Raw genomic sequence first — 40,683 nt, 5'->3', positions numbered from 1 at the left:
GCTTGTATCTAGAAATTCGACAAATCTCTTCTTATCTGAATGACGCATACAGCCCATGACATTGACTCTTCCCTTTCTTCGGTCTCCTCTAATTCGTTTTCGTTTCCCTTTTTTACACCAATCCTTTCTTCTAATTACCCTTAAACTAAATCCACTTTCATCCCAAAACCATACCTGGAGACGCTCCGGACTCTCTTTTTCTATTTTCAAATATGCTTCTATCTTTTCTTTAAATGCTTCTCTTTTTTGGGAGTCTCTTTTTGCTTCCAAGCTATATTTTGTCCAAAGGTAAGCGTACTTTGTTTCTCTCTAATATCCTCCGAACCTGTGAGCCACTTAACTGAATTCCTGTTTTTTCTTCTAAATATTTAGCCAATCTTTGGGTTGTCCATCGACCAAATTCGTATCCGAACTCTTCGGGACTTTTTTCGATTGTTTCCAGTAAAATATCAATATATTTATCTGTGGCTTTTTGATGGTTCCCTGACATTCTTCTATCTCTGAGACTTTCCAAGTTATCTGGGTCTCCATGAACGCACTAATAGCATACCTTATTTTGTGAGCAACCAATAAACTCCGCGATTTCTTGTTGTGTCTTGCCATCATTCAGCAATAATAGCATTAGAATTCTTTCTCTAATATCTGCATTATTCTCGGTTTTTAGAGCAACTTGTAATTTTTCTTTTTGCTCAGGTTTCAAATAATTTTTGGCTGGCATATTTTTTTCGTTTTTCGGATTTTCTATTTTGATTATACCCTATTTAAATGCCGAACAGCTTAATAAATTTTAACAAGCCGCAAGTCCTGACTGTTCCCCGTTACACACCGAGCGAAGCCGAGGTGTTCCCTGGTTATGACTTATAACTGGATTGACACTCTAACGGTTGGGCGACTTGTTTGAGTTTCAGATAAAAGTCCGAATCATCGGGCGGTGGCGTAAATTGATCAATGGGGTGGTGGTTAGTTTCGCGACGAGACCCATCCACTGGATCAGGAAGACTGGTAGGATTAGGAGAAAGTAGGTCTGGAGGTGTGCGATCGCGCTCTCTAACCCGTTCTGTTTCTGGTTCAGGCTGGGCGGGCATTTGCGGTGATGCTTCAACAGATTCTGTTGCCGATTCAGTGACAACAAATTCCTCTGACTCCGCCACCGCAACCGTAGAACTTGATTCAAACATATTCGGGAAACTCCCCATTAAGAACATCGATTCGGATGTTGTATCAACGGGGGCGTTCAAATCTTGCGGTAGTTTGCGACAAATCAACCGTTCAAACTCATGATTAAAGCGATAGATAGGCTGTTCTCGTCGCCCCCAGACGGCTAAAATTTGTTCAACCGAAATCGCCTTATACCGTCCCTGATACAAGGCTTCAATCACCGCCAAACGAATCCACTGGGCGGGATAGTCTTCAAACCAAAACTCAACTAATTCTGCCGCAGAATATCCCCTCAGTTCAAATCCATAGTGACTGAGTAACTCCACGGCATAAAAAATAGCTGAATCTATCTCATTCGTCATTTGTCATTTGTCATTTGTTATTTGCTCCCCCATCTCCCCCATCTCCCCCATCTCCCCCATCTCCCTCATTCTTGAACAATATACGGGGAATTGATAGCATTGACACGCCCTTGTTGCACTAAGGCTTGATACAGAAACGCCGTGGCATCGGCGCGGGTAGCGGCTTTTTTCGGGTTTAACCAGGTGGGTTTGGGATAATTGACGATAATCCCGGCTTGAGTAGCCGCCGCTACAGCAGATTGGGCGTAAATGGGAATATTATCTCGATCTTGGTAAATTTCCAAGTCGTTTCCCTCTGCCTCCGGTAAAGAAAGCCCCTGGACTAAGGAGACAATCAACTCCACCCGTCGTAAACTTTGTTGGGGGTGAAAGGTTTGGTCGGGGAAGCCGGAGAGGAAGCCGCCGCGATAGGCTTGACTAATCACGGCTGACGCCCAGAAGTTGGCGGAAACGTCGCTAAATTGAGTGGCGGGGCGGATGGGTGTGGGGTTAAAGACTTTCACCACTAACGCCGCATATTGCGCCCGATTTAAGGGCGCATCCGGTTTAAAGCTACCATCAGCAAAGCCGCTAATCAAATTTAATCCGGCGAGAGGGCGAATAAAATCAGCCGCCCAATGATTTTGAATATCAGTAAACGAGGGAACATACCCCTCCGGGTTAACAATATAAGGAGATGAGATAGCCGAGGCTTCGCCAGTTGAGACTAACGCCTGGTAAATTAAGGCAGCGACTTCAGCGCGGCTAATCGCTTGCATAGGGGCTAGTTCTTGAGGGCGGGGATAATTCACCACCAATTGTCGTTGTGTCGCCGTCGCAATGATGTCTGTCGCATAACTAGGAATTTGAGCGCGATCGCGGTAAAACAAAAGTAGGTTGCCATTCCCACTCCCTAATCCCAACCCATTCACCACCGAAACCAGCGCCTGGGTTCGGGTCAGATTTTGTTGGGGGCGAAATGTGCCATCCGGAAATCCCGAAATAAACCCCATACTCGCCGCCTTCCGAATCGCCGCCGCCGCCCAAAAGTTATCCGCCACATCGCGAAATGAACCCGATGTCGCCCCCACCTGGCGCGGTAAGTTAAACGTTTGGGCAATAATCGCCGCATACTGGGCACGGGTAATATTCGCTTCCGGCTTAAAGGTGCCATCGGGAAAGCCACTAATTAACTCCCGTTTGACTAATTCCTGAATAAACCGACTTGCCCAATGATTGCCCAAATCACTAAACTGAGTTGGACCCAGTGCTGATGCGGGAACCTCTGCTGCACTCAAGGTAACTGCACCAGAAATACGGGCAGGATTTAACAAGTTGCCCACCGAAACTAAGGTCAATGACGTACTATTTTGTAAATCAACATCACCATTATCTTGTAAGATATTCCCGGCTGGGTCTTGACGACTGCCTAAATTCGGTTGGGCAGACCCATTGACAATTAGCCCGCCATTGGTATTATTTTCAATCCGATTCCGGCGCAGAACGGGTTTAGCTTGGCGAGAGAGAACAATTCCCGCCTTATTATTGATTAACGTATTATCAGCAATTAAGGGAGCCGCATTATCACTCAGGGCAATACCATACCCCGTCCGTTGACAGCGATTGCGCCGCAGTTCCCCTTTGGCATTTCGCACCAGGAAGAGTCCACTAGAGGCATTGTCACTCAATTCATTATCCATAATCAGCGGTTTTGCCGTCCCCGTGACAAAAATCCCCTCCCGACCGCAACGAGTTAGAGTAGAATTCGCAATAATCGGGGCGCTGGATTCAATCCAAATCCCAGTTCCCTTCGCCACAGGATTCGTCACCGTCACCCCGCGCAATTCCGCTTGAGAATCGGCTCTAACGGTAATCGATTGACTGCCAAAACTGGGGCTATTATAATCACCACTACCCACCAGGATAATATCCTTACCTTTACTGGATTCATCGCCGATGACAATCATCCCAGAGGGAATCACAATCGGGAATCGCTCCCCGTTAGCTGCATTGTACATCCCCGATGCCAGGTAAATCGTGGTATCAGCCGTAGCTTGTCCGATCGCGTGGGTTAAGGTACGGAAGGGATCATCTGCAGAGCCGGTATTCCTATCCTGACCTGTGGTTGGATTGACATAAAGAGTGGATTGAACCATTCGTTTAGATAAAGTCACCTATAGTCATATTTACACGTAATATTCACGAAGCGCGATGGCGTTGGATTACTCTACCCTTCGGGAACGCCAAAGGCGAGTACGAGAAAGCGAGAGCCTACATTCTCAGAACCCAACCTACTTGCGTTGACATACTCCCGTTCGAGTTGCCCTTTATAGCACTACGCATTGAGGTTAGGACAATAAAATTAGGTGAAAAGGCAATAGGGAATAGGCAATAGGCAATAGGGGAATGTCCCAACGTATGCGCCTAGTGCTATACTCAATTTCCTGTATCAAAACCTAGGTTGACTGGACTAGCCTGAAACGGCATAGCTAAAACACCCAAAATCCGGCTCACCTCATTAATAAAATAGTCACGTTTATCAATAAAAACAGTCTTATCGCGTAACTCCAGAAATTTCCACTCCGTTCCCGTAGTTACCGCCCCATAAATACTCTCCCTCGGTTCCTCGTTGCTTTGATTAAACAGTTGAGCCGCAAGCATTTCAGCAATACACTGCGCCAAACGCGACTTAATATTTTCATTCTTAGCTTCAACCAGAGTAAGCACAGGAGTCCGAATTTCATAAGAGTCTGGGGAAGCCGTCAGAATATAATCACAATATCCATTCAAACCCGCGCTAGGAGCCACATTGAACTCCGACCCCGAGAAAAAGCCAATTTTAAACCCAAAGTGTCGCCGCACCTCCAAAAGCACAGGAGTAATAATTAACTCAGCCCGTGCCTTTTCGGTATTGATAGCCGTCGCCAGCGAAACATTTTCCGTTAACGTCTTATGCAGATACTCACTGGGCAGCAGTTCGGGGATGCCCGCAAATAAGTCATCCGGTTCTTCCAGACTTAACCCAAAGGATTCTCTAATGTGAGCCAAAGTTTTGAAGTCACTATATGCCATAGTAATTATCCTTGGTCAACAGTCCTTAGTCATTAGTCATTTGTCCTTTGTTAAGCAGCCAGCGATGTTATTCGTCACCTAACCCATTTTATCAAGAATCATTCATAATTCAGTTAAGGCAGGTTTAGGGACATCAGGGATACTAAAAAGGGGGAAACCAAAGCTATTCGAGTTCCTTCCCGGTTCCCTCTACCGTTTCCCTCCCGGTTCCCTCCCCTTTATAAGGGGAGGGTTAGGGTGGGGTTGATTTGGGGAGGGTTAGGGATGGTTCTTGCTCAAGGTATGGCTTTCTTTTTCAGCTTAAGTTGACACCAATGTTGTTAAACCCGCTCTACACCCTTAAAACATCCTCCTCTATGATGTATCCTACCTTAACGGCGGTTGCTTTATTCCCGAGTCCAATTACAGACCCTGTTGCCGTCTTCTTAACCATTTTGGCAATTATGTTAGTCGCGCCACTCTTGTTTGAACGGTTGCGACTTCCGGGTATTGTCGGCTTAATTCTAGCGGGTGTGATAGTTGGACCCAATGTCTTAGGGTTATTAGAACGGGATAGTACCATCATCCTCTTGGGAACGGTGGGACTCTTGTTTTTAATGTTCATGGCGGGACTCGAAACCAGCCTGGATGACCTAAAATATAACGCAGATAAAGCCGCAATTTTTGGGTTAGCCACATTCTCTTTACCCATGATTCTGGGTACGGTGGCAATGTTACTCCTGGGATATAGTTGGCTAGCCTCCATTCTAGTCGCGTCCTGTTTTGCCACCCATACACTTTTGGCATTACCTATCCTTACCAAGTTGGGATTAATGCGAACACAAACCGTAACCACGACGTTGGGAGGAACATTAATTACCAATGTTTTGGGACTCTTAGTTCTGGCAGTAGTCGTGAAAGCCGATGGCGGAAATCTGACCCTAGGATTCTGGTTATTTCTGATTCCCGCTCTCACTATCTATACAGTAGCAACATTATGGGGCGTACCCAAACTAGGGCGCTGGTTCTTTCGCCAATTTGGACATGATGAAGGAGCAGAGTTTATTTTTGTCCTCGCCACATTGTTTGTCGTGTCTTACGCGGCGGGATTAATTGAAATTGAACCGATTATTGGCGCATTTTTAGCCGGAATTGCGATTACCCAAATTATTCCTCAATTGAGTCCGTTAATGAATCGGATTCAGTTTATTGGCAATACCTTATTTGTGCCATTCTTTTTGATTTCTGTGGGGATGTTAATTGACCCGTTAATTTTAGTCAAGCAGCCGAAATCAATCTTGGTGGCGTTAGTGATGATTGGCGCGGAAATGGTGAGTAAGTTTGGCGCGGCTTGGATACCGGGAAAGCTGTTTGGGTTTCAATTTTCTAGTATTATGGTCATGTTTGGGTTGTCCATGGCACAGGCGGCGTCTACCTTGGCAGCGATTACAGTAGCCTACGAAATTAAACTGGTAGATCAGTTAACCGTAAATGGAATAATTGCCATGATTTTAGTCACCTGTGTCGCCTCGCCTTGGATTACCGAACGCTGGGGAAAACAGGTGAAACCTCACGGACAACAGGAGGGAGGAAATCAAGGAAAACCGCCATCGTTGGCAAAGCGGGTGTTAGTTCCAGTGGCGAATCCCAAGACGGAAGATAATTTATTACAATTGGCATTAATTTTGGCAAAAACAGCCAAGGGAACCTTACTTCCGCTGCATGTTTTATCGGATAAAACCGGACTCATTTCCCCAGAGGCGAAAATGCTACAAACCCAGCTTTTAGCGGCGGCGGAACGCATCGCCCATGCAGCCGTAACCAAAGTAGAACCGATTGGGCGGGTAGATGATACGATTGACCGAGGGATTACCCGCACCGCAGCCGAACGAGAGGCGACGTTGATTATTTGCGGCTGGAAGGGGTATTCCACGACTCGTGAGAGCTTTTTTGGCAGTGTGATTGATAATGTTATCTGGCGCTCTCAGGTTCCGGTATTAATTGCCCGATTCTCGCAGCCAATTGAGAATACTGCACGAGTGGTGTTGGCGGCGACGGATCAGGAGACGGTATCGGTAACCTTTAAACCGACGGTGATGTTAGCGCAAACCTTAGCAGGGGCGTTGAAAGCCACGTTTCGATTGGTGATTGTGGTGACGGGAGTCGGGGAGTTTGCCTGTCAGCCAAGGGAGTGGGGGTTGGCAAATACAAGTGAGTTGGTGCAAGTGCGGGGGAATTTTGTACAGAATGTGTCGCGGATGGTGCAACGTCATGATTTACTGATTTTGACGGCAAGTACCCATCCCAGCTACCTTTTGGCGATTCCTACATTGGGGGGAGAACCGGAGGCGATCGCACGGACGCAGCAAGACACGTCTATCATTGTCGTACATTTTCCCAGCAGTAGCTGAGAACGGTGGGGATGTTATTGACCCATAGCTGTAGAGGCGAGTTTGTGTGACCCACTTGTCCGCAAAACTCGCTCTCCCTGCGCTCCTGCTATAGTCGAGGAATGTAGAGATTCGACTTGTATACCCGGAGGACAGGATGAATCACTTTTCCAGTTTGATGTCTTTTTTACGCGATCGCAAGGCATTTTTAACCGAGGTTGAGAAGGACATCGGACTCGACCGTAAAATTGTTTCATTGTTAGTGTGTAGTGCCTCCTTTCTGGCGTTGTACGGCTTGGTGATTGGGGCGTCGAGTCATTGGCTTCAGGCGATTAGTTCAGCGATTAAGTTGCCGGGTCTTTATTTAATCACACTGCTGGTTTGTCTGCCCAGTTTATATATTTTCGAGGTGGTGACGGGTTCACAGCGCAACTTTCGCCAATATTTGGTGTTGCTTTTAGCCACCACGTCAGTGATCAGTGTCATGCTTTTGGCGTTTGTTCCCGTGGTCTTGTTTTTCCTGCTCTCGGTGAATGATTACAATTTCTTTAAGTTACTCAATGTGGTCATTTTTGCCTTAACTGGCGTGATCGGTGTCCAATTTTTCTACCAAAGCATGAAATTACTGCATTCTCATTCTCAAGATACGGATAAATCCCGTAATTTGAAGGTTGTGCAAGCTTGGTTATTTCTATACGGTTTTGTTGGCAGTCAGTTGGGTTGGTCACTGCGACCCTTTTTTGGTAATCCAGGAAAAGACTTTGCGCTGTTTCGTCCCTTAGAGAGTAATTTCTATGTGCATATTTGGAAAACTCTTACTCACGCTCTAGGATTAAACTAAACCAAATAATTTCATCGTCCAGGAGATACGTTCATGCTAAATGATGTAGCAGAATTGCCGATTACTCCAGCGGAATTAGAGCAAAGCGGGGGTTTAGATCTAAGTGCGGGACTGGTGACAACGGTTTACCGTGGGGTATTTTGGCGAAATCCGCAACATCTGCGATCGCTCCTGTTTATTGAGGTCTTTAGTTTAGGTCTAATTCTGATTTTTGTTATGCCTGTGGGGTTTCTGGCGGTGAAGCGATCGGAGAATTTACCAAGTGATGGGGCGGACATTGCCAATTTATTTCTATTATTTTTGGCGGGATCAGTCTTAATTTTGGCATTGGGAAATATTTGGCTTGTGAATCAGGCAAAACGCTGGAAATCTGTAGCTAAGTTGTTACGGCAAGTGGATAAGTACAATCGTGTAGTTAAATCCCTAGCCATGCTGAATCAACTGAGTCGGACTGGAAATAATCTGCAAGGGGATAACTCGTTAGAAGGTGAAAAGGTATTGAGGGCTTTACGGGTAACTAAAAACAGTTTACTGCAAGCAATTAAGATAGAAATTATTCGCACGAAACAAGGGGTGATGGCACGACCGGATGAATTGATGGTTACATTAGAGAATAATTTAACCAGTTTGGTTGCGGGAGAACTTAATCCGCCAACGGATCAGTATGGTTATTTGCTCGATGAAGCGCTGCAAATTGCGATGAGTGTGGAGCAACAAATGCGAGATTTGTAAGTCGAGATAAAATCATGAAATAAATTTATTTTCTTTACGCTAAAGTAAGTCTTTGAACCCGTTTTCAGTAAGCCCTAACACCAGCCAACCAGCCAAGAACTCAAGTTCTTGGCTAAAAGCTCAAGTCGTCTAAAGACGACTCATACCAAGTTGCGTTCTATCATGTCATTGGAGAGCGAAGCGGAGGAACGAAACGAAGCATCTCTCCAGATTCGGACGAAAAGTTACTCGCGATCGCTTGACATGATAGATTTTAATTTTGATTACTTATCTGCCGCTAAATGCTATTACTAAATGGACTTCCATATCATACAAAATTACGGCTTTGAAGCCAAAAAAGTTAAGAGGGGAAGAAGGTAAAAGAGAAAAGGCTACGGAATAATCCTGGGTGCGACACTCACCACACGCAACCCGAAAGAGAAGCTACTGAAGCCGGGGAAGTCATAGTAACGGTAGGCACAACGGCAGTTATTTGGGTAGAAGTCCCAACTACCGCCGCGCAGTATTCTTGTAGTGTTTTTATCACTCAACCAAGCACTGCCATCTGTTGGCGCACTTTTATAACTATCGTGATAGTCATCTTCGCACCACTCGTATACATTTCCGTGCATATCGTAGAGTCCGAAAGCATTGGCAACCTGAAAATATCCAACTGGTGTGGTTTGTCCTCGATATTCTCCTTTGGGACTCTCGCCATAAGTATAGTTGCCGTTATAGTTCACATAGTCAGTGGTAATAATCTTGCCAAAATGAAAAGGAGTCGTAGTTCCAGCACGACAGGCATATTCCCATTCGGCTTCCGTGGGGAAACGATACTCTTTTTTTGTCCTTTGACTCAGCCGCGCACAAAATATCTAGACGCTGTAGGCTATTCGGATACTATTATTTGGCTGATGAAGAGATACCGTTTGGAATTTTGTTAAGTAAGGCAGGCAATCGAATCAACCAGAGTCTATAGGCGCACAACTTCTCCGATTATACTGTTTATTGAATCATGGAAACTGTTTTTTTGTCAACCTGTTTCATCCTAAGAAATTAGGTTCTGATACCAACAGGTGAGGACAGGGCGACCCGACCGAATTGAGTGGATAGCGTTGTTCATTGATGCAAGCGGGTCGCCCCTACATGGCGGCGAGCAGGCAAATTAACAGGATGAAGGGAATATTCAAGAATTTTCTGCCAGGGAAGGCAGGCAATTGAATTAACCAGAGTCTATAGGCGCAAACCTTCTCCGATTATACTGTTTGTTGAATTATAGAAATAGTTTTTTTGTCAACCCGTTTAATCCTAAGAAATCAGGTTCTGATACCAACAGGTGAGAACAGGGCGACCCGACCCAATTGAGTGGATAGAGTTGTTCATTTATACCAGCGGGTCGCCCCTACATGGCGGCTATTAACCTTCTGCCTTTTGCCCTACATTGGGTGACGCGATCGCACAATGTTTAAGAAAGATCTAACGCTTGGTTAACAAAGATCTAAACAGAGAAGCCAGTAAGCTTTTTGACCTGTTGGCGATTAGAGTAAAATCTGAACCAAGATACAGGATTTTTGTGTCAACTCATGGTAATACGTCCCGACAGCGCAAATTCCTCTAAAGACTGAGGCGATACCATTTAATCCCCCAGTACACTAACCAACAGATAAGGATTACTCCTTGATCTTTTGGTCGTGCAATCGTCCGAAACTATTCCGGAGGTATCGCGCCAAGTGGTGAACGACTATCAGCTAAGTTATGAGCGAAAACCAGTATAAAGCGGTCATTTTAGATCTCGATGGCGTCATTACCCAGACGGCGCGTTTACACGCTAAAGCTTGGAAGCAGATGTTTGATGATTATCTGCACCAACGTTCCCAACGCCAGGGAGATGATTATACGCCCTTTGATATTGATGCGGATTACCACGAGTACGTGGATGGGAAGCCGCGTTATGACGGGGTAAAAAGCTTCTTAGCCTCCCGTGGGATTGAATTACCCCAAGGAAATCCTGATGATTCCAGTGATCAGGAAACCATCTGTGGGCTGGGGAATCGCAAAAATCAGCTTTTTCTGGATGTCATGCAACAGGAAGGCGTGGAAACCTATTCTGATACAGTAGAGCAGATTCATCACTGGCGAAACCAGGGCGTGAAAACGGCGGTTGTCTCTTCCAGTCGCAACTGTAAAGCGATTTTGGATAAGGCGGGGCTGACGCATCTGTTCGATACAAAAGTTGATGGCGTTGATTCTGCACAACTGAACCTCAACGGTAAACCTGCACCCGATATCTTTTTACAAGCCGCCCGTGAACTTGCTGTGGAACCGGAAAATGCGATCGCAGTCGAAGATGCGATATCTGGTGTGAAAGCAGCAAAGGCGGGACATTTTGGTTTAGTCGTGGGTGTGGTACGCGATAGCGGTGGTGACGCTTTACGCCAACATGGTGCGGATGTCGTGGTTCGCGATTTACGCGATATCTCGGTTAAGCCAGAGAAAACCCCTCAATCCCTACCCTCAGCCCTAGAACAAATTAACTCAATTGAAACTCGGCTGCGCGATCGCCAATTAGCCTTATTTACCGATTATGATGGTACGCTGACGCCGATTGTACAACGTCCTGAAGCCGCTACCCTGTCTCAGGAAATGCGATCGCTACTGCTACAGTTATCCGATCAGGTAATTGTGGCGGTAATCAGTGGACGGGATTTGGCGGATGTGCAGAACATGGTGGGTATCGATAAACTCTACTATGCAGGTAGCCACGGCTTTGATGTAGCAGGCGGTGGTATCCAAATGCAGCAACAGCAAGCCCAAGCCAGCCTCCCGGAATTAGATGAGGCGGAAAACCAGCTACGGGAACAACTTAAACCCATTCCTGGGGCAAAGGTGGAACGGAAACGGTTTGCAATCGCACTTCATTATCGAGAAGTGGCTGAGTCAGATATAGAACCGATTCAAGCCATTGTTGATCAGGTGGTTCAAAACCATCCACAGCTACGCCAAAGCAGTGGCAAAAAGATATTTGAACTACAGCCAGACGTACCCTGGGATAAAGGGCGTGCTATCTGTTGGTTGCTGGATAAACTTGACATCAATACCCCAGATGTGCTGCCGATGTATTTAGGCGACGATACCACCGATGAAGACGCCTTCCAAGCATTACGCGATCGCGGGATTGGCATTCGCGTGGGTATGCCAGACGAACCCACCCAGGCTAACTATTATCTGCAAAACCCCGACGAGGTGAAGCAGTTTTTTCAAGCATTATTGAAGACACTCAACGAAAGGAATTTGAATCGTGGCTGAACGACAAACGCACGATTGGCAACTAATCTATCCCAACTGGAAACCCGAACAACAGGGATTACGAGAAGCGCTTTGTACCTTGGGGAATGGCTACATTGCCACACGCGGCGCTTTCGAGGAGGTGAATGCCGGAGGTCCCCATTATCCCGGTACTTACTTAGCTGGGGGGTATAATCGGCTGGAAACCAATATAGCGGGTCGTGTCCTGGAAAGCGAAGATCTGGTCAATTTTCCCAATTGGCTTCCCCTGAACTTTCGCCCCAAAGATGGTGACTGGTTCGATATTGATGCCGTTGACGTACTGGATTTTTCCTATCGTTTAGATGTAAAGAGTGGCGTGTTGGAACGAAAAGTGCGGTTCCGCGACGCCAACGAGCGCGAATTTACCCTCACCAGCCGCCGGATTGTGCATCAAGAAAACCCCCATTTAGCCGCGATTGAATGGCGGCTAATTGCCCATAATTGGTCAGGAGAAATCGAGATTCGTTCGGCACTCGATGGGACTGTATCCAATCAGAATGTTGAGCGTTATCGACAGCTTAATAGTAAGCATTTGGACATCCTGGAGACTGGCTATGAAGGCGAAGACGCGATCTTTCTAAGTGTTTGCACCAATCAATCTCATATCCGCATGACTCAAGCGGCGCGAACCCAAGTCTTCGAGGGCGATGTGGTGGTGCCGACTCAGCGAGAACGTCGGGATGAGAATGGACGGATTGCCCAGCACTTAGTTGTACCCTGTCAGCAACAGAAGGAACTGCGGGTTGAGAAAATTGTCGCGATTTATACATCCAGGGACTTTGCCATCAGCGAACCTGGACTAGAAGCTAGGAAGACGGTACGCCGAGCGTCAGGCTTTGCTGATTTATTGCGATCGCACCAGCGGAAATGGCGTCATCTCTGGAGTATTGCGGATATTAACCTGGAAAACGGCGATGTGAAAACCCAGTTTATTTTACGGTTACATATCTTCCATCTGCTGCAATCCTCCTCGCCCAATACCATTGATCGGGATGTAGGCGTACCGTCACGAGGTTGGCATGGGGAAGCTTATCGCGGACATATCCTCTGGGATGAGTTATTTATTTTTCCCTTCCTGAATCTGCGCCTCCCCGAATTGACCCGTTCTCTGCTCATGTACCGTTACCGCCGCCTCACCGAAGCGCGGCATTTAGCCTGTACAGCCGGGTACAAGGGCGCAATGTTTCCCTGGCAAAGTGGTAGTGATGGACGCGAGGAAAGCCAGGAATTGCACCTGAATCCTCGTTCTGGACGTTGGATTCCAGATAACTCCAATTTTCAGCGACACGTCAATGCGGCAATTGCGTATAACGTTTGGCGGTACTACCAAGCGACGAATGACCTAGAATTTCTCTCGTATTACGGCGCAGAACTCTTGCTGGAACTGGCTCGTTTCTGGGCAAGTATTACGATATATAACGCAGAGCGCGATCGCTATGAGATCCGTAGCGTTATGGGTCCAGATGAATTCCACACCCATTATCCCGATACCGATACACCGGGACTCAACAACAATGCTTACACCAACGTGATGGCGGCATGGGTACTACGTTGTGCCAGTGGCGTGTTAAGCTTACTCGACGAAAAGCGCCGCGAAGAGTTGACCGAGGTTCTGGGCATCGGGGACGAAGAACTGGTTCGCTGGGAAGAGATTAGTCGTAAGATGTTTGTGCCGTTCCATGAGGAAGGAATAATTAGCCAGTTTGAGGGGTATGAGAATCTCAAGGAGTTTGACTGGGAAGGTTATCGGGAAAAATACGGTGATATCCAGCGCCTTGATCGAATCTTAGAGGCGGAAGACGAGGATGCGAACTGCTACAAAGCCAGCAAGCAGGCGGATGTACTGATGTTGTTCTATCTGTTCTCGTCGGAGACGTTGCAGGATCTATTTGAATATATGGGCTACCCCTTCGATGCTGAAACTATCCCCCGCAATATCGACTATTATATGCAGCGAACCTCCCACGGTTCCACGCTCAGCCGGATGGTGCATTCCTGGGTGTTATCCCGATCTGACCGAGAAAAAGCATGGAAATTCTTTAAAGAGGCTCTCCATAGCGACATTGATGACATTCAGGGAGGTACAACGCCTGAAGGTATCCACTTAGGAGCGATGGCGGGAACAGTGGATCTGATGCAACGGTGTTATACTGGGTTGGATATTCGCGATCAGGTCTTGTGGTTAAATCCGTCTCTGCCCAACGAATTATATGATGTACGCCTGCGATTGCGTTACCGAGGGCATTGGCTATCACTGCGACTAACTGATGAAAAGCTCACCGTTTCCTTTGATCGCGGCTGGTCACAACCAGCTTGCATTGGCTTCCAAGGTAAAGTGTATGAGATGGTAGAAGGGGAGACAAGGGAGTTTGGAGTTTGAATTGGCTTGAGGGAGCAGAGGTGCAGAGGTGAACAGATGAGGTGCAAAGGTTGACACTCAACACTTCCCCCCTTGCCAGCAGGGTACTTTACTCCAATTTAACCTAGATCTGCTATCAATAGAAGTAGACAGAATTGAATTTGTCCTAGGGCAAGTCAACTAACCCGCCCATACCAAGTATGGACGAGGCTAACTGTACCCCGTACAGGGGAGACGCCTAAAACGATTAGGCAATTGGGTAAAAACTAACTGTACTTCTTTCTACCCACCACTTTGTATCAGTAAATTGAGTTAGGAGGTGTGGCTTTCCTCCCAGCCCATACCACAGTATGCAGGAGGTATCCAGCCACAAACTAGAATGAGGTGAGTCTATCTTCTGCAAACCGCCCTTGCGATCGCAATCACTTTAAACGCGCCCTTAACCGCTTAGAGCAGGATGTACTGCGGATGGGTGCATTGGTGGAAAATTCATTCCGCCTTGGTCATCAAGCTTTATTTTACCAAAATCTGGAGGCAATCCAGGAAATTACCTCCGTTGAGAAACGAATTGATCGCTACTACCGCCATATAGAAATAGAGTGTGCCTCTCTGCTCACACTTCAATCGCCAGTGGCACAAGATCTACGTCTGGTGAGTGCATTGATGCAGTTAATCCGAGATTTGGAACGGATTGGTGATTATGCTGAAGATTTAACGGAAATTTCAGTCAAATTATTCGCTTACCCACCTCATCCGTGTATGCCCCAAATTGAAGAAATGTCCCACCATGCTCAAGCGATGTTAGCATCAAGTTTAGCCTCATTAGCGGATCTAGATGCGACGGCTGGACAAGCGGTTAAAGTATTAGATGATAAAGTCGATAATGCTTACGACAAGCTGTATCACACGTTAGCCTTTCAGCGAGATATTCCAGGCGTAGTTGAGCCAATTGTCCTCTTGGTCTTGGCGATTCGTCATATCGAGCGCATGGCTGATCATGCGACCAACATCGGTCAACGAGTGACCTATATTGTTACAGGTCATCGTTCCTAGAGAAGGCAGGAGGCAGAAGATTGTAGGGGCAGGTTTAGAAACTGTAGGGGCGGGTTTAGGAACTGTAGGGGCGGGTTTAGGAACTAACGCTAGCTTTTTACCAATAACTGAACAACAAAACCCGCCCTACCCCACCAATAACTAAACAACAAAACCCGCCCTGCCTCACCGATAACGGAACAACAAAATCTGCCCTTGTTCATTAAAAGCAGCTTAACCAAACGATTACCAATACTTTACCCCTTTATAACCTGCACCCTTTAGGATATCCTTGCATTGCATCTAGGATATTCCTCTAATAAAACCCAAATCTGAAAGGGGGAATGATGAGCTATGGCTCTCAAACGTCGTGATTTTTTGCTATTTCTGGGAGCTAGTGCAGGAACGATAGCACTGGGTTCTTATCGTACTCCGGCTCAGAATGGTTCTGGTTCATTACCCCAAATTAACCCGAATACAGATAATCTGAGTTTTAAACCCGTCAAGAGTCCCTTACCGTTAGAAACCGATCGCCTAGACTCAACGAAACAAATCGAAGCCTACAGCCACTATGAGGTGGTTGATGATTTAGTATTACCAGAAGGCTTTACCTACGATGTTATCGGCGCTTGGGGAGATCCGGTGGGGGATTCTCGCTTTGGTTATAACAATGATTATTTATCGTTTATAGAAACAGGTCAAAATGAAGGATACCTGACCATTAATTTTGAATATATTAGCGGTGGCACCTGGATGCAAACCTATTCTCAGGTCATCGGTGAATCATTACCATTTGAGGAAGTCAAAGCGGTGGCGGCGAAGAGTGATGGTAAGATTAATGCCTTTGCTTTACCCGATGCTGATCCGCTAAAAGCCAAAATTCGCCAGATTTCCCAAGCTGGCTTGATTGATCAGGGATTGGGTGTGAGTTCAATTCGGCGAACTGCTGATGGAACCTGGATGCGGACGAATTCTGCGGCGGATCGACGGATTACCGGAATCTCTGGATTAGCAGACGATCGCTATCTTAAAGCAACGGGTCCTGCTGTCGCGGTTTTCCGCAAGACTCAAGCACAAGGGTATAGTGATGGCTTAGGCGATCGCATTATTGGTACATTCCAAAATTGTGCTGGCGGAACCACCCCTTGGGGAACGGTATTCAGTGCAGAGGAAAATTTTCAAGACCAAGTGCCAGAACCCGTTTACGCTGATGGTACGTCCTTTGACCCCGCCGCGCTTCCGTTTATTATTAACGATTACGTTGTCGATGGGCGAGGTAATGTTTTTGGCTTAGCTGGGAATAAATATGGGTGGATGGTAGAAGTTGATCCGGCTAATGCCAATGATTACGGCACAAAGCACACTTGGCTAGGTCGATTCCGTCATGAAGCCGTGGCGTTTAAGGTTGTATCGGGGAAACCCTTAGCGGTATATTCGGGATGCGATCGCAGAGGGGGTCATCTGTATAAGTTTGTCAGCAAAAACACGGTTAATGATCCAACCGATAAAGCCAATTCCCGTTTAATGACCGAGGGAATGCTGTACGCGGCGGTATTTGCACCGGATGGGACAGGACGCTGGATGGCATTAACACCCAGTACCCCCGTTAACCCCGTATTACCCAGTACCGTAGAAGGCAGCTTAGTCCCCTTACCCAAACGTCCCCAGGGAGGCATTGTTGAGGTGACAACCGATGCAGAAGCCTTAGCGTTTAAACAGCAGTTTGCCACACTGGGGGATCTATACCAAGGGAATGATATTGAAAAACAGGGAGCAATTTTAATCGACGCCCATTTTGCCGCTAATGCTGCTGGTGCAACCACCACCGCCCGTCCTGAAGATACAGATATGGCGGCGGATGGTTCCCTGTATATCGCCTTTACCTCTGGGAGTCCAGGGGGAGATGGCGGACCCGACAAGCGCGTTTTCCAGGGACCTCAAGGAGAAACTCCCTGGGAATATGGCTGGATTCTGCGTCTGGTAGAAGACCAAGATGATCCCGCCGCGATGACATTTCGCTGGGACTCCTTTGCCATGGGGGGCGAACCCGCTGAAGGGGGCGCTGGATTTTCTAATCCCGATAATTTGGAATTTGACAACAATGGCAATGTGTGGATGGTGACGGATATATCTACCTCCAAACACAATCAGCCCGTAACCAGTCGGGTCAATGACCAAGGTGAATCCATAAGTCAAACTGATATCCTGGGAATTTTTGGCAACAATTCGATCTGGTGTATGCCCACCTCTGGGCAAATGGCGGGAAATGCTTACTTATTTGGCATTGGACCGATGGAATGTGAAACCACTGGACCCTTTTTTAGTCCTGATCAAAAAACCCTATTCCTCGCCGTACAACACCCTGGGGAAAAATACGGTATCCGCAAGGATAACCAGGCTGAAACTCGTGAATTTGTGATAAAAACCCTCGATGGGGAAGAATTCCGGCAAGAACGTTATGTTCCTTTAGGGTCTAACTGGCCCCATAAAGGTACAAGCGAGCCACCCAAGCCAGCCGTCGTCGCAATTCGGCGATTGGATAACCAACCGATTACTATGGCATAAAATACTCTTAATAGAGATGTAATATGCTATATCTCCACATTTCTACATTAATTGATTCAGATAAATAATTCTAATCTTTTCGTGGTATCCAGCTCAACAGCTTTGATTTAGAATCTATTTCTTAGAGGATAAAAACGTGTAACAGTTAAAGTGTAAAATTAGTGATATGTTTTGAGTAAACGAAAAAAAGCTATTGCTCATTCAGTCCAATTGGTTTACAGTTTTGGCATGGAAGTAGGTGTGAGGATTGTTCATGATTATGTCAACTCTATTCTGGAAAACGGTAAAGGCAAGTCCTGTCCTGTTACTTGCCTCTTTATTCGTCGCTAGTGGTGCATCGGCGGCTGAGTCAAATTCCCATCAGACGGCTGCTGATCTGTCTACAGCCGCGATAAATTTGGACGCTGAACCGACAGCATCAATCAGTCCCACGTTAGATGATGCAGCACTGACTGAACCCATCCCAGCAACGGATACGCCTCAACCCAGCGTAACCGTTAGTCCCGCATTTCAACTGGCAGATAGTACCTTCCCTGAACCCGTTCCGGCGGCTGGAGATACCTCAGTTGAGTCGAATCAGGAAGTTTTGCAGCAAATCCAGCGCTATGGCAATGAAGGATCTACCTCTCTTGACCAAGTAACCAGCGTGGGTCAGTTGCGAGACGTTTCGCCAGGTGACTGGGCGTATGAAGCGCTGCGAAGCTTAGTTGAACGCTATGGCTGTATTGCGGGATATCCAGATGGTACCTATCGAGGCAATCGCGCCTTAACTCGTTACGAATTTGCCGCTGGTTTGAATGCTTGTTTACAACAAATTGAACGTTTGCTTGTAAATGGTGACGAAATTCCCGATTTAGAAACCTTACGGCGGTTAATTCAGGAGTTTGAGGCAGAATTGGCAACCCTGGGTGCGCGGGTGGATAACCTCGAAGGGCGCGTGGCGTTCTTGGAAGACAATCAATTCTCCACGACGACTAAGTTGAAAGGGGAAGTCATCTTTGCCTTGGCTGACACCTTTGGTGATTCCACTGAAGCTGTTGGTGATGACGATGAAACTAATGTCATCTTCGCTGACCGAGTACGCTTGAACTTGGAAACCAGCTTTACGGGAAGAGACCGTTTGAGAACCCGTTTGCAAGCCCGCAATATTAGTTCATTTAGCGGGGATTTAACGGGTACCAACATGACCCGCTTAGGGTTTGATGGCGATAACGGTAACGATGTTGAAATTGATGAGCTGTGGTATCGTTTTCCTTTCGGTGAAAAAATTTCCGTGCAAATAGATGCTACTGGGGTAGAGTATCAGGATACCGTTATTGATCCGATCAATCCTTACTTTGCTAGTAGTGGTAGTGGTGCTATCTCACGCTTTGGGCGTTTCAACCCCATCTATCGCGCTGAAACGGGTGGTCCGGGAATAACCGCAACATTTAACGTGAGCGACGCCTTGTCACTGTCTGCTGGTTACGTTGTTGATGGGGGCGGCAGCAATCCTTCTGACGAGAATGGTCTGTTTGACGGCAACTATGCTGCTCTAGGTCAGGTTGCCTTTACACCGACTGAGAATATTTCCATAGCAGCAACCTATCTGCACTCCTACTACAATGGCGGTGAGGTTAACGTTACAGGAAGCACAGGAAGTGGCTTTGCCTCTGATCCTTTTGGTGACGACGATACGGCGACTTCGGTTGATGCCTATGGTATACAAGCCAACGCACTATTTGGCAAGTTTTCTGTTGGCGGTTGGGTTGGATATCAAGACGCTGAAGCTGAATCGGGTGCTAACGAAAATGCTGATGCCGATATTTGGAACTGGGCTGTCAACTTAGCACTCCTAGATGTTGGTGGTGAGGGTAATAAACTTGGTTTTATATTCGGGATGCCACCCAAAACCACAGACAACGATATAGCTACTCGTGAAGATGACGACACTTCTTATCACCTAGAAGCCTTCTATCGCTATCAACTCACTGACAATATCGCTATCACTCCGGGTGCTTTTGTCATCTTCAATCCTGAACATGATGATGACAACGATACCCAGTTTGTCGGTACTATCCGCACTGTCTTCAGTTTCTAAGCCTGTTTTAGCTGTCATTGACAATTTAATCATCAGGTGTAGGGGTACAGCAATGCTGTACCCCGATTAATTTTCATCTTTATTAATCAATCACGCGATCGCTTAAGTAATTGCCTATGCTAACGTCTAAATATATGCTGGATTAAAGCTCATGACTGCATCAACTAAAAAGATTCTTCAGACCTTTGATCAGTTGCCTGATTCAGAGCAGCTTGAGATTGCCGTAGAAATCTTGAAGCGGCTTGTCCATTTTGACTTTCCACCATTGACAGATGAAGATTTTGTATTCAATGCTGAAGAGTTGTTCTTGACACTAGACCAACAAGAAGCCGATTATGAGTAGTCCTGATCGTGGCGAAGTCTGGCTTGTCGATCTGGGCTATGTGGCAAAAGTTAGACCATGCTTATTAGTCAGTATACCTACTCTCAACCAAGATCGTGCGCTAGTTACTCTAGTGCCTCACACTACAAGTCCAAGAGGTTCCCGTTTTGAGGTAAATATCAAAGCCAGATTCCTGAAACCAGGAGTCTTCGATGTCCAGAGCATTATCACAATTCTTCATGTTAAGCTACTGAGAAAACTGGGTGAATTAAACTCAGAGCAGTTAGGGCAAGTCGAAGATGCTTTGCTATTCTGGCTAGGGTTTGAGAAAAAAACTTCTGATGATGAGGCATAATTATGATTAGCGCTAACGCCAGTTTTAGATAAAAATAAACTAATAAGCATTGTAGGTGGAATGGTACTGAATTAAGGCTGGTGGGCATTGCCCACCCTACTTAATTATTGTTAATAGCTGCAATGGTGTTGTATAGTTTTCCCGTTAACCGTTATTTCGGTGTGAGGAAGGTGTATCAATGAAATCAACTCTTGTGTGGAAGACACTACAACTCAGTCCCGCCCTACTCGGACTCTCTCTATTTGTTGCTAGCAATGCTTATGCAGAGATTTCTGACCAAAGAGTAAGCACCAGCGAATCTACAGTAGAACTGAATCGTCAGTTGTCTGAAACGTCAGTAGAAATTGATTCTATTCAAATCGCTTCTGATGTTAGTCCAGCCTTAAGTCCGACCGATACTACTGCTGATTCTAATCGGGAACTCTTAGAACAAATCCAACGCTACAGTGGTGAAAATGGAGTCGAATCCCTCGACCAAGTAACCAGTGTCGGTCAACTGCGAGATGTGTCTCCGGGGGATTGGGCGTATGAAGCGCTGCGAAGCTTAGTGGAACGCTATGGCTGTATTGCTGGGTATCCAGATGGCACCTATCGCGGTAATCGCGCTTTAACTCGTTACGAATTTGCGGCGGGTTTAAATGCCTGTTTAAACCAAATTGAACGTTTGATTGGCACGGGTGGTTTTGATGAAACTGAGTTAGAAACCCTGCGGCGGTTAATTCAGGAATTTGAAGCCGAATTGGCAACTTTAGGCGCACGAGTGGATAACCTAGAAGGGCGTGTGGCGTTCTTAGAAGACAATCAGTTCTCTACTACCACCAAACTGAAAGGGGAAGTTATTTTTAACCTGGCGAGTGCCTTTGGAGATGAAAAAGCGGATAGCGATGAAGATGTGGATGACAATCTTACCTTCAGTCATCGGACTCGTTTAAACTTTGATACCAGCTTCATGGGAGAAGATCGCTTAAGAGTTCGCTTACAAGCTGGAAATACGCCTGAGTTTGATGAAGCGACAGGAACAGAAATGGCTCGTCAAGGGTTTGAAGCGGCTTCTGATAATGATGTTGCAGTCAATGACTTATATTACCGTTTCCCTCTGGGCGATAAAATCCGGCTTTTTGTTGGTGCTAATGGCTTTGATTTCAATGACATCGCAGAAATTCACAACCCTATTCTTGAAAGTAGTGGCACAGGTGCTTTAAATCGGTTCAATCGCCGCAATCCTTTTGTCTTCCGGAATAATGCTGAACAAGGCGTAGGTGCCAATATTCAGCTTAGCGATTCCCTGAGTTTAGATTTAGGGTATTTGACGGGTGAAAGTAACAGTCCACTCGATAAGGATGGGGTGTTTGATGGAGACTTTACTGCCATGTCTCAGTTGAATCTAGCACTGGGAGAAAAATTAGATCTAGGGTTTGCCTTTGGCTATTCCTACTATCCCGGTGAAGATGTCAACTTATCAGGTAGCACAGGTAGTCCACGGGCAAAAAGACCGTTTGGTGAAGTTGCGACCTCTGCTTTGCGCTTTGGCATTCAAGGTAGCTGGCGGGTTGCTCCCAAGATTAACCTTGCGGGTTGGGGTGGCTACATAAACGCAGAAGCTGAAGCGGATGACCGAGAAGGGGATAATGCTGAATTGTGGACTTGGGCAGCAAATGTGTCATTCCTTGACCTAGGGAAAGAAGGGGCTGCTTTTTCAGTTGCCGCAGGTATACCACCGAAACTTACGGATGTTGATGGTGGTGACGATGATGATGATACCTCTTTCTTGATCGAGGCACAGTATCAGTATCCGATTACCGATAATATCTTGTTTACACCAGGAGTTTATGTGATTTTAAATCCCAATCACGATGATGGAAATGATGATATTTGGGTAGGCACAATTCGCACAACCTTTAGCTTCTAATCACCTTTAATGAGATCCCCGACTTCTTGAAGAAGTCGGGGATCTAGTACAAATGACGAATGACAAATGACGAATAACCTACCTTACCGCCATATCTTTAATAAACCATTGACCGTCCTGACGCACCAACTCATACTGAACCCGCAAGTTCTCATCGTATGAAAGTGCCTGATTAATTTCACCATTTTGATAGAAACGGGCTTGTTCTTTAACCGCTGCTTCTACCCTCGCTTGCTCAGGATTAGCCGGATTCGTTTGCACGGATGTTACTTTAACCTGGTGATTATACTGGGCATAAATGTTCCGTTGCTGATTCGCTTGCGCCCGCCGCTGCCAAACCGACAAAACTGGATCAACTAGAATTTGATCCAATCGATCAATTTGATAATCGGGTCCGAACACTTGCGATTTCGTCGAAAGCCAGGTTTGAATCACTTGCTGGGCGGTATCTTGGGTCAGCGGACCTCCGGGTGCGATTAACTGACTATCGGCTTCGGGAATCGGAATCGGAGGTTGAGCCAATTCCACCATGGGCTGTTCACCCTCTAATGCTGGCGCAGAGGAACTTTGGCGGAGGTTTTGTATCCAAGCGATTAACAACCACCCGATTAATCCGATACCCACGACTCCAGCAATAACCAGCAAGATAGAGCGTCGGTTTTTAGCCCCCTTGCGGCGTTCCGGTAGTCGTTGCAGGCGTCCTGGAGCTGACTGATCTAGATGTCCGGGTTCAGAGGAGCCAGTAACCGATGTCGGTGTCGTCCGAACTCGACCCGCCGCATCTGCTTGTGAGCGGGTTTTTGGTTGACGCCCTGAGTCTGGTGATTTGACAGCCGTGTTTGTTGGTGAATCCCCAGAAGAATTAATGGCTTGAGTTGTAGGTTCTGCCACCCGACTCGTTGCTGAAGCCACCCGTTGGCTTGCGGGTAACGTTGAGACACCAGATACCGAAGCGCGATCGCTCCCCCCTGCCAAACTCGCCGTCTGAGCTGCCCGATCGCGCTCTCTGCTGCTATATGAACCCACAACGGCTGGTTCGCGATCGCTCGAATGACCATTACTCCGACCTGCGGATGCGCCTGTTGTCGTGTAGGCTTTTTTCTGAGCCGTCACTGACCATTCATTATTAGCCGTTGGCGTCGATTCCGGAAGCTGCTCTAAATAGGCTTGTACCTGCTCATCGGCAAAATAGTCTTTCAGCGAGGCGGTTTGTTCTGCCAAGTCGCGGAAATGGGGAAATACGGAATTTTGCAGCCAGCGTTCTCCATACAGACATAATCCCGGTAACAAATCCGGAGCGCCTTGAGACTGTTCCCGAATAAAGGCTAACGGTTCGTATTCATGGCTCAGTTCTAAAGCGTGACTGGCTTCTTCCGTTTGACCCAACAGCAGCGCACAGACGGCTTGTTCTAAATGCACATCCTGACGCCGCCCCAAACGCATCAGCATTTGTTTCGCCCGGGCAATTAAAGCCGGTTGACGCTGGGCAAATCCTCTCGCAATCAAGGCATAAACCGCCAGATAGGTGGCGACGGCTGAAGGGCGGCGGGCTTCTGCTTCAAACAGGGTTTGTTGTTGAGCCGCCGTTAAGTAACCCCGTAGCTGCTGAATAAACCGCAAAAAGTCATCAATACTCAGCCCCGACTGGTCATCCCCGTTGCCGTCAATCCCTTGGCGCTCCTGTAGCATATCTTGCAACAGTTGTAAACCCTTACGCCGTTCGGCAATCTGTTCATCGGGTAATGCCAGCAATTCCAGAATCCGGTAGGGACGCAGCTTATAGAGATCCGCTTGAATTTCGCCCCGCACCGTAGGAAATAAACCTTCACTCAGAAGTAATTCTTGACCCGTTTCTAGGGACAAAGCGGCATTTTCGTACCGACTTTGCTGCCATTGTTCCCGCCCCAGTTCCAAACACGCCAGCGCCAAGGTCAGGAAAATATCGGGTCGCACCAGTTGCGGGTCACCTAAGTGACCTTTATCCAAACTGATGCTGTCACGACTATGCAAATACGGCTGTCCCAACTGCAAGACGAGTTCATATTCTCCAAGTTCTTGCAGAATCAGCAAAGCGCCAACAAATTGTTCCTTGCTGATGTCTAAGCTGGGGTTATTGGGATCAATCGCCTCCGTAGCGGTTGTTTCATCCGTCGCCGTTGATTCCAGGGGTAAAGAAGGGCTAGATTCTGGGTTGTAGGTTTTCTCCAGAAAGCTGGCATCATAAATTGAGCGCTGTTCCGGGTCAGAGAGAACCGCATACGCCTCATCCAGCAACTCCTTGCGAGACGCGATCGCCACTTCCGAATATTCCCGACGCGGAAGTTGGAGAGTGCGATCGCGATAGGCGACTTGAAGCTGTTCTGGTGTCGCCTGGATCGGCAATCCTAATATTCGGTAGTAATCGAGCGGAATTCGCACGGTTCACTTCCCCAGCGCTGCAACAACTGAATTCATGTATAGTAACCTATAGCATCCCCAACATAGTAGTCATTCTAGCAATACTGCCTATCCTAACTGAAAAATAGCTTTCATGAACCCCGCCCTACTTCGTGAGGACGGGGATTGGCAGAGGGAACCTGCCAGGAAGTCATGAATAGGGCATGAGTTGGTAGGGGATAACCACTTCCGAACGTTTCTCTAGTTCGGATTAGATGTAGGTCTAGGAATCTCTAGACACCCTCTAAGTCCAGGACACACCCCTATCAATGCCTTAAGAGACGTAAACATTTACACGAATGGATTATCTCTATGAATCGTGTCCCAGTAATCAGTAAAGAAGGAAAGCCACTGATGCCCACCAAACCCTCCAGGGCTAGACGGTGGGTCAAAGAAGGTAAAGCAGTGGGGAAATGGTCAGATCTGGGCGTCTATTATGTCCAACTCATCACATCACCATCGGCTGAGGAGGTGCAACCCATTACCGTTGGAGTTGATCCGGGTAAGTCTTATTCCGGTGTCGGGGTTCAGTCCGCTAAATGTACCCTGCTACAACTGCACCTGATCCTCCCGTTTGGGCGGGTCAAAAAACGGATGGAAACCCGCGCCATGTTGCGACGGGGACGGCGAGGGCGGCGGATCAACCGAGACGTTCCATTCAAGCAACGTAACCACCGCCAATGCAGGTTCGATAATCGCAAAGGTCACAAAATACCCCCATCCATTAAAGCCTCCCGGCAGTTGGAGTTGCGGACAGTTATGGAATTGGCTGCGATATTTCCGGTGACGGCAATTGGTTATGAGCGGGTTAAAGCCGATGTAGATCAAACCCAACGCAAACGTGCCAAGTCGGGGAAGGGATTTTCCCCAGTGATGGTTGGTCAGGATTGGGCAATATCCCAGATGGAAAAAATTGCCCTTCGACAAGACTTCGGCGTGAGCGCTCAGTCGAACGCTCAGGGTATCACCCCTGTCTATGTCCGGCACGGTTGGCAAAAGGATGGGAACGGTACATCCCAACTCCGAACCCAACTAGGGTTAGAGAAGGATAAGGCTAACAAGTCCATAGCCAAACCGGAAACTCACGCGGTTGATGGGGTGACACTGGCTTGCGGGTATTTCATCAAATATGTCCCGTTTACTGGTTCTAACTCATACGGTTACACCCACAAGGGTAGCGTTAACGTGACCCCCTCCCCGTTTAAAATTATCACCCGCCCCGGTGCGGTGAAGCGGGGGAAAGAGTATGGGTTTTTCCGCCGTCAATTACACTTTGAAGTACCGGATAAGTTGGGGGTCAGGAAGCGTAAGGGTGGAACGATTACCCCGTTTGGTCTTAGGATTGGTGATTTGGTTAGAGCAGAGAAAGCTGGGAAGTCATACATTGGCTACGTCAGCGGATTCACCGATACCAAAAAGGCTCAGAAGGTTTCCGTTTGCGACTACACATGGAAACGTATCGGGCAATTTGCTCCTAGTAAAGTCGAGTTAATCAGGAGAAATAACGGTTTATGTGTAGCGTAAGAGGGAAAAAGATGGATGCCTCCATTCTTCCGGCATCCCGCTATCCCTCCTCACCCTACGAGAGTTGAGGGTGAGGACTCCCGCGAATACGTTGAGTTTTGATCACAAAATAACAGTATAGTAATTGCTGCAAGGATACTCGATTCGCCATGGTTCAGGAACGGACGTTACCCAAGTTTCAAGTTCAAGACGGTCAAATCACCAGAGACGAAGGATTACTGCTTTACGAAGATATGGTTTTAGGGCGCTTGTTTGAGGACAAGTGCGCTGAGATGTATTACCGGGGCAAGATGTTTGGCTTTGTCCACCTCTATAACGGTCAAGAAGCTGTTTCAACGGGGGTGATTCGGGCAATGCGCCGGGATTATGATTACGTATGCAGCACCTATCGCGATCATGTCCATGCTTTGAGCGCAGGTGTTCCCGCACGGGAGGTGATGGCGGAGTTATTTGGCAAAGCCACTGGATGCTCTAAAGGACGCGGGGGTTCGATGCATATATTTTCAGAACCCCATCATCTTTTGGGGGGGTTTGCCTTTGTCGCGGAGGGGATTCCTGTTGCTACAGGAGCGGCATTTACGTCAAAATATCATCGTGACGCCTTAGGTGATCCGAATGCTGATCAGGTGACAGCCTGCTTTTTTGGCGATGGTGCCTGCAATAACGGTCAGTTTTTTGAATGCTTAAACATGGCAGCCTTATGGAAATTGCCGATTATTTATGTTGTGGAAAATAACAAATGGGCAATTGGCATGGCGCACGAACGAGCAACCTCCCAGCCAGAAATTTACAAAAAAGCCAGTGTTTTTGGCATGCCGGGAATTGAAGTGGATGGGATGGATGTTCTGGCAGTACACTCCGTCGCCCAAGAAGCCGTCGCCCGGGCGCGGGCGGGTGAAGGTCCGACCTTAATTGAAGCCCTTACCTACCGCTTCCGAGGTCACTCCCTGGCTGATCCGGATGAACTGCGGACTTCAGAAGAGAAGGATTTTTGGCTAATTCGCGATCCGATTAAAAGGCTAGTCACCTACCTGACTGAGCAAAATCTCGCCGACGAAGAAGAACTCAAGGCGATCGACAAACGCATTCAAGAGGTTCTCAATGACGCGGTACAGTTTGCTCAAACCAGTCCAGAACCTGACAAGAGTGAATTACATCGTTACATTTTTGCCGAAGATTGAGGTATAGTATTTCAACTTGGCATCGGTAAACGCCAGAGGCAAGAGGGCTTAATTTTCACCATCTCATTAACCTCTCGCCTCGCGTTACCTGAAGTCTTGCCTTAAGACAAGGAAACGGTGATGTTCCAAACACTCTGACTTTTAACCAATCACTTCAATCGATTCGCGCTCAGAGTGAATTGGCGATCGCGCTGGAGAAGTATAACGAACCTCAGCAGACGGTTGAATTTGGTATTTGACCAGATCCGCTAAGTCCTGAAGTTGGCTAATCGCTTCAGCGCCTTCTAGTTTCATCAGTTCGCGATCGTCGCGCATTTCCGTCCAAGTGATCCCGTAATCGGAGACCAAAAAACGAATCAGGTGACTATCGCCCAGACTAACCATGAATGAGGCACTATTCATTTGATTGCCGCAGGTATAGCATGATGCCAAGTAGCCTCGGTTTTCTAGCACGATCGCCAAAGCCTGAAGATTCATGACTAAATCTCGTACAAATTGACGATGTTGCTCTGCAAGTCTTATGAACACGTTAATCCTCCAAACACCTTTCCTACGAATATTAGATTTTATACTTTCTTAAGGATTTAAGACTCTATTTTGGGAGGGGTCAGTGCAAAATATGAGCAAGCCTTGTCTTCGGCTGATTCCTCAAATTGACTAACAGAGTTAGGGATCTGAGCAATTCCAGCTTGATGATCTGGCTCCACGATTCTAGCCCACTTCAGACGAGTTGCTCTCTAGGTAGCTCAAGTCATTGGGGGCAATCCTCAAGTTATCTGATACAAATTCCTAATGATTTGTATCAGCAGTCACAATGGCAATACTCAATCGGATACCATTGCCGCCTAGTCCATCGGTGGGAATTGGCTAATTGATTTGCCACCAACCGAATGTCGGTCCAACAAAGCGCACAGTTAGCCACCAGACTACGAGTAAGCCGATGCCAATCCAAGCGCCCTTAGTCGTCAGTTTGACGAACTGCTCACCCTGACTTTTACTAATTGGGAGCCAGGGGAAGAGTCTCGCCTCTTGACCGTACTTGTCTCCAAGTGCAGTTTTACGACGTTTTGCTTCACCCATTCCTTGCATTCCTCAACTAAATGAATTCGATCTTAGCGTTATTCCTGAGATTTGGTTGGCATAAGTTTACGAAATGACAAGTAACTATGACAATTTTCCGGGGATCGGGGATCGTTAGATTAGAAATCCTGAGCCAATCGGCAACTCAACCCTACTTAAGTTAATAATTATTTTTCATCGATAGTCTATCGAGAAACCCCGTAATTCAAGGCGGGAAGGGACAGGAGTGCCAGTTGAGGGGACTTGGGTTGGAGTCTTTCAGGTTAAAAAGGGGTTAAGGAAAATCAGGACTCTCTGTCTTTGTATAGATATATGACGACTCCTCAGCTTACAGCGCTTTTCCAGTAAGTGAGGTACACAGACAGATCTTACCCTTACAGATAGTCCTGCTCCTCTAGAAAAACTCTCGCCAGTCAAGTTATCGGACATCGAGGGAAGGCGATCGGTAAAACCCGCCCTTAATTACCTGAACATAAATTTTGTTAACTAGGTTAAGAATTGTCAAAGTCCTCAATTCCTTGTTTCTGTTTCCTGTTCCCCGTTTCCTGTTCCCCGTACCCTTTTCTCTTTCTCCAAAAGGAAACTTAGCTTTGATTAAGGAAAAAAGAGCTAATTGACAGTTGTCTCTTATTTATGGCTAGAATCGAGGGCGAGTGTGGTTTTTTTGAGGAGTTATAAAACCATGACGACTTATGGACGTTTGGGAAAAACGGCGTCTTCAGCCTTGATATTTGCTACCTTAGGTTGCTGGGTGACCAGCTTCTCTGCCGCGCAAGCAACGCCTGTTGAATCTTCAGAGCAACAGCCGACAGATTTGGCTCGGCTGACTGAAACGTCAGGAGTAGACCCAGGACTGTTTCTGTCAACTGAAACGGGACTGGTGAATTCTCCGGTTGAGACAGCTACCCCAATAACTGAAGCAGAGATCACCAGTGAACTAGCGGTATCTGCCACCAGTGAAGTTGGAATGATCACGTCAATGGATTCCCTAATCGAGTCCGAAGACACCTTTGGGGACACCCAAGTTCAAGACTTAGCCCAAGCCTTACCAGAAGTAGAAGACAGCAGTGATCCCCCTGTAGCTGATCCGCTGTTCGTTGATCCCCTAGAAGCGGTAGAGGAATCTGACCCGATGGGTCAAGTGACCAGTGTGTCTCAATTAAGAGATGTTTCTCCCGGAGACTGGGCGTATGAAGCACTACGGAGTCTGGTGGAACGGTATGGTTGTATTGCCGGATATCCGGATGGCACATTTCGGGGGAATCGGGCGATGACTCGGTATGAATTTGCTGCTGGGTTGAATGCTTGTATGCAGCAAATTGAGCGATTAATTGCAGGGCGTTCCGAGTTTCCCACCGGAGATTTAGAGACTCTGCAGCGGTTGGTGCTGGAGTTTGAGGCAGAAATCGCTACTCTAGGGGCACGGGTGGATAACCTAGAAGGTCGAACCGCCCTTTTGGAGGATAATCAGTTTTCGACAACGACTAAAATCTTTGGGCAGGCGATTTTTGGGGTTCAGGGGCGTAGTGGTGATGAGTTTGTACTCGCTGGCAATGACATTTCCGATGATGACACCAATGTCAATGTGATTAACAATGTCCAATTGAGTCTGTTCACCCAATTGAGTCCCCGTAGTCTTTTACTCACCAGCTTCCAAGCTGGGAATGGTAGCACCACCAGTCCTGCGACTAGAGACCCCTTGGGTAACTTTGTTGGTCTGGGATATGAAGGAGACAACGATAACGATTTACGACTGACTGACCTCAACTATCGTCAACTCTTTGGCAGTAGTTTTGCCTTAATCGTTGGACCAGAAGGGGTTAACCCAGTCAACGTCTTCCGAGGCGTTAACCGCATTGAAAGTGCAGGTTCGGGTCCCCTCTCTCGCTTCGCCCAGCGCAACCCGGTCATTAGTATCGGCAATGGCAGTGGTGGTATTGGCTTCGACTGGCAAATTGCAACTCGCCTAAGTTTGCAAGGGGTTTACTCGTCCAGTCTTTCAGATGAGCCAGAAAATGGGGGAATTTTTGGTGGAGATCAAACGACAACCACGGCTGGGGCACAGTTAGTTGTCTCACCCTTAGATACCCTGGATATATCCCTTCAGTACATCAATTCCTATTCACCCAATGGTTTTTTAGGTACTGGCGTTGGGGATGACCGTGTTGCTTTACAGCAAGTAAATAATGGATTCCTGCGAGCACCAATTAATACCAACGCCTTTGGTGCAGGTTTAGAATGGCGTGTCATCCCCAAACTTACCGTTGGCGGTTGGGCAGGTTATACCGATTCGGATTTTGAAGACGGTTCAGGAGACGCGCAAACGTTTAACTGGATGGCATTCCTGAATTTCCCTGACTTATTTGGTGAAGGGAATTTAGGTGCTATTTACGTCGGTCAGCCGCCAAAAATCACAGATAGTGATATTACCGATGATAGTGGTATAGCTAGGAACGTTCCAGGTTTCTTCACCACCGATGGCATTCCCAATGCATTCGATGAGGGAGGTCAACCGGATACAACAACTCACTTGGAAGTGTTCTATCGTTGGCAAGTGGCAGACAATATCAGCATCACGCCTGGAGTGATTGTGATCTTCAATCCTCTGCATAACGATGACAATGACACGATTACCATAGGAGCAATTCGTACAACCTTTACGTTCTAAGCCGAAATCTAAGGTTGGGGCAGTCGCTGGAATACTGTGAATGGGATAGGGTGCATCCCAATCGTGCGACTGTTACAAGGTCGTGTGAGCATATTGCTCCCTAACACTTCTAGAAAAATGCTCACACTCATGACGTTGTGAGTCAATTCAAAACTCTCACACTTAAATACTTCCCAACAGCGCTAAAATTCTGTTTTTGAAGTTGTTATGAAGTTCTTGTAAAGTTGCTTTTTTGACGGAACCCTCCTGATCAAGGCACGTCTTGAACTTCAGACAGGCTAACCAAATGACCAAGAATCTGCATCCTCTTAGCCTGTGGACATCAGTGCCAAACCAGTCTTGGGGTACTTTATCCCCTCTTCTGGATAAATACTTCGCGATCTGACTCTGCTCAGGATTAAATCATAACTAGCCAACTGTTGGGTTAGATCTCGGAGTCAACCACATATCTCGGTTCCTTTCGTTCATTTACAGATGGAGTCTAACAAGATGATTCTCAAATCACTACGCTACATGGTTGGTTTAGGGATAGTTGGCGGTTTAGCAGTGGTCATCGCACCAGGGGCTGACGCTCAAACCGCGACAACGACGAGCCAAACCACAACTAACGGTATTGAAGTGACCGGCGGTTCCATTGGAGGTCAAGCCGCCTTTTTCGTTCCAGGGATGAACGCTACAAGCGGGAATGTCACCCTATTTGATGTAGGGATTCAGGAACTGAGCATCGAAAGCACCAATGGGAATACCACAACCGCCCACTTTGAACCCAGCGCTGCTAGTTTTGATGACGTTAATACCAGTGGTACACCAGACGCCGGAGACACAGGCGTTCTTCAAGGTACACTCACAGGAATAGCCTATACCAGTCAAGGGGTGATCGTTCCTTATAATCAGGTTGATACAGTCCTCAACTTTGAGCTGAGTTCCTTTGACCAAACCTTCTCCGATTTGCCAGGAACCCTGGTGAGTCCTGCGGTTATGGGTGATGCACCACTGGTTTTCTTGCCGAACGTAGAGGCGACGTTATCTCAGCAGTCTCAGTCTGAGTTTGAAGCAACCTTCGGTGATTTACAAATTGGTGACTTTGAGGCTGACTTAAATAGTGGGCTGATTAATCTCCCATCTAGCTATATTTTGGGTGATTCGAGTACTGTTACAATTCCTGAAGTCTCGCTGCTAGAAAAACTCAAATTCAAGTTTGAAGGGGAAGACTTAGCTGGCGGAAGTTACACCTTAGCAGGTGTAGACAGTGATAGCCTTCGTTTCGTCGGTGAAGCCAACAAGAAGTTTGAAATTGAAACCGAAGGCGCTTCCGGTGAAAAGTTCAAATTTAAGGGAGAACTCGGCTTTGTTGATATCACCATTGATGATATCAATAAGATAGAGCAAGAAGGAATTATTGATACTAGCCTTGATTTAGACAAGTTCAAAATTGAGGGCAAAGATGAAGGGGCTGTGGCTGGCTACGCTTCTATCTTTGGTACAGACGGTGTAGCATTTAGCAGCTTTAGTGATAGCGACAAAGATAAAGTTAAGTTCACGTTTGAACAGGGTGAGAATAAACTAGAGGGAGAGAGTCGGGGTCGCTTTAATTTCTACGCTGCGGCTGGAGTGAGTAGCTTTAATGTTGAGAATGACATTGAAAGTGGGTATACCTACTCTAATCCCAGCGATGATGACAATGTGAATTTGGTTTGCGGTGTTTGTGCGAGTTCCCCACTTTCATTCGATACAGATATCGTTTTCGGTGACACCACAATCAATTTGGTTGAAAGTGGCGGTAGCACAGTTATAAACTACACCCTTAGCGGTGGTGATACCGTGATTGTCAATGGCAGTGGTTCGGCAGGTACGAGGTTATCGGCAAGGGCAAGGGCAGGTGCTGGCGCTGGTGCTGGCGCTGGTGCTGGTGCAGGTGCTGGCGCGAGTGCGAACACGTTTAACACTAACTACGTAGCCTTCAACGGCGGAGCAAGTAGTACTCAGACCAACTACCAAATTTCTCAATCAGCTCGTTTCAACAGCAGCAGCCAGTATCAGTTCCGCTCGAAGGTAAAAGTTAAGTATCACGCGCGAGGTGGCGATCGATACTACTTGGTTACAACAGGTGGCGGTAGTAGTTTTGGTTCTGGTAGCGGTGCAGGTGCTGGTTCCGGTAGCGGCTCAGGTGCAGGTGCTGGTTCCGGTAGTGGCTCAGGTTCGGGCGTAGGTGTTGGTGCAGGTTCCGGTAGCGGCGCTGGTGCTGGTGCAGGTTCTGGTAGCGGCGCTGGTGCTGGTGCAGGTTCCGGCAGTGGCTCAGGTTCGGGCGTAGGTGCTGGTGCAGGTTCTGGTAGTGGCGCTGGTGCTGGTGCTGGCGCTGGTGCTGGGTCTGGTAGTGGCTCAGGTTCGGGCGCAGGTGCTGGTTCTGGTAGTGGCTCAGGTTCGGGCGTAGGTGCTGGTTCTGGTAGTGGTGCAGGTGCAGGTGCTGGTGCAGGCGCTGGTGCTGGTGCTGGTGCTGGTGCTGGATCGGGTTCCGGTAGTGGCTCAGTCGTTGCTGGCTATAAGTTAGTTGGTCCACAAAGTCGTTGTTTCCCAGGTTTAGTGGGTCTGCGACAACTTTCTCAAGATGAACTTGGTGATGTTGCAGATGATGCTGAGCTTGAAGCTGACAATACTGCCGGTGTCAATAATAATGCAACTTTCCCGGCTGATGGTGACAACGATTTTGATGATACTGACACTGACATCGATGATGACTTAGAAGTTGACGATGACGACATGGGCGATGATGACGATGATGATGACGACGATGACCAAGAGCAGGGTAATATGAACCGCAACTTCAACCAAGGGATTGGCAATGGTGCAGAAGGTGGTGACCCTGGTAACTCCGCACCCCGTGGTGGTAGCAACGATGAAGGTGGACGGCAACCTGGAGAGCGAGTCAATCCGTAAGGGCGGCTAAAGAATAAGTGTCTTCTGAGATGAGTGTAGGGGTAGTGATACCCCTACCTATCTCGTTCAAATTCATCGCAAAGTCAATCTTGTGCAGCAAGCCCTAATTATATTGGGGGAAGGGAGTAGTCCATTTTAATGGACTTAAGCTATTAGCCCGGAGTTTGAACTCCGGGCTCCGGGCGGCTGTCGGCGCTGACTAAAAATGGTGCAAGCTGTCAGTTTTAACCGACGCGGATCATATCTCTATGACTGCGCCCATTCGGTATGGAAAACCCCTTCCTTGTCAGTTCGCTCATAAGTATGAGCGCCAAAGTAATCGCGCTGTGCCTGGGTCAAGTTTTGCGGTAAGCGATCGCGCCGATAGCTATCGAAGTAATCCAACGACGCACTAAACGCTGGAACTGGGATTCCCAACTGATTGGAAACCACCAGCACGTCCCGCCATGCATCTTGGCGATCCAGAATCGTTTGCTTAAACTCTGGCGCTAATAATAAATTCGGCAATTTTGGATTCTCATTGAAGGCATTTTTAATCTTATCCAGGAATCCTGCCCGAATAATACAACCCCCTTTCCAAATCCGGGCGGTTTCTGCCAAATTCAGGTTGTAATTAAACTCCTCCGAAGCCTTACCCAACAATGCCATGCCTTGAGCATAGGAACACATTTTTGAGCAATAAAGCGCGTCACGGACTTTATTGATAAACGCTTGGCTATCTCCCTCATATTTACCCGTCGTCCCGATTAGCTCCTTCGCTGCCGCGACTCGTTCCTGTTTATAGGACGAAATCACCCGCGCATTCACCGCCGCGTACATGGTGGGAATCGGTACACCCAATTCCAAAGAACTAACCACCGTCCAGCGTCCGGTTCCCTTTTGTCCGGCAGAATCCAGAATCAAATCAACCAACGGCTGATTCGTATCCGGGTCAATGTACTTGAAGATATCCGCCGTAATTTCAATTAAAAAGGAATTTAGCTCATCGGTCGTATTCCATTCGGAAAACACCTGATGAAGCTGCTTGTGATCCAATCCTAAGCCATGTTTGAGCAAATCATAAGCTTCGGCAATGAGCTGCATATCGCCATACTCAATCCCGTTATGCACCATTTTCACATAATGACCTGCACCCCCAGGACCAATATAGGTGACACAAGGTCCATCATCCACCTGAGCCGCAATTTTGGTCAAAATCGGTTCTAACTCTTGATACGCCGTATCCGTGCCTCCCGGCATCAAGCTAGGACCCTTGAGCGCTCCTTCTTCGCCACCACTGACCCCCATGCCGACAAAACCGAGTCCTGTGGCTTCTAAGTCTTTGGTGCGGCGTTCGGTTTCTTCGTAGAGGGAGTTCCCGCCATCGATAATCATATCGCCCGGTTCGAGCAGGGGTTTAAGTTGATCGATGACAATATCAACCGGTTTCCCAGCTTTAACCATAACCAGGATTTTGCGGGGACGTGCCAAGGTTTTGACAAAATCTTCCAGGGAATAGGCGGCGGTGACGTTTTTGCCCTGGGCACGCTTTGCCATAAAGTCTTCTGTTTTTGAGCTAGTCCGGTTATACACCGCCACTGGAAACCCGCGACTTTCCACATTGAGCGCTAGGTTTTCTCCCATCACAGCTAAACCGATGACTCCGAAGCTTGGTTGTGTCATATATCTCTCGTCAGAATGTAATTGAACGTGTAATCGTGTTTATTTCCCCTACAGGGTAGCCTGCCCTTTGGTGAAATCTTGTAATATTTGCATTATGAGTATGCCTCAACTAGGATACATAAAACCTCAAACCGGATAATCTCGCTAGAGGTGGAAACAAGCCAGGAGACAGGATTTTTGTAGGGGCTGGCACATTCTTGCCAAAAATTAAGTACGAAGCCCAGAAGCTTTATCGCACTTCTCGATTGGGTGCAATACACCTTGGTAGAGACAGGGTGTGGGGTGTGGGGTGTGGGGTATGGGGTATGGGGAAAATATTAAATCTTGACGGCAAACGCTTAATCATGTACTACCTTTAGCCTAAGACTTAATAATATCAGCCCATTGTTGTTGCAGATCGAAAATGACCAACACAATTAAGCCGAATAATCCTAACAGAGGAACCAATAAACTGAACAGGTAAAGCAACCATAAATTGGATTTTGCCTGTTGTTCTTGTTGCATCATCGCCTCAAATCTGTCATCACCAAAGGGCTTAACAGTGAGATCATTTAAAGAGACTGAAAATAAACGATAGCGACTCGGTTGGGTCAAAATTAGCTGATTGGCTCCCACAGCAATATGGGAAATATCCTCTGAACCCGGTAGATTAACCAGAATCGGATTTTGCCAGTCTGGATCAAAGCGTAACAGGTCATCCCGATTAAAGTTACGATCCCCAACCAATACCCACCAAAACCCTTGGTTATCTTGCTGCACAAAGATGGGAAAAACTCGACCTTCGTGAGCTGGTTCTAAGGCGATCGCATTTCCCTTTAATTCGTACTCCATATCCCTCTCGAATTCGGCTTGAAAAAGTCGCACTAGAGGTATTTCGCTGCGTGGCTCTTCCTGTGGAGTACAGCGAATTTCTGGTCTAGGGGATTGAATCATATCAATCTTTCAAGTTCTCGCCCTTCTTGATCCAAAACCAGTAAGCGATGCCATCCGGCGTCTGTCGCATAAATTAGGTTGTGTTTAGCATCAACCACAAATTTAAATGCTCCCTTAAACATGGGAGACTCTGGGGAATTATGCTGAAAACTGGGTAATGGATCACAACGACTTTGGTCAAGTTGGCATCGTTGGATGTTTCCTTGCTGCCAATCCGCAATTAATAATTGATTTTGATCAAGGGCATAAAGATCAGTTAAATCTTTAATACCTAAAGTCTCTAGGGAGTATTGATTTTGAACTTGACCTTGAGCATCGAACTGATAAAGATAGTGACTGGTGGCAGTAAAAACCTCACCTTGCTTGGTCGTCGCAACTAGGGTTGGTCCATGTTGGAACGCGGCACGAGAACCACTGTTAATGGCAACGAAAACACTGCCAATCGCAACAATGACACAGAGGTAGGATAAAATTTTTATCCAGGTTTTTTGCTTGACAACTCTGACGCCTTCAGGCTTAAAAATAAATTCAAGTTGGGCAAAGAGTTGTTTGGTTTTTTGATTATCAGGTCGCCCCAATGGATTGGTGGCGAAAAAGTAATAATTGGCGTAGCTAACACTCTCATCTTCGGAATTTTTAGAGGTAAATCTAATTAAATTCGGTAACTGAACTAATGGTGATTTTGCATGGAATAAGATTATTTTTGTTTGTTGAGTATGAAATTGAAGCGTTTCTTTGAGTTTTTTTCCTTCCTGGATCAAACAACGACCGCGATTATAACCATATTCTAAAACTACGGGTTTGCTGATTCTATAGAAATTGGGAATCTTCCTTGACTCATCCTGCTTGAAGTACTTGACACAACAGTGCCTCATACCATTATTCAGGGAGGCGCATTTTTTCGATAACTTTTTTTGCTTTCGCCAGACTTGGTAGATCAGAAAACAATAGGTCAAGAGAATCAACAGTAACTGAAGTAGGTTTAAGGCAATTTCTGTCATGGTTTACGCCCTGGTAATTCCTGTTAATTCTGTGGTTGTTGCTCAGATGTTCAGATATAGCAACTGACTTTGTAGGCTTGTAATCCTGCTAACGCTAACGTTGAAACATACTACTTATAAAATAAGTGGTCATATCATTTCTGACATCATGCTTTTAGGTCACCCATTTGGGTGAAAAACTTAAGTCGTCAGACAAAATTCGAGTTGATGGTTGAGAGTGGGGAATCCTTAACTGGGAATGGGAAGTAGGGGTTGTAGAGGTGTTGTGGTGGAACGTCTGGAAAAAAATTAAATTAGAGCTTATCCTAGCAGTCTTGGGTTAACTCCTGACTATTAAGCTTACCCGAAAGTATGAGCCGGATGGGGGAAGTTAAATTCTGGAGAAACAGATAGCCTTATAATCAAATCCTTCTTCTTATACTCGAATTGAATCTGACATGAGTTTGCCCGGACTTCAGTTTAGTCCAGATGGAGAATTATTAGTAGTCGTTGCGCCAACGACGAAGATTTGGCGACATTAAACCGTTTACCTGATTCGAGTATGAATAAGTCCATCGTTTTGATAATTAGTCTGTGCAGCGTTCTCTTTTTTGGATGCTCTCAAGCCGAGACGGTGTCTAGTCAAGGGGAAACAGTACCACCAAAAACCATAACTCAAGTTCCCGACGCTCAAACGGCTAAACCCCTAACACCCGCAGATGCTGATGTGTTAATTGCTGCCACAATTCAGGCAATTAATCAGGAAAATGTTAACTTCTTTATGCCCTACTTGACGGAACGCGATCGCGCCCCTGAAAATGTGCAAGCGGCACTCAATCATTATCAGGCTTATTTTCAAGAGGAAGAGATAACTGATTTTGAGCGTCTGGGTATTGAACAACTGGGTGAAACAGGCGATCGAACCCCGATTCAACGCTTTAATTACCGCATCGCTAACAATGGTGGACTTAGTAAACAGATTGCTGTTTATCAAGACCAAACCATTCGGCTAGATGATCCATTTTTGCTCTATTCCGTTTACGCTAACCGTTTAGTAGAACGGTATATAGATGCCATTCAAAACCAAGATATTGACAAGCTGAGCGGAGTTTTGAATATTGAGGAAACCTTGTTTAGTCAAGACGAGTTGAGGGGAATCATATCACAATACAAGGATTTATTCTCTTTAGACTCACTCAATTATCAGTTTATTGGCTTAGAGTCTGAGCGTCAGCAGTTTCTTTATACTATTTCTGGACAAAATGGACGTGAGCATGAAATCAAAGTTATCTATGGTGACGGGTTGGTCAGTCTCCATGATAATTTTATTCCTCTAAATCAAGGTTCTCAGGGGCGGGAACAGGGACAACCCTTAACCCTTACCCACTCTTCTTTTTCGGTGACGCTGAGGATGAACGAGACCCCGATCCGCCAATCCCGTCTTTATCTTGCGGTTGTCCGGGTGGTACATCCTGGTAAAGTTGCTGACGCCCATTACGAATCACTCTCAGCATGTCAGTAAGCTGTTGCTCGATACTATTGAGTACAGAATCAGCATAATCATCCGCACCGTTTTGAATGTCTTCGCATTCTTCGAGTGCGAGTTGGCGCAGTTGTGCCAATTCCTGCTGGGCTTGTCGGCGCATCTGTTCAATGTCAGTCCGGGTTTGTTCTTGCAGCGTTTCACACTCTTGCTGAACCCGTTGCCGAATTTGCTTGGCTTCCAGTTCTGCTTGTTGCACAATCCCCATGTCATCCAGAATCTGTTGAGCTTGTCGTTCAGCGGCTTCTAGGATTTCTTGGGCATAGTCTTCCGCTTGTAGGAGAATATCTTCCCCTTGCTGAACAATCTTTTGAGATTTTTCAAACGCCTCTGGTAGACTCGCCCGCACTACATCCAATTGGGTTAAGAACGCTTCTTCATCAATCAACGTGTACTTGGTCAAGGGGATGTGTGGGCTATCAAACAGCATCTCCTCTAGCTTAGTGAGTTCTCGCTGGATATCTACATCGGGGGTTCCAGAGGAAAGGCGTTTCTCTGGGGGGTTGGGTTCTGGGAGTTGGTTGGGTTCGATGCGGGATGACTCTGGGCGTAACATCGGCAAATATCTAGGGCAACCTGCGGGGGAACAAGATGGTTAACAGATCCGCCAAATTTGGCAATCTCTTTCACTACGCTACTACTTAAAAAACTGTACTCGTTAGACGTGGCGAGAAAAACGGTTTCTATTTCATCCCAGAGGGTTTGATTGGTATGCGCCATCTGGAGTTCCTTCTCAAAGTCTGAAAGCACCCGTAGTCCCCGCAGTAAGACTTGAGCATTCTTTAGTTTGGCATAGTCCACGGTTAAACCTGTGAAGCTATCGATTTCGACATTCGAGAGATGTTGGGTACAGCCGCGAATCTGTTGTACTCGCTCTTGTATTGTAAACAATGGCGATTTACTCGGGTTGCGGAGTACGGCAACAATGACAGTCTCAAAGAGCTTACAGCTACGCTCAATGATATCGAGGTGTCCTAGAGTGATCGGATCGAAGCTGCCTGGATAAATTGCAATCACGACAGAGACATCTGGAGGGGTACTGAGGAATTATAAGCTGTTATGTATTTAATTTGTTATAGCAGGAGGCAGAAGGCTCCAGGATACTGCTGACGAATTGGAAAAACCTAACCCCCCAGCCCCCTTCCCAACCCCCCTCATTCCCCCCTGACAGGTGTAGGTTTTTTACTTTAGGGTGGGGATAAGACAAGGGAGACAAGGAAGGAAAGTAGACAAGGAAGAGAAGAATTGTATAGCTCAAGAAGTATTCGGAGTAAAAACTGTTCGTGGAAATAAACCATTTA

Annotated in this window: 27 protein-coding genes and 1 pseudogene; 15 read left to right on the top strand and 13 right to left on the bottom strand. The window is 46.9% G+C overall.

All coding sequences use genetic code 11. The features are described from left to right. From RIG66_RS15340 to RIG66_RS15325, 4 genes and pseudogenes are all read right to left on the bottom strand, one after another. Window positions 1-718: pseudogene (locus RIG66_RS15340) on the bottom strand (IS630 family transposase); the annotation flags it as partial. Window positions 719-851: 133 nt separating this feature from the next. Next, entirely contained in the window at window positions 852-1,520 is a 669-nt protein-coding gene (locus RIG66_RS15335; RefSeq protein WP_446379420.1) for a hypothetical protein, read from the bottom strand. 65 nt (window positions 1,521-1,585) lie between these two features. Further along, window positions 1,586-3,655 carry an S-layer homology domain-containing protein gene (locus tag RIG66_RS15330; RefSeq protein ID WP_446379418.1) on the bottom strand — a complete coding sequence of 690 codons (2,070 nt, stop codon included), beginning with the start codon at window positions 3,653-3,655 and terminating at the stop codon, window positions 1,586-1,588. 280 nt (window positions 3,656-3,935) lie between these two features. Next, on the bottom strand, window positions 3,936-4,571 hold the full coding sequence (locus tag RIG66_RS15325) for a hypothetical protein (protein WP_446379416.1): 636 nt from the start codon (window positions 4,569-4,571) through the stop codon (window positions 3,936-3,938). Window positions 4,572-4,930: 359 nt separating this feature from the next. On the opposite strand from RIG66_RS15325, the gene RIG66_RS15320 reads away from it, so the two are divergent. The 3 genes from RIG66_RS15320 (at window position 4,931) to RIG66_RS15310 (ending at window position 8,513) form a co-directional block, all read left to right on the top strand. Continuing rightward, complete coding sequence (locus RIG66_RS15320) at window positions 4,931-6,961, top strand: cation:proton antiporter domain-containing protein (RefSeq protein WP_446379424.1); 2,031 nt, start codon at window positions 4,931-4,933, stop codon at window positions 6,959-6,961. A 136-nt stretch (window positions 6,962-7,097) separates the two neighbouring features. Beyond that, entirely contained in the window at window positions 7,098-7,781 is a 684-nt protein-coding gene (locus RIG66_RS15315; protein WP_446379414.1) for an actin-binding WH2 domain-containing protein, read from the top strand. A 33-nt stretch (window positions 7,782-7,814) separates the two neighbouring features. Continuing rightward, on the top strand, window positions 7,815-8,513 hold the full coding sequence (locus tag RIG66_RS15310; RefSeq protein ID WP_446379412.1) for a hypothetical protein: 699 nt from the start codon (window positions 7,815-7,817) through the stop codon (window positions 8,511-8,513). A 371-nt stretch (window positions 8,514-8,884) separates the two neighbouring features. Here the strand turns inward: RIG66_RS15310 and RIG66_RS15305 are convergent, their stop codons facing one another. Then, window positions 8,885-9,352: a formylglycine-generating enzyme family protein gene (locus tag RIG66_RS15305; protein WP_446379422.1), complete on the bottom strand. Its 468-nt coding sequence runs from the start codon at window positions 9,350-9,352 to the stop codon at window positions 8,885-8,887. Between the two features lie 895 nt (window positions 9,353-10,247). Here RIG66_RS15305 and otsB point away from each other — a divergent pair. From otsB to RIG66_RS15265, 8 genes are all read left to right on the top strand, one after another. Beyond that, entirely contained in the window at window positions 10,248-11,798 is a 1,551-nt protein-coding gene (otsB, locus tag RIG66_RS15300) for a trehalose-phosphatase (protein ID WP_446379410.1), read from the top strand. Continuing rightward, complete coding sequence (locus RIG66_RS15295; RefSeq protein WP_446379408.1) at window positions 11,791-14,199, top strand: glycoside hydrolase family 65 protein; 2,409 nt, start codon at window positions 11,791-11,793, stop codon at window positions 14,197-14,199. Before otsB ends, RIG66_RS15295 begins: the two co-directional genes overlap by 8 nt. Before the next feature lie 363 nt (window positions 14,200-14,562). Next, window positions 14,563-15,231, top strand: a complete 669-nt coding sequence (gene phoU / locus RIG66_RS15290) for a phosphate signaling complex protein PhoU (RefSeq protein ID WP_446379406.1) — start codon at window positions 14,563-14,565, stop codon at window positions 15,229-15,231. Window positions 15,232-15,564: 333 nt separating this feature from the next. Beyond that, window positions 15,565-17,775 carry a PhoX family protein gene (locus tag RIG66_RS15285; RefSeq protein ID WP_446379404.1) on the top strand — a complete coding sequence of 737 codons (2,211 nt, stop codon included), beginning with the start codon at window positions 15,565-15,567 and terminating at the stop codon, window positions 17,773-17,775. A 253-nt stretch (window positions 17,776-18,028) separates the two neighbouring features. Further along, on the top strand, window positions 18,029-19,855 hold the full coding sequence (locus tag RIG66_RS15280; RefSeq protein ID WP_446379402.1) for an iron uptake porin: 1,827 nt from the start codon (window positions 18,029-18,031) through the stop codon (window positions 19,853-19,855). A 151-nt stretch (window positions 19,856-20,006) separates the two neighbouring features. Further along, window positions 20,007-20,198: a hypothetical protein gene (locus tag RIG66_RS15275; protein ID WP_446379400.1), complete on the top strand. Its 192-nt coding sequence runs from the start codon at window positions 20,007-20,009 to the stop codon at window positions 20,196-20,198. Next, window positions 20,191-20,532 (top strand): type II toxin-antitoxin system PemK/MazF family toxin, encoded by a 342-nt coding sequence (locus RIG66_RS15270; protein ID WP_446379398.1) that lies wholly within the window; start codon window positions 20,191-20,193, stop codon window positions 20,530-20,532. Before RIG66_RS15275 ends, RIG66_RS15270 begins: the two co-directional genes overlap by 8 nt. A gap of 178 nt (window positions 20,533-20,710) precedes the next feature. Beyond that, window positions 20,711-22,441: an iron uptake porin gene (locus RIG66_RS15265; protein ID WP_446379396.1), complete on the top strand. Its 1,731-nt coding sequence runs from the start codon at window positions 20,711-20,713 to the stop codon at window positions 22,439-22,441. A gap of 78 nt (window positions 22,442-22,519) precedes the next feature. On the opposite strand, the gene RIG66_RS15260 is transcribed toward RIG66_RS15265, so the two are convergent. Next, window positions 22,520-24,859: an IMS domain-containing protein gene (locus tag RIG66_RS15260; RefSeq protein WP_446379394.1), complete on the bottom strand. Its 2,340-nt coding sequence runs from the start codon at window positions 24,857-24,859 to the stop codon at window positions 22,520-22,522. Between the two features lie 330 nt (window positions 24,860-25,189). Here RIG66_RS15260 and RIG66_RS15255 point away from each other — a divergent pair, with 330 nt between their 5' ends. Continuing rightward, window positions 25,190-26,401 carry an RRXRR domain-containing protein gene (locus RIG66_RS15255; protein ID WP_446379392.1) on the top strand — a complete coding sequence of 404 codons (1,212 nt, stop codon included), beginning with the start codon at window positions 25,190-25,192 and terminating at the stop codon, window positions 26,399-26,401. A 149-nt stretch (window positions 26,402-26,550) separates the two neighbouring features. Beyond that, complete coding sequence (pdhA, locus tag RIG66_RS15250; protein ID WP_446379390.1) at window positions 26,551-27,582, top strand: pyruvate dehydrogenase (acetyl-transferring) E1 component subunit alpha; 1,032 nt, start codon at window positions 26,551-26,553, stop codon at window positions 27,580-27,582. 141 nt (window positions 27,583-27,723) lie between these two features. Here the strand turns inward: pdhA and RIG66_RS15245 are convergent, their stop codons facing one another. Further along, a complete protein-coding gene (locus RIG66_RS15245; protein ID WP_446379388.1) occupies window positions 27,724-28,110 on the bottom strand; it encodes a DUF1815 family protein in 387 nt (128 codons plus the stop codon). A 339-nt stretch (window positions 28,111-28,449) separates the two neighbouring features. After that, on the bottom strand, window positions 28,450-28,662 hold the full coding sequence (locus tag RIG66_RS15240; RefSeq protein ID WP_006102710.1) for a DUF2839 domain-containing protein: 213 nt from the start codon (window positions 28,660-28,662) through the stop codon (window positions 28,450-28,452). A 682-nt stretch (window positions 28,663-29,344) separates the two neighbouring features. Here RIG66_RS15240 and RIG66_RS15235 point away from each other — a divergent pair. Then, on the top strand, window positions 29,345-31,330 hold the full coding sequence (locus RIG66_RS15235; protein WP_446379386.1) for an iron uptake porin: 1,986 nt from the start codon (window positions 29,345-29,347) through the stop codon (window positions 31,328-31,330). Window positions 31,331-31,819: 489 nt separating this feature from the next. Then, entirely contained in the window at window positions 31,820-34,264 is a 2,445-nt protein-coding gene (locus tag RIG66_RS15230; RefSeq protein ID WP_446379384.1) for a hypothetical protein, read from the top strand. A gap of 246 nt (window positions 34,265-34,510) precedes the next feature. On the opposite strand, the gene gndA is transcribed toward RIG66_RS15230, so the two are convergent. The 5 genes from gndA to coaD all read right to left on the bottom strand — a co-directional run bounded on the left by gndA (window position 34,511) and on the right by coaD (window position 40,399). Further along, the gene (gene gndA, locus RIG66_RS15225) at window positions 34,511-35,926 is read right to left on the bottom strand and encodes an NADP-dependent phosphogluconate dehydrogenase (protein ID WP_446379382.1); all 1,416 of its coding nucleotides are present in this window, start codon (window positions 35,924-35,926) and stop codon (window positions 34,511-34,513) included. A 360-nt stretch (window positions 35,927-36,286) separates the two neighbouring features. Then, window positions 36,287-36,859 (bottom strand): hypothetical protein, encoded by a 573-nt coding sequence (locus RIG66_RS15220; RefSeq protein ID WP_446379380.1) that lies wholly within the window; start codon window positions 36,857-36,859, stop codon window positions 36,287-36,289. Then, window positions 36,856-37,860, bottom strand: coding sequence for a hypothetical protein (locus RIG66_RS15215; RefSeq protein ID WP_446379378.1), 1,005 nt, complete (start codon window positions 37,858-37,860; stop codon window positions 36,856-36,858). The genes RIG66_RS15220 and RIG66_RS15215 overlap by 4 nt, the downstream gene beginning before the upstream one ends. Before the next feature lie 1,358 nt (window positions 37,861-39,218). Beyond that, window positions 39,219-39,938 (bottom strand): ATP synthase F0 subunit B, encoded by a 720-nt coding sequence (locus RIG66_RS15210; RefSeq protein WP_446376898.1) that lies wholly within the window; start codon window positions 39,936-39,938, stop codon window positions 39,219-39,221. After that, window positions 39,845-40,399: a pantetheine-phosphate adenylyltransferase gene (gene coaD, locus RIG66_RS15205; protein ID WP_006102623.1), complete on the bottom strand. Its 555-nt coding sequence runs from the start codon at window positions 40,397-40,399 to the stop codon at window positions 39,845-39,847. The genes RIG66_RS15210 and coaD overlap by 94 nt, the downstream gene beginning before the upstream one ends. Window positions 40,400-40,683: the final 284 nt, after the last annotated feature.

The sequence above is a fragment of the Coleofasciculus sp. E2-BRE-01 genome (assembly GCF_040221695.1).
In the GTDB taxonomy this organism is placed as follows: Bacteria; Cyanobacteriota; Cyanobacteriia; order Cyanobacteriales; family Coleofasciculaceae; genus Coleofasciculus.
This window is presented reverse-complemented; position numbering and strand designations above follow the sequence as displayed.

Bases quoted from the DNA above. Each gene is read 5' to 3' on its own strand.
- RIG66_RS15335 (WP_446379420.1), bottom strand. From the start codon at position 1,520: ATGACGAATGAGATAGATTCAGCTATTTTTTATGCCGTGGAGTTACTC.
- RIG66_RS15330 (WP_446379418.1), bottom strand. From the start codon at position 3,655: ATGGTTCAATCCACTCTTTATGTCAATCCAACCACAGGTCAGGATAGG.
- RIG66_RS15325 (WP_446379416.1), bottom strand. From the start codon at position 4,571: ATGGCATATAGTGACTTCAAAACTTTGGCTCACATTAGAGAATCCTTT.
- RIG66_RS15320 (WP_446379424.1), top strand. From the start codon at position 4,931: ATGTATCCTACCTTAACGGCGGTTGCTTTATTCCCGAGTCCAATTACA.
- RIG66_RS15315 (WP_446379414.1), top strand. From the start codon at position 7,098: ATGAATCACTTTTCCAGTTTGATGTCTTTTTTACGCGATCGCAAGGCA.
- RIG66_RS15310 (WP_446379412.1), top strand. From the start codon at position 7,815: ATGCTAAATGATGTAGCAGAATTGCCGATTACTCCAGCGGAATTAGAG.
- otsB (WP_446379410.1), top strand. From the start codon at position 10,248: ATGAGCGAAAACCAGTATAAAGCGGTCATTTTAGATCTCGATGGCGTC.
- RIG66_RS15285 (WP_446379404.1), top strand. From the start codon at position 15,565: ATGGCTCTCAAACGTCGTGATTTTTTGCTATTTCTGGGAGCTAGTGCA.
- RIG66_RS15280 (WP_446379402.1), top strand. From the start codon at position 18,029: ATGATTATGTCAACTCTATTCTGGAAAACGGTAAAGGCAAGTCCTGTC.
- RIG66_RS15275 (WP_446379400.1), top strand. From the start codon at position 20,007: ATGACTGCATCAACTAAAAAGATTCTTCAGACCTTTGATCAGTTGCCT.
- RIG66_RS15270 (WP_446379398.1), top strand. From the start codon at position 20,191: ATGAGTAGTCCTGATCGTGGCGAAGTCTGGCTTGTCGATCTGGGCTAT.
- RIG66_RS15265 (WP_446379396.1), top strand. From the start codon at position 20,711: ATGAAATCAACTCTTGTGTGGAAGACACTACAACTCAGTCCCGCCCTA.
- RIG66_RS15255 (WP_446379392.1), top strand. From the start codon at position 25,190: ATGAATCGTGTCCCAGTAATCAGTAAAGAAGGAAAGCCACTGATGCCC.
- pdhA (WP_446379390.1), top strand. From the start codon at position 26,551: ATGGTTCAGGAACGGACGTTACCCAAGTTTCAAGTTCAAGACGGTCAA.
- RIG66_RS15240 (WP_006102710.1), bottom strand. From the start codon at position 28,662: ATGGGTGAAGCAAAACGTCGTAAAACTGCACTTGGAGACAAGTACGGT.
- RIG66_RS15235 (WP_446379386.1), top strand. From the start codon at position 29,345: ATGACGACTTATGGACGTTTGGGAAAAACGGCGTCTTCAGCCTTGATA.
- RIG66_RS15230 (WP_446379384.1), top strand. From the start codon at position 31,820: ATGATTCTCAAATCACTACGCTACATGGTTGGTTTAGGGATAGTTGGC.
- gndA (WP_446379382.1), bottom strand. From the start codon at position 35,926: ATGACACAACCAAGCTTCGGAGTCATCGGTTTAGCTGTGATGGGAGAA.
- RIG66_RS15220 (WP_446379380.1), bottom strand. From the start codon at position 36,859: ATGATTCAATCCCCTAGACCAGAAATTCGCTGTACTCCACAGGAAGAG.
- RIG66_RS15215 (WP_446379378.1), bottom strand. From the start codon at position 37,860: ATGACAGAAATTGCCTTAAACCTACTTCAGTTACTGTTGATTCTCTTG.
- RIG66_RS15210 (WP_446376898.1), bottom strand. From the start codon at position 39,938: ATGTTACGCCCAGAGTCATCCCGCATCGAACCCAACCAACTCCCAGAA.